Source organism: Acidisoma sp. (genome assembly GCF_965199065.1).
Lineage (GTDB): Bacteria > Pseudomonadota > Alphaproteobacteria > Acetobacterales > Acetobacteraceae > Acidisoma.
The window spans coordinates 1585704-1633075 of sequence record NZ_CBDAQN010000001.1; the positions used below are offsets into that span (position 1 = coordinate 1585704).

Below are 47372 nucleotides of genomic sequence, written 5' to 3' on the forward strand. Positions count from 1 at the left end.
ATGCTGAAGCCCGCCAAGCCGGAGAGGCCGCCCGCGAGGCAGGCCGTGGTCAGCGTGATGCGGGCGACCGGGATGCCGAGGGCGCGGGACGCGGTGCGGTTCTCGGCGACCGCCTGGGAAAGCAGCCCGAAGCGGCTGTAGCGGCAGAGCCACCAGCAGAACACCGTGGCGGCAATGGCCACGAAGACGCCGTAGTGCAGATGCCAGCCGCCGAAGGTCGGCAGTTGCTCATAGGCGGGAAAGGTCGGCGAGACCGGAAACTGGTCCGCCGGGTTGCGCCAGCGACCGTAAAGCAGGTCCTGGGCAAAGAGGTAGCCGACGTAGTTCAGCAGCAGCGTCGTGATGACCTCGTCGGCGCGCAGCCTGATCTTGGCGACCGCCGCGATGCCGCACCAGAGGGCGCCACCGAGGGCGGCGGCCACGATCATCAGCGGCATGCGCAGGAACCAGGGGCCGATGTGGTAGAAGCTGACCGCCGTCGCGCCGATCGCGCCCATCCAGAGCTGGCCCTCGACGCCGATGTTCCAGAAGCGGATGCGCAGGCAGAGCGCCACCGAGAGCGAGACGAGCACGAGCGAGATAGCCCGCGTCAGCGTCTGGTCGAGGCCCGCACTGTTGCCGAAGACGTAGAGGATGAACTGGTTGGCGAGGTCGCCCGCCGGCACGCCGAAGGCGATCAGGAAGATGGCGCAACAGAGCAGCCCGAAGGCGATGCCGCCGATGAGCGTCGCCGCCCTCAGCCAGCGCGGAACCGCCAGACGAGGCGAAAGAACCAGGCGATAGGGCAGCACGGCCACTCAGACACCTTCCAGGATGAGCCGGCCAAGCTCGGCGCGGTCGGTATGCTCGATCGGCTTGGCCGCCGACAAGCGACCATGGGAGAGAACGGCGACGCGGCTGGAGAGCGCCAGCACCTCGTCGAGATCCTCGCTGATCATGAGCACGCCGACGCCGCGCGCCGCCGCCGCGAGCAGCCGGTTTTGCACCGCCGCTGCCGCCCGCACGTCGAGCCCGCGGGCGGGCGAGTGAACTACGAGGACCGAGAACTCGCCCTCGAACTCCCGCGCCAGGATGAGCTTCTGCGCGTTGCCGCCCGAGAGCAGCCGCGCCTGGGTATCCGCCACGCCGCCGGCGATCTCGTAATCCATGATCGAGCGCGTGGCGCGCCCGCGCATCCAGGCCCGCGTGACCCAGTAGCGCTTCTCGGGATGAGTGCCGGAGAGCGCGGGCACCGCGAGGTTCTCGGCGAGGGTAAGGCTGCCGAACAGCCCGAGATGAAACCGGTCGGCGGGCACGAAGCGCAGCCCCGCTTCCCGCCTCGCCGCCGGCAGCGGCGAAGCCGGCGTTCCGTGCAGGAGGATCTCGCCGTGGGTCGGCGCACGCAGGCCGATGATCGTCTCCAGCAGTTCGGACTGCCCGTTGCCGCCGAGCCCGGCGATGCCGAGGATTTCTCCAGCATGCAGCCCAAGGCTGATTTCGCGCAGCGGCACGTCATGCTCGGCGCCGGCGGTGGAGAGGTTGCGAAGTTCGAGCGCGATCGTGGCGGAGACCGAGGCCGCGCCGCGCCGGACCACGTCGGTTTCGCCGCCCACCATGGCGCGCGCCAGTTCCGCCGAGGTCAGCCCGCGGGCGGGCTCGCCGGCAATCACCGTGCGGCCGGCGCGCATGACGGTGACGCGGTCGGCGGTGGCGCTCACATCGCGCAGCTTGTGGGTGATGAGGATGACCGCCCGTCCGTCATCGGCGAGGCGCCGGGCGAGTTGCAGCATGGCGGCGGCTTCGCTCTCGGCGAGGACGGCAGTCGGCTCGTCCATGATCAGGATGCGGGCGCCGCCCAGCATCACCTTGAGGATCTCGACCTTCTGCTGTTCCGAGACCGAAAGCTGATCGACACGGGCATCGGGGCTGATGACGAAGCCGAGATCCTTCGCCATCCGGTCGGTGGCCACCAATGCGGCGTCGCGCGTGCGCCACCCGGCCCGCTTGCCGCAGGCCAGCCGCAGGTTTTCGAGCACGGTCAGCGGCCCCACCAGCTTGAAGTGCTGGTGGATCATGCCGATACCGGCGGCGGAAGCGGCACGCGGCTCGGTGAAGGCAGCCGGCTGGCCCTCCACCTCCACCACGCCGCTATCCGCTCCATAAAAACCGGCGAGGATGTTCATCAGGCTCGACTTGCCGGCGCCGTTCTCGCCGAGCAGCGCATGGACCTCGCCCCAGACCACCGAGAGGTCCGCGCCGTCGAGCGCCACACGCTCACCGAAGGCCTTGCGCACGCCGACCATCCGGACTGCGACGGACTTCGCAGGGTGAGCCTGATCGACCGGGCGGACGGCGGCGCTGACGCTCATCGGCGTGGGTTACTTCAGCGAGCCCTGAACCCCGGAGACGAGGTAGTTCATGCCCCAGAGGGCGCCGACCGACATGGCCTGTCCGGCGGGCACCTTGATCGAACCGTCCTGCGCCTTGATCGGCCCCTCGAAGGGGTCGAACTTGCCGGCGGTCATCTCGGCCTTGAGGCTGTCGATCTTCGCCTGCGCCTCAGGAGAGACGTGGTTGACCGGCATCGTCAACTCCACCATGCCCTCCTTGAAGCCATAGAGGCTGTCGCCGGCGCTGGTCCAGGTTCCCGCCTTGAGCGCGTTGATCATCGGCACCAGCATCTTGTCCCAGTAGAAGACGACCGATGTCAGGATGCCCTTCGGCGCATCGGCCGACATGTCGTTCTGATACCCAATCGAGTATTTTCCTGCCTTCTCGGCCTGCACGATGGCGGCCGGGCTGTCCATGTCGGTCGCGATGACGTCGGCGCCCTGCTCGATCATGGCGTTGGAGAGCTGGCCTTCCTTTACGGGATCGTCCCAGGAGTTGACGAAGGCGACCTTGGCGACGGTGCCGGGGTTCGCTGCCTCGGCGCCCAGCTCGTAGGCGTTGATGTCCCACACGACGGAAGGGATCGGGAAGCCCTCGATCATGCCGATCGTCTTGCTTTTGGTGACGGAGCCAGCGGCGTAGCCGGCCAGATACCAGCCCTGGAAGGTCTTCGGGTATGGGCTCTCGAGGTTCGGGCCCATGGTCACGCCGCCCATGTTGACGAAGGCGACGTGCGGATGGCTTTTCGCCTCTGCCGCGAAGGCGTCACCGTAACCGTAAGTGCCGCCGATGATGACGTTGTAGCCACGGTTGAGGAACAATTCGATGGTCTGCTCGACCTTCTCGGTCTGCTCGGGGATGTTCTCGACGTAGGGGATGTGCTCGTGGAAGGTCTTCTGCATGATGATGCGGGCGCGGTTCTGTGCTCCGGTCCAGCCGCCGTCGCTGATGGCGCCGAGGTAGATGAAGGCAATCTTCGGCGGCCCGTCGAGCTTGACCTGCGCCTCCGCCTGCGAGGCGAGACCGAGGCAGCCGAACAGGCCGAAGACGGAGGCGAGCATGGACAGGCGTTTCACAGCAAAGCTCCTCAAGGTGTTGGTAGTGTATCGGCTTCCTGCCGGTAGGCGTAGGTCGCGTCGAATCGGCTTTGGACATAGTCCCCGGCGAGCACAGGCGGATATTTCGCCGGGCGATCAGAGCTCACGCAACTCGGGAGCGCCGTGATCAGCGTGTCGTGGTTCGAGCCGAGGAAGAAGGGGATGGAGTAGCGCGCACGGCCGGAGGTGTTGACCGCCCGATGCAGCGTCGAGGCAAAGAAATCGTTCGTCCAGCGCGCCATCTGGTCGCCGATGTTGATGACGAAGGTGCCACGGATCGGGGGAGCGTCGATCCAGTCGCCGCGCTGGTTGCGGACCTGCAAGGCGGGCACGGTTTCCTGCGCTAGGATCGTGAAGCACTCATAGTCGGAATGGGCGCCGATGCCGATCTGCTGCGGATCGATGACACCGCTCTGGCTCGGATAGGCGACGATCCGCATGACCGCCGTCGGGCGGTCAGCGAAGGGCACGAAGTAGTCCTCGGGAAGAGCAAGGGCGAGCGCAAAGGCCGAGAACAGCCGTCGTCCAAGGTCGTGCATCGCACGGTAGTAGTTTTCGATCGTGTTCCGGAAGCCGGGCAGGATGGCCTCGTCCAGCCACTGGTTGGCGCCATAGTAGCGAGCGACCTGCTCGCGGTCGGGCTCCGTCTCGGGCAACTCATGCGCGATGTCGAAGGCCTCGTGGAGGTCGCCCTTGCCGGTGGGGTCCGTATTCTCCTCGAGCAGCGGGGTGTAGCCGCTGTTGTTGAGGGAATGGCGGACGTGGATCGCCATCTTGTCGGCGGCGCCCAGGCCGAAAAAGCGGGGGCACTCGGCGAAGGTGGCGTCGATGAGGTCCTGCGCGATGCCGTGGTTCCGGATGTAGAAAAAGCCGATTTCAGTGCAAGCGAAGCGGAGCTCCGCCGCCAGTGCGCGTTTCGCGGCCTGATCCATCCCCAGCATTGGCGCGAAGTCGATGATGGGGATTTCGGCAAATGCCACGGCTTGTTTCCTGTTGCTCGGGCGTTAGGCCTGCCGAACAAAGCAAAGCCCGTGCCACTAGCGCGAGCGCACCAGGCGTCCGGCAACCCACACGCGCGCAATGTCCCCTCGTCCGGCTCCCATGACGATCCGTTGCAGGATGGTGTCGCCATTCTCGTCCGGGCCAAAGGCGACGTTGCCGTCCGGCAGGCCGGATTGCAGCAGGATCGTGTCGAAGGCGTAGCCGGGCCGAAACAGGCCGACGGGCAGATCGAGCGCCTCGCCACCCCCCGCTGTTGCCAGCCGGAAAGCAGTGCGGAAATCGATCCGGGAGTTAGGGACGCCGCGCCGCTCGGGCGGAAGCGTCGGGTCTGTGCCGCGTTCGAGTAGCCGAGAACTCGCCACCGCCTGCCGCGCTGCCTCGAACAGCGAGGCACTCGCACCACCGGCGATGTCGGTGCCGAGCCCGATATGCAGCCCCTCGGCGAGCATGGCGCGCAAGGGGAAGACGGCTCCGGCGAAATAAACGTTCGACAGAGGACAGTGCGCCACCGCCGCGCCCCGCGCCCGGATGCGCGCCACATCCTCAGGTTCGATGAAGTTGCCGTGGGCGAGCACGCTGCGACGCCCAAGCAGACCGGCCCGGTCCAAGGCCTCGGCATCGGTGCAGCCGCAGCGGGCCCTCACATGCTCATGCTCCCAGTCGCTCTCGGAGCAATGGGTCTGCACATGAGCGCCGGTCTCGTGGGCAAGGAGGCCGAAGCCTTCGAGCAGCGCATCCGTGCATGCCGGCACGAAGCGAGGCGTTATCACCGGGCGCACAAGCCCGTTCTCATTCCCCGGCATCGTGCGGATGAAGTCGATCAGCGCGCGGGTATCGGCGATCGCGCTCTCGGCCGATGCGTCGCGATAGTAGTCGGGGCACTGCTCGGGATGGTCCATGCCGACGCGCCCGACGAGACCGCGCTGCCCGCGCGCCAGGCAAATCTCGGCCAGCCGCTGCGTTGCCGGCAGATGGATGGTCGCAAAGTAGAGCGCTGTCGTCGTGCCGTGGGCCAGAAGCGTCTCGACCAGCCGAGTGTAGACGCTCTCGGCAAAAGCCACATCCTCGTAGCGGCTCTCAAGCGGGAACGTGTGGGCCTGAAGCCACTCCTCCAGCGGAAGATCGAGCGCTGTGCCAAGTTGGGGGAACTGCGGGGCATGGACGTGCAGATCGACGAGGCCCGGGAGCAGCACCTGATCGGCAGCGAGCGTGATGAGGTGTCCGGAGTCGCTAAAACCCCTCAGCTTCGCATCATTTTCCAGGACATAAGGCTCGACGCTGATAATGGTGCCGGCGGCATCGACGGTGATCAGCGCTCGCGGCAGCACGTCGACCGCATCAGGCGCATGGATGGCGCGGCCCCAGATCGCCCAAGGTTCCGCCATCTGCATCGTTCTCCCACCGCCAGGAGAGACGATGGCGGACACCCGGCCAGCGGCGCAAGACCACCGGCCGGGGAAGCGTTCTTACGGCAGCGGGTTGCCGCCGGTCACGCCATAGATCTCGCCGGTGATGAAGCTCGAATCATCAGACGCGAGCAGAACATAGACCGGAGCGGTCTCGACCGGTTGGCCGGGACGCCCCAACGGCAACTGCGAGCCGAAGTTCGGGATTTTCTCCTGCGGCTGCCCGCCGCTCGGCTGGAGCGGGGTCCAGAACGGACCCGGCGCGACCGCGTTCACCCGGATGCCCTTTTCGGCCACCTGCTTCGCCAGCGCCTTCGTGAAAGCGACGATCGCGGCCTTCGTCGGCGCGTAATCGAGCAACGTCGGCGACGGCTGATAGGCCTGGATCGAACTCGTGTTGATGATGGTCGAGCCCGGCGGCAGCAACGGCACGGCGGCCTTGCACAGCCAGAACATGCTGTAGACGTTGGTCTTGAAGGTCTCGTCGAACTGCGCGGTCGTCAAATCCTCGATGCTTTCACAGGCCTGCTGATGGCCCGCAACCAGCGCGAGGATATCTAGCCCGCCCAGCGCCTTATGCGCTTCCTGCACCAGCCTCGTGCAGGCGCTTTCCTCGGTCAGGCTGCCCGGCATGGCGATGGCCCGCTGCCCGGCTTTTTCGATGAGATCGACCACCTCGCGCGCATCCGCCTCTTCCTCAGGCAGATAACTCAGCACCACATCGGCGCCCTCACGGGCGTAGGCGATCGCGACGGCACGGCCGATGCCCGAATCTGCGCCGGTGATAAGCGCCTTCCGGCCTTCCAGCCGGCGCGACCCACGGTAGCTCTTTTCACCGTGGTCGGGCTTCGGCGACATCTCGCGTGCGAGGCCCGGGACCGGCTGGGGCTGCTCGCCGAATGGCGGCTGAGGATATTTCGTGCGTGGATCCTGCATGGGGATCGCTCCTTCATTATGAGCCCCACAGCTACGCAGTCCACAGAGGCACTCAACCGCAGCAGGATTGAACTCATCGTGTGGCGGCAGAGCACGCGGTCATGCAGGCGTCTTGACGGTCTCCAAAGTGCCGGGCGAAAGATTAGTGGAGATTTCGGCGAGCCGATGCGCCGCCGTGACGATACGTTCCAGCGACTGCACCCGCTCGGCGACGGTCACCTCCTCAAGAAGCGCATGGAATTCACGTTCCAGTGCCGGCACGACATGCGCGCGGCCGAGCGACACATCCACCAGCCAATCCGGAAACCCCTTCGTGATGTCCAGTTGGTTGCCGAAAAAGAACAATAGCGAACCGTCCTCGGCATGCACCGGCGAGATGAAGAGAAGGTTCCAGAACTCCGAGCCATCACGGCGATAGTTCACGATCCACTCGATGCAGCCCTGCCCGGCGTCCAGGCAGGCGCGGATGCGACGCGGCGAAGCCGGGTCCGTCTTCGGACCTTGCAGAAACCGGCAGTTCTGCCCGGTGATGTCGAGAGGATCGTAGCCGGTGAGGTCGGCGAAGGCCTGGTTCACCACGATCATCGGGCAGTCCGCCTGATGCGGATCCGACAGTACCATGGGAGCCGTGCTGTTCAGCATCGCGGTCGTCAGCGCCTCGCGGATGGCGGTCGGGTCCATCGCCATGATCTTCAGCCGCCGGCCAGCTTCATCGCGGTGCCGTTGAACGCCGCCGCCGGCGGCGGCTTCCCGGAATCCGGATTCCACATGCCAGCCTTCTTGAGCGCGGCCTCGACCTCGGGCGGCATGTAGCTGGAGCTGTGCTTGGCGAGAACCTCGGAGGCGGCAAACTCGCCGTCGGCGGTCATCGAGCCCATCGCGACCACGCCCTGCCCCTCCCGGAACAGATCGGGCAGTACGCCAACGTATTCCGCCGGGACGATGTGGCCATGGCCGTCGGTTACGCCGAAGCGGGCGCCGGGCTGGCCGTCGACGCTCGTGTAGCGAAGCGAGCCTTCCGCCACCATGCCGCCGAGGCGGAAGACCTGACCGGGCTGCGGATGCTGGCTGAGCACGGCACCGGGCAACATGAAGAAGACGATGTTGCTGGAGAACGCCGTGAGGGTGAGCGCGGTCGCGCTGCCGAACCCGAACAGGCAAGCGGCGACGACCCAAAGCCGGCGATGCTTTGCCCGCATCATCATGGCGTGCGGCCCCGGCGGCGCGGGCTTTCCGCTTCGAGTGCCGCGAGCCGCCGCCTCGCCTGTCCATGGCGGAACCAGGCGTTCACGGAAAGCGCCAGTGCCGCGACGATTGCGACCCCGTAGGAGCCCGCGATGAACGGAAGGTTGGTCATGCGTTCACTCCATCGGCGCGCTGCACGCGGGCCATGAGCAGAGACCCGATGCGCCGCTCCATCACGGCCGCCCGCAGCCGCGCGAGCACCAGGGCCGCGAAAAGAAGGGTAAAACCGAGTGCACAGACCAGCAAAGGGTCCAGCATGGACGCCGGCATGGTGGTCTGGCTGAAGATATGGATCGTGTCCGGCTGGTGCAGCGTGTTCCACCAGTCGACGCTGAACTTGATGATGGGGAGGTTCACCGCCCCAACCAGCGCCAGGATGGCGGCGGCGCGAAAACCGCGCTCCTGATTGTCGAAAGCCCGGATGAGCGCGATCTGGCCGAGGTAGAGGAAAAACAGCACGAGCACCGAGGTGAGCCGCGCGTCCCAAACCCACCAGGCGCCCCACATGGGCTTGCCCCAGAGGCTGCCGGTGATGAGGCAGACGGCGGTGAATACAGCACCCACAGGCCCGATCTCCATGGCCGCGAGATCGGCCAGGGGATGCCGCCACACGATGGACAGCAAGCCGCAGATCGCGAGCGCGCCGTAGCCCATCGAAGCGAGCCAGGCCGCGGGCACATGGACGTACATGATCCGCACAGCGTCGCCCTGCTGCCAATCGGCCGGAGAAAAGAACATTCCCCAAACCAGCCCCGCAACCGTCACGATGCCGGCACTCGCCACCAGCCAAGGGAGGATGCGGCCAGACAGCCGCAGGAACTGCCCCGGGTTGGCGAAGCGATGAAGACTGCGGCTAGGCTTCGGCCGCGCGGTCGACAGCGCTGGGTTCAGAGCTTCCATTGACCCGATCCAGTTCGTTGAGGCGGGCGAACAACTCGACCACCCAGCCAATCCTATCATCCACCTGCTGCCAGGGCGCGACCGCACGCGGCGAAGACGGCCCCGGCCAGACGGCTCCGACCAGGAAGTCACTCGCGGCGGCAGGCGGCAGCAACACGCCCTCTCTACCGAAGAAACAGCCCGAAAGCAGCGTCAACTTGCGGCTCAGCGGCACGACGGCCCGTGTTGAGACCGAATCGTGCCCTGCCTGCGCCACCGCTTCGCCGATGCCGTCATAGAGCAGGCGCGCCGCCCGGATGGCGGGCCGGCAGCGGGCGGGCAGCCGGGCAATGCCAGGTTCCGCCCGTGCGTAGAGACGCGCGGCCTCCGCCAGCAGCCGGGCCACGATCCGGCCAAGTCCCGGCGTGAAGCGTGGCTCGGCAAGCCAAGCCTCGGGGTCGATGCCCTCCGCCCGCAGCCAGGAGAGCGGCAGGTAGAGGCGGCCGGCACGTGCGTCCTCCCCCACGTCGCGGGCGATGTTGGTCAGCTGCATCGCGCAGCCGAGGTCGCAGGCGGAGGAAAGCATGGCGGGATCACGCGTGCCCATCAGCAGCGCCATCATCACGCCGACGGTGCCGGCAACCCGCATCGCATAACCGATGAGAGACGGCAGATCGTCGTAGCGCCGCGCCTCGACATCCCAGGCGAAGCCCTCGAGCAGCGCTTCCGGCAGGGCGCGCGGCAGGGCGAAATCCGCCACGACGGCGGCGAAGGCCCGGTCCACAGCGTCTCCTGTGGTGCCGGCATAAATCGCGTCGAGCCGCGCCCTCAGCGCCGCGAGCGCTTCGGCCTGATCGTCGCTGAGATCGATGGCGTCGTCGGCCGCGCGGCAGAAGGCGTAAAGCGCGGTCGCCGGCGCGCGCACCCGGGCCGGCAGGAACAACGAAGCCATCGCGAAGGAGCGCGAGCCGGTCTGCAACGTCGCCGCGCAGGCGCTGAGATCTGCGGCTGCGATCATGCGAACCACCGGGCGCGGAGATCGGTGAGATGCGCCACCAACGCCCCCGCGAGGCAGAGGCCGACCCAGGCATCCCCCGCGCCCGACATCCCGCAGCGCAGGGCCGCGAGCAGGAAGGCACCCGCGGCGAGGTTGGCGAGCAGGGCCGAGGGCGCGATGCCGCGTCCGGTCGCCCAGCGCAGCAGCAGCAGACCGACAGCCTCGGCCAGCACGAGGATCAGGATCAGGTCGATGACGCGGCCGTTCATGAAGAGGGCCGTCATGCGCAGTCCGCCAGCGTCATCGGCTGCCCCCGCTCGGGTTGATCCATGATGGCCGCCTCCTCGATCAGCCGGGCGACCAGTCCCGGCTCCTCCTCATGGGCAAGATGGCCGAGGCCGGGCAGAAGCACCACCCGTCCGTCCGGCAACCGGGCCGCCACCCGCGTCGCATCCTCGGGCGGCACCATGCCGTCCTTGTCGCCGACGATCAGCGTCACGGGCGCATCGAGGCGCGTGAGGTCGAGGTCGTCGAGGTTCCACCGCGCCATCATCCGCAAGGCGCCACCGACATGGCCGGGGCGGCCCATCAGCCGGGCATAGAACTTCCGGCCGTCGGCATCGATGCGCGAGCCGGTTGCGGCCAGCAGCCTGTCGACCGTCTTCTCCTGCCGAGCCTGCAGCGCGAATATCCACGCGGTCGCGGGGCTGTTCGACAGGAGACGGGCCATGACGGAATAGAGCGCACCCTGATGCTGCGGCATCGGCGAAAGGGCGCCGTTGAGGCTGACCAGCGGCACCGGCGCGATGAGGTGGAGCAGCATCAGCCGCGCCGCGACAGCCGCCCCGGCGGAATGACCGACGACCATGGCCGGCTGCACGCCCAGAACCTTGAGCATGGCCGCGACGGACCGCGCCATGCCATCTGAGGTCATCAGCGTCGGTGCCGGATGGCCGGTGAAGCCATGGCCGGGCAGATCAGGCGCGACCACAGTGAAGCGCTCGGCGAGGATCGGGGCGAGGTCTCGCCAGGAATGGGTCGAGGCGCCCATGCCGTGTAGCAGCAGGATGACCGGACGACGCGCGGCGAGCCCCGGCCCCATGACCTGCACATGCCAGCGCAAGCCACCGGCGAGCACGAAGCGGCTGGCGCTCCGGTTCGGCCAGTCTCGCCCGTCCCGCCCCCAGTCCGGTGCGCCGATCATGCGGCGGCCCTCACGGCACGGCTGACCGCCGCCGCATCCGCCCGCGGTAAAACGAGACACCGCGCGCCCATGGCCGCCGCGATGCGCGCCGCCTCCGGCTGCGGCCGCGGCGAAATGTCGATCACCAACGCGGGCAGCCCGGACGCCCGGAGATGGCGCGCGACCCGCTCGGCATCGGCCATGGCACGGCTGCGATCCATCACCCCATCCAGCGCCACGTTGGCGCGCCCATCCGTCAGCATCACCAGCTTCGGCGTTTCGCCCTGGCGCCGCAAGGTTTCGGCAAGGGCACGCGCCGCCTCCATGCCGGCGGCGAGCGGCGTGCCGCCACCGCCAGGCAACGCGCCCAGGCAACGACGCGCCCGCGCAAGCGCTCCCGTCGGCGGCAGCAGCAGCTCCGCCCCGGTCCCTCGGAAGGCAAACAGTGCCACCTGATCGCGCCGGAGATAGCATTCCGCGAGCATCAGCTCGACCGCACCCTTTGCCTCCGCCAGCCGGTTGAGCGCAGCAGAACCGGAGGCGTCCACGACAAAAACGGTTGTGGCGCGCGGCGCGGACTTATAGCGACGCACATGGAGGTCGCCGGCACGGAAAGCGATACGGCCGCCGGCGCCGTTCCGGCGAAGCCGCTGCCATGGCGCGGCGGCACGCAGCGTCTCCACCACATCCAGGCGCAGGCCATTGTTCGGGCGACCCGGTCGCGAGGCAATCGGCCGGCCACGCCGCGTGCCGCTCGGCTTGGCGGTAACGCGGCCAGCCTGACGGCCGCCGTGACGATCCGCCGGGCCGCCGGCGGCAAGCTGGGCGAGAAGATCGGGCGGCAAAGAGGCCACCGCCGCCTGCAGAACCGCCTCAGCCAGCGCCTCCGCCATGGCCAGTTCTTCCGCGGACGGCGCCTCGGCCTCCTCGTTCGCGGCCTCACCCTTGTCCAAGTCCGGCGCCGCGTCCTCGGGCTCAGGCGCCCCCGGCTCCCCGGCGCTTTGCGGCACGCGGGTCGCACGATGGGCGAGCACGAGTTGAGCCGCGAGTGTGGCGTCAGCCTCCGTCATCGCATGCCGCCCGTCCAAGGCCGCCGCAGCGCGCGCGACGCGCAGCGCCAGCCACTCGGCCCGGGCCGAACCGATGCCCAGAGCCTCAGCGGTGGCGCAAAGCGCCTCCACCACAGCCGCATCGGCCGTGACGGGACCGTGATGCGCCGTCGCCTCTTCAGACACGGCCATCGTTTCGGACAAGCGCACGCCATCAAGCTCGATGCGGAAAGCGAGCCGGTCAGCCAACCCAAGCGGCAGGCTCTCCTCGGTCCCCTCATCGAGCAGAACCAGCCCGACACGCGCCGGATGGCGGATCGTGAAACCGTCGCGCTCGGCCGCCACCTCGCCGAGATCGAGCATGGCGGCAAGCCGCGCCGCCGTGGCGCCGGAAAGCCGCTCCGCCGAACCGATGACGACGATCCCGCCATCCGCCTCGGCAAGCAACCCGCGTGCGATGGCCGCCTGGCCGCTGGCGAGGGTCACGCCGAGATCAAGGCCGCCGAGCAGCCGGTCATCCGCAATGGTCGCCGGACAGCGGCTCCAAGGCGCCTCGACCGGCATCATCGCCCGCAGCATCCCGAGGAAACGGTCCCGCACAGGGCCGGCCGCGGCCTTCACCTGGATGCCGGTGCCGAAGGGGTCGTGGGCGAAGAGCCGCGCCACGACAGTCGCGACCGTCCAGGCGGAGGCAGCGGTCGAGCTATCGCTCATGCGGCGCCAAACAGATCAGCGAGGGCGCGCTCGACCCTGGGGCCGGCGCCAGCCTCGTCCAGCGGATTGCGGCGCAGCCGGTGCCGCAGCGCGGGCAGCGCAACCCGCCGCAGGTGCCCCGCCGCGATCGTCTCGTCGCCATCCAAGGCCGCAAGCGCACGGGCGGCTCGTAGCAGGGTCAGTTCGCCGCGCAGCCCATCGGTGCCAAGCGCGATGCAGAGCCGGGCCGCCAACTCCAGCACCACGTCCGGCGTCGCCATGCTGCCGAGGCGCACGCGGGCCGCGAGGATGCGGCTGCCAAGCTCGCGCTCGGCCTCGGCCCATTGGTCGAGGAACGCGCTGGAATCGGTGTCGAAGGCATCGCGCCGCCGCAGAACCTCGACGCGCTCGGCGACGGTGCCGGGTGTCGATACCTCCACGGCCAGTCCGAAGCGGTCGAGCAGTTGCGGGCGGAGATCGCCCTCCTCCGGGTTGCCGCTGCCGACCAGCACGAAGCGTGCTGGATGACGAACGCTGAGCCCCTCGCGCTCGACCACATTCTCGCCCGACGCCGCCACGTCCAGCAGAAGGTCGACGAGATGGTCTTCGAGCAGATTGACCTCGTCGATGTAGAGGAACCCGCGATGGGCGCGGGCGAGCAGCCCGGGCTGGAACTGCTTCACGCCATCGACCAGGGCACGTTCGAGATCGAGGGCGCCGACGAGCCGGTCCTCGGTCGTGCCGAGTGGAAGGTCGACCGTCGGCACGGGTGCGAGACGCTCGCGGCGCCCCTGTGGGGCCGCTTCCGCGCAGGATGGGCAGGCGCCGATGTCGGCGGCCGGATCGCAGTGATACGGGCAGTCCGCCACCACCCGCATCGCCGGCAGCAGCCCGGCGAGCGCCCGCACGGCCGTGGACTTGCCGGTGCCGCGGTCGCCCATCACCAGCACGCCGCCGATGCCGGGATCGACCGCTGCCAGCAGCAGGCAGAGCTTCATCTCCGCCTGGCCGACGATGGCGCTGAACGGGTAGACGCGCCGGCCCCGAGGCGCGGACGCCTCGACACGCGTGTCAGCCGCGGCGAGCACCTCGCTCATGCGGCCCGGCGCAGCTGGAAGGCCGACCAGACCTGGCCGAGCGAGTCCGCGAGATGCGCGATATCCGCGTCGGTATGCAGCGGCGACGGCGTGATACGGAGGCGCTCGGTGCCTTTCGGGACAGTCGGGTAGTTGATCGGCTGCACGTAGATGCCGAACTCATCGAGCAGCATGTCCGTCATCGCGCGACATTTGACCGGGTCGCCGACGATGACCGGCACGATATGGCTTGGGTTCGCGTAGTGCGGCACGCCCTCGGCATCGAGCGCCGAGCGAACGCGCGCCACGCGGTCTGCATGGCGGGCGCGGAGGTCGTCCCGATCCGCGAGTTCGTTGATCGCGGCGAGTGCCCCCGCCGCCACCAGAGGCGGCAAGGCGGTGGTGAAAATGAATCCCGAGGCGAAGGAGCGGACGAAGTCGCACACCGCCGCCGAGCCCGCGATGTAGCCGCCGATGACACCGAAGCCTTTGGCGAGCGTCCCCTCGATGATCGTGAGCCGGTGCGCCTGCCCGTCCCGCGCCGCGATGCCCGCGCCGCGCGGACCATACATGCCGACGGCATGAACCTCGTCGAGATAGGTCATCGCGCCATGGCGCTCGGCGGCATCGCAGATCGCGGCGATGGGCGAGATGTCGCCGTCCATCGAATAGACGGATTCGAAGACGACGAGCTTCGGCGTTTCGCGTGGCAACTCCGCCATCCGGCGCTCGAGATCCGCGGCGTCGTTATGGGCGAAGATCTCGCAGCGCGCGCGGCTGTGGCGAATGCCCTCGATCATCGAGGCGTGGTTGGAGGCGTCGGAGAAGACGACGCAACCGGGGATATGCGAAGCGAGCGTGCTGAGGCTCGCCCAGTTGGACATGTAGCCCGAGTTGAAGAGGAGTGCGGACTCCTTGCCGTGCAGCCCGGCGAGCGCACGTTCCAGCGCCACATGGGCGGTGCCGGTGCCGGAGATGTTGCGCGTGCCGCCGGCGCCCGCACCGTTCTGGTCGAGCGCCGCATGCATCGCGGCGATGACCTGCGAACTCTGCCCCATGCCGAGATAGTCGTTGGAGCACCAGACGGTGACCTCATGCCCGCCTGCAAGCGAAACATGCGGGAACTTCCCGGGCGTCCGTTCCAGCTCCGCGAAGCGGCGATAGTTGCCGTGACGCTTCAGCCCGTCGATCCGCTGCTGGAAGAACTCCTGGTAATCCATCGCCTCGTCTCCCCTTCTGGGATGTTGTTCAGGCAACCGCGGGAAGCGGCACGGTCAGGTCGTCCATGGTGCTGCGCGCACCGAAACTGTCGGCAAGAAGGCTTTCCTTCAGGTGCCGCCCGATCGCGATGACGCGCGGGGTCTCCTCGCCCTTGGGTGCGAAGGCCGCGATCGAGGGCCGCCCTCCGGCTATGTCGAAGCGGACCCAGCCATCCCCCATGCGGGCGATACCCTTGAGCCGCTCGAGATCCCCGGCCGCACCATCGGCGAGCCGATCGAGGAGCATGAGCAGAGACTCCGGCTCGACGGGCGCCTGGATCAGCCCGCTCCACGAGTCGAAATTCAGCGCGTCCCCATGGGCATGGTCATGGTCGTGATGGTGGTGTTCGTGATCGTCATGATGGTCGTGATGCGCGTGGTGCTCATGCTCATGATGCTCGTGGGCGTGCGTCGTGTGGTCCTCACGCGCGGCCGTAAGCGCCAGCGGCAGGATCGGTCCTGCAGCCGCAATGCCGAAACTCGCCCGCATGATCGGCGCGGTCGGGTTGAGGCTGCGCAGCGTCGTTTCCACCATCATCAGTTCCGCAGGTCCGACGAGATCCACCTTGTTGAGCACCAGCATCGAGGAGAGCCGCGCCTGCGCGTCCAGCTGCGCCGGCAGGCGGCCATAATCGCGCAGGAACGCGCCGCCATCTATGACGGTGGTCACAGACAGGCTCCGCACCAGCGGACCGAGATCGGGCGCGCGCATCACGCCGAGCAGCGAGGCGAGATCGGCGACGCCACTGGGCTCGATCAGCACACGCTCGGGCGCCCACTGAGCGACCACCGTCTTCAGCTGGGCTGCGAGATCCTTGCGGAGCGAGCAGCAGATGCAGCCATTCGGTAATTCGACCACATCGGCCCCGCGCTCCCGCAGAAGCGAGCCGTCAACACCGACGCTGGCGAAATCGTTGACCAGGACGACGGTGCGGGGGCCGGCCGTTTGAAGGCGGGCGCGCATGAAGGTGGTCTTGCCGGCGCCAAGGAAGCCCGAAACCACCTCGGCATCGAAGGGCTTCGCAGCCTTGCGGGATTTGAGGCTCCAACCCCAGAGGGCGGCGGCCGGCAGCGGCAGCATGAGCAGCCAATGCTCGACGATGGCGAGGCCCATCAGCATGGCCAGGAAGCAGAAGCCCGCGGCATCGAAGCGGCTGCCATGGGCTTGGACCGCCGCCTGCACCAGCTTTACCAGGATCACCGTCGAGATGGTGATGGAGAGCGGGAACAGCAGGTTCATCGGCTTCTTGGTCAGGAAGGACTTCAGGAACTGCAGATGCTCCGGCAGGAACTCCTCGTTGAGGTTCCGCACGCCGAGGAAGACGTTAAGCTTGGCGCTTTGATGCATCCACCACAGGACCATGAAGGTCCACATGCCGATCTGGTTCTTCGACCCCCAGGTGATGGCGACGATGACGATGCCCATGGCGATGATCGCCAGCTCATGCCAGAGGCTGGTCTGGATGGCGTGGCCGAAATGCTTCCAGCCGCTGCATCCCTCCGGGCAGGGCTGCTTACGCGTGCCGGTGACGTAGCCCATGTAGAAGCTGATTTCCTGCCAGCCCCAGGCGAGCAGTCCGCAGGTGAAGGCGCAATAGGCGCCCACGATGCTCGCGTCATTCCGGCTCGCATAGACGCCCCAGAGCGAGAACACCATCAGGAGGGTCGCGCCGAGGATGCTCCATTTGAAAGTCTTCCCCGGCAGACCGTCGAGATACATGATCACGCCGGTGCTGAACCACCAGATGAACAGCGCGTAGAGAGCCGGAAGCGCGTACAGGACCATGTCGTCTATCCTACCAAGGACCGCTTACCAGGCCGGGGCCATACGAACGTCGGCCGGCATCGCATTCTGCTTCGTCGGCAGCAGGAAAAGCCGCACGAACGTCGCCGCCACCTGCGCCAGCAGCGCGAGACGCCGCGCGCGGCCGAACAGGAAACCCTGACGCTTCGCCGCCTGCATTTTGAGGCCGAGAATACGCAAGCGCTCCAACCCGCGGCGGAAGCGCGGATCGTCGATATCGAGCTCCACCGGGAACACCTGGCGGGCAATGTCCTGCGTGATGCGGAACACCGTGTAATCGTATTCGGTCGGGTTCAGGCCGAGCGCCTTGTGGAAGACGGGCCGAGCATGATCCCGCACATACATCGTGGCAAACACGGCAAGCAGGAAAAACCTGATCCAAAGCTTGTTGACACCCTGGGTCAGCTTCGGATCGGCACGCATCAGCAGAGCGAATGCCTCGCCATGGCGGAACTCGTCGCCGCACCAGTTCTCGAACCACTGGAAGATGGGATGGATCCGGTGCTCGGAGTGCCGCTCCAGCTGGCGGTAGATCGTGATGTAGCGGGCGTAGCCGATCTTCTCGGAGAGGTATGTCGCGTAGAAGATGAACTTCGGCTTGAAGTAATGATATTTCTTCGTGCGCGTCAGGAAGCTGAGATCGACGCCGACGCCGAAATCCTTGAGGCTATCGTTGATGAAACCCGCGTGCCGCGCCTCGTCGCGCGCCATGACGCTGAAGAGCTCCTTCACGTCCGGATTGGTGATCCGCTTCTTGATCTCGGCATAGAGCACGCAGCCTGAAAACTCCGCCGTCACCGAACTCACCAGGAAATCGAGAAACTCGCGGCGGAGTTCCGGCTCCATGGTGGTGATGTCGCCATCGAAGCGATGGTCGCGGATGAAGTGGTTGCGGTTGGGGTCGCTTCTCATCTCGGCGATCAACCCGTCCCATTCGCGACGGACGAGATCGACGTTCAGCTTGTCCATGTAGTCGAAATCAGTGGTGTAGAAGCGCGGGCTCAGGACCGTGTTCTCAACGGCGGACTTCGTCGTCTCGTTCAGACGAGCGGCCCGTTGTTCAAGCGTCGTGCTCATTGTGCGCCCTCCGCGTCGAAGCCGACTTCGTACAGATCGGTCAGCGAGAAAATCTCGGTAGCCCGCGTCCAGGCGCGCCGCAGCGGCCCCGCGCGCCGCACCGTGATGCGGCATTCGCGAACGAGCTGCTCGTTGAAACCGATGCCGCTTGGCGCATCATGCAGCAGAACCTCGTCCCCGGGCTGGATCTCGATATCCAGCGGAACGGAATAGGCGTGGAAGCTGTAGGGCGTCTGCTCGAGGTCGAGCAGGCAACGCGCTTCGACGGTCTTCATCGCGATGCCTCCCTAGCCGCTACATGCTGAGCCGGGTGCGGCAGCAACCTGGCGAAAGCCGCCTCGTTGGCCGAGCCGAAAGCTTCAAGGTCGATCATGGTGTCGGTCGGCGGATCGGAGAGGATCAGCCGGCCATCTCCGGTCGCGGTCAATGTGAGGGGCGTCTCCTGGCTCATGTGCGCCTTCTCCCGGCGAAGCGCGATACTGTGCAGCACCCCGCGCATGAAGCCATCACCATTCGTCTGCAGCACGTCGAGCGTGGCTCCCGTGCGCGCGTCCCGCATCGCGATCACGCCGTCGCCCTTCTGATCGATCCGGAAGGACCGCACCGAGATCGTGGCGCCGGTCGGCAAGGGCTTGCCCGGCAGCATGATTATGCCTCCAGCCACCAAGACCATGGCGGCGGCGATCACCGGCGGCCAGGCGATGCGGCGATGCCCCGGCGAACCTGCCGGCGCGGTGAAGGACCTGCTCCACGGCAGCTTGTAGTACGGAACCGACGGTCGGTCCTGATGCGATGTGGCGCTCATGACCATCAATCTCCGGTCATCGCGACGGACGCGGGAATGCGACCGCCCAGGGCCTCGGCGCTTTCGGCGGCCGGTGCCGTGTCAAAGGCCGCCACCGTCTGCCCGGCGCTCGCCGCCAGGGCGCGGGCCAGGATCTGCGCCACGCGCGCGGCATCTGGCACGGAGCGCAACATCGGCTGCACGCGCCGGGTGCGCCACGGCCGCGCATGCGGCCAGAGGGTGATGTAGCCAACGCGCGTCGCACCGGCGAGGAGCAGCGGAATGTCGCCGCTGCCGTCCCGGAAGAGCCGCAGATCGGCGTTCTCGACCATGGTGAAGGGCAGGTTCAGGCTCATGCTGATGGCCACGCCCACGCGCAGCACGATCCGCTTCTCGGTGATCGTATAGACGGTCGTCTTGGCGACGAAATAGGCGAAGGTGGAGAGAAGCGCGATCGCAACCGAGCCCAGGAAGAGCAGGGCGAAGAGCGACCACCACATCTGCTGGGTCTGCACCATCATCGAACGCACCAGGCAGATCGCGGCGAGGATGCCGAAGTAGATCGTCAGCTTGCGCACATGAAGCACGCGGAAGGCGACGTTCTTCCAGGATGGCGCACCCTGCCAGAGCAAGGTCTCGCCCTTCGGCAGGGGAGCTGGCAGCCCGTGCGGAACCCGGCCGAGGCTGCTGGTGTTGCCGGCCCGGATGACGCGGAGGGGCGCGCTCATAGCATCGGCCTCGAACGCTCGTAGGTCGCGAGCAGCTGACCGCCGCCGAAGTAGCCGACGAGCTTGTCTTCCTCGAAGCGCGTGACGCATTCGTCGCTGCGCGTCCTCGGCACATCCGCGAACTGGTGGGCCAGGATGGATGTCACGGAGACCTCCCTCATCTGCTTGCGGAAACGAACGAAGCTGTGCGGGACGAGGACGCGCTGTCCCTCGAAGCCCGGCAGGGTCAGGGCGACCTCGAGGTAGCGGACAGCCTCCTCGATCTCGTCCAGCCAGATGTCCGAGATGATGCCGGGGCTGAGCCGGTCGGCGGCCACGACCCGCCAGCCGCGCGGATCGGGCGAGGCCGGATGAAGATAGTACTGGATGCCGTCACGCAGCGGCACGATCTTGTATTTGCCGTCGATGGTGAGATCGGGCTCGTCGAGCCGATGCGCGTATGCGGCCGGCCCGAGGCCATCGACCAGCGGATTGCCTGTGGGCTCCAACGGCGAACCGGGGAACAGCCCGGCCGAACGCGCCCCGACCGGGATTGTCGGCGTCTCCGGACGCGGCGCGTAGGAGACGCCGCCATGATACAGCCGAAACATCTTCGGCGTGGGAACGTCGGGGATGCCTTCCGCGACCGCGATGTCGGTCTGACCGAGCAACTCGGATACGAGTGGATAGCCCTCGCGCTTATCTTCACGCCGCAGGTAGAGGATGAGGCCCGCGAAGAACGCCCAGAAGGCGTAAAGCGTGATTTGGGCCGCGTCGATGTAGTGCCCGAGACCGCCGGTCATGCGAGGTGCTCCTTCCTTGAAGGATGTTCAAAATCTGTAGTGGACGCCGATGGATAAGAGAAGCGTACGAGCGGCCCGAGAACGATGAGAGTGGCGAAGAGGAGAACCATCTCCAGACCGTAGACGGCTTCGTAGCCGGTTGCGGAGTCAAGCACGGACGCACCGAGCGCGCCGCTGAGAGCCAGATGCGCGACCGTATCGTGTAGCAGACCGCCGGCCGCGATGGCGGCACCGGCGGCGAAGGCCTGCACCGCACCCCAGGAGCCGAGCTTGAGACCGACACGGACTTTGCCGGACGCGTCGACCGCGCTCGACAGCGTGCCGACGAGGAACAACGCCGCCCCGCCACCGATCAGTGTCGTGCCCACCGCGAAGAGCCAAGGAGCATGCATGGGAGCGGCGAAGATGACGAAGCTGAAAGCGAACAGGCCAACGAGCACGCCCATCGCCGCAACGCGGTGTTGATCGGTCCGGCGGTGCAGGAGCCAGCCCCCGCCCGCAAAGCCACAGAGGCCGCCAACCGCGAGCAAGGCGGTCAGCGCGGTCGTCGCCGCCACGGGCAGGCCGAGCACCTGGCCGCCATAGGGCTCGAGCAACACGTCCTGCAGGCTGAAGGCGATGGTGCCGAAGGCAACCGCGAGCAGTCGGCGCCGCGCCTGCGGCTCGCCCATGAGTTCGGCCATGGACGAGCGGAACGAGCCCGCAGTCTCCGCCACGCCCGACAGGACCCGGCGCGGCTCCTGCTTCCAGAGCGCGGCGCAGTTCAGGACCATCGTCATCAGGGCGGCGCCCTGGATCACCTGGATGAGCTTCTCGACCGTGAAGTGCGAGAGAAGAACTCCGAAAAGCACCGCGCTGATGAGCACACCGACCAGCAGCATGGCGCAGAGCACCGCGACCACCTGCGGCCGGGACCGCTCGGGCGCGATGTCGGTGGCGAGAGCGAGGCCCACCGTCTGCGTCGTATGCAGCCCAGCGCCTGTCAGGAGGAACGCGACCGACACCGCGAAGGAACCGACCCAGGGCGCGCAATGCCCGCCGCCGGCGCCTGAGAGCACCAGCAGGGCGAAGGGCATCATCGCCAGCCCGCCGAACTGCAGCATGGTGCCGAACCAGAGATAGGGCGTCCGCCGCCAGCCGAGCAGCGAACGGTGATTGTCCGAGCGGAAGCCGATCAGGGCGCGCGCCGGGGCGAAGACCAGCGGCAGCGCCACCATGATCGCCACCAGCCGGGCAGAGACGCCGAGCTCCACGATCATCACACGATTGAGCGTGCCGACAACAAGCGCGATGGCCATGCCGACGGAGACCTGAAACAGCGCCAGCCGCAGCAGGCGCTTCAGCGGCAGTTCCTCCGACACCACATCGGCGATCGGCAGCCAGCCAAGCCCGAGCTTGTTCCAGAAGCGGAACGCGCGGGAGCCCGCAGTGTCGTGCGATGTGGCGCTCACCGCCGCACCATTTCGAGCGCCTGGGACTTGTAGAACCCGCTCTGGATCCGCTGTGTCCGCAGACGCATCCAGCCAGAGCTACCAAGCGCGGCCTCAAGCCGGCGGCTCAGCACCCCCTCACCCACCGGCTCGATGGCGGGCGCGCGGTCGCCGCGCGGAAACAGGCGGCCCATGGCATGCATGACCGAGAGCGCCGGAGTGCGAGGCGCGAAAGTGACGACCATGCTGGTCGAGGTGCGGGCGGCGAGCGCCGAGATTGCCTCCACCATCTCCCGCGCCGGGTAATGGATCAGCGAGTCCATGGCGACGACGTGGTCGAAGCGGCCGAAGGTCGGGTCGAGCATGTCGCCGGGAATGAAGGAAACGCGATGAGCGAGCTCCGCCGGAATGCGGGTCCGCGCGAGGTCGAGCAGGGTGCCGGCGAGGTCGACCGCGACCACCTCCGCACCGCGCCGGGCGGCTTCCACCGCCACCGCTCCGGTGCCGCAACCGGCATCGAGCAGGCGGCAGCCAGTGAGGTCCTGCGGCAACCAGCCCAGGAGGGTCGCGCGCATCTCGTCGCGGCCGGCGCGGACCGTCGCGCGGATGCGGCTGACCGGCGCGTCGGAGGTGAGGCGCGCCCAGGCCTGCGCCGCCGTGCGGTCGAAGTAGGTTTCCAGTTCGCCGCGGCGGCGCTCGTAGGTGGTGGTGGCCATCACTCGAACCCAAGCAGATCGAAGATGTCGCGATCGCGCAGCGGCTTGGCGTCCTGATTAGGGGCGCCTGCCCAGAGGCTCGCGGCGAGGCGCGTGTATTCGGCCTGCACGGCGAGAACCTCGGGCGTCTCCTCCATCTCGAAGAGCGTCGCCTTCTTGAGGCGGCTGCGACGGATGGCGTCGAGATCGGGGAAATGTGCGAGCGTCGTGAGGCCAGCGGCGGCGTTGTACTTGTCGACCTGATCGGTGCCCGCGCTGCGGTTGACGATCACGCCGCCGAGCCGCACGTCGTAGTTGCGCGCCTTGGCCGCGATCGCCGCGACGATGCGGTTCATCGCGAAGATGCTGTCGAAATCATTGGCGGCGACGATAAGCGCCTGATCGGCATGCTGCAGCGGGGCCGCGAAACCGCCGCAGACCACATCGCCCAGCACGTCGAAGATGACGACATCGGTATCCTCGAGGAGGTGATGGTCGCGCAACAGCTTCACCGTCTGCCCGACCACGTAGCCGCCGCAGCCGGTGCCAGCCGGCGGGCCACCCGCCTCGACGCACATGACGCCGCCGGTGCCCTGGACGAGAAAATCTTCGGGCCGCAGTTCCTCGGGGTGGAAGTCGACACCTTCCAGCACATCGATCACCGTCGGGATCAACCGCTTGGTCAGCGTGAATGTGCTGTCGTGCTTGGGGTCGCAACCGATCTGCAGAACCCGGTGCCCGAGCCGCGCGAAGGCCAGAGACAGATTGGACGAGGTCGTGCTCTTGCCGATGCCGCCCTTGCCGTAGACGGCGAAGACCTTGGCCGCGCCGGTCTTGCGCGGCGCGTCCATGCGGACCTGCACGCTGCCTTCGCCGTCCTCCACGCAGGAGGTGGAGCAGCCGGCCGCCTTGCGGAGAAGGTCGGGCTTGGTGACGATCGTCATGCGGCTACTCCCACGGACATGCCTTCGAGCCGGTCCTCGATAGCCTCGCCCGCCTGGCGGAGCTTTTCGAGGATCGACGGATCAGGGTTCCAGTATTTGCGATCGTTCGCCTCGAGCAGGCGATTGGCGATCCGGGCTGAGGCGACCGGGTTGAGCGCGCAGAGCCGCTCGCGCATGCCGGGCTCGAGAACGAAGGTTTCACTGAGCTTTTCGTAGACCCAGGGCGCCACCTGTCCGGTCGTCGCCGACCAGCCGAGCGTGTTCGTCACCTGCGCCTCGATCTGGCGGACGCCCTCGTAGCCATGAGAGAGCAGCGCCTCGTACCATTTCGGGTTGAGCGCCCGCGTGCGGGTCTCGAGCGAGACCTGCTCCGACAGGCTGCGAACCAACCCGTCGCCGCGCGTCTGGTCGCCGATATAGACGGAAGCCGCCTTGCCGCCACGCTCCCGCCGAACCGCGCGGGCGATCCCGCCCAGCGTGTCGAAGTAGGTGTCGACGGTGGTGACGCCGAGCTCGACCGATTCGAGGTTCTGATAGGCGACATCGACGCCTTTGAGGACATGCGCGAGCACCCGGTCCTGCCGCTCGGCGCGGCCGGCCATCCCGTAGGCAAAGCCCTTGCGGCGGACGAAGGCCTCGGCGAGTTCGTCCTCGTCGTTCCAGGCGCCGCTGTCGATCAGCTGGTTGACGTTGGACCCGTAGGCGTCCTCGGCATTGCCGAAGACCCGCAGCGCCGCCGTCTCCAGATCGCCGCCGTGCTCGGCCATAAAGGCGAGCGCGTGGGCACGGATATGGTTGAGCTCCACCGGCTCATCGGCGCTCGCGGCGAGCAGCGCGGCCTCGGCCAGCAGCTTGACCTGCAGGGGCAGAAGATCACGGAAGATCCCGGAGAGCGTCAGCACGACATCGACGCGGGGGCGGCCAAGCCGCTCCAGCGGAACGAGCTGCGCGCCGGTCAGGCGGCCGTAGCTGTCGTGCCGGGGTTCGGCGCCGAACAGCCAGAGCGCCTGGGCGATCGGGCCGCCCTCGGTCTTCAGGTTGTCGGTGCCCCAAAGCACCATCGCCACCGTCTCGGGCAGCCCATTGCCGTCCGCCGCATGGCGGGCGAGCAGCCGGTCAGCCTGCCGGGCGCCATCCTGCACGGCGGCGGCGCTCGGAATGCGGAAGGGGTCGAGCCCATGCAGGTTACGGCCCGTCGGCAGCACCTCCGGCGTGCGGAGCAGGTCGCCGCCGGGCGCCGGACGGATATAGCCGCCGTCGAGGGCGTGCAGGATCGCGGTGAGTTCGGTGTCCTGCGAAAGGGCGAGGTCCATCGCGTTCCGCAGCGCGAGATCGGTAATACCAGCGGACTCGATGATGTCGGCCCGAGCCTCGGCGGAAGGCGCCCGGCCCACGACATGCAGGCCGTGCGGGATGAGGGTCAGTTCCAGCTCCAACAGCGCGGTGCGGAGCTGCGCGATGGCGGCTACGGCATCGGTCCAGGCGGGCTCGGCCGGCGCGAGATCGACCAGATAGGCCTGCGCCTGGATGAGCTGTTCGAGGTCCCAGCGCTGCGTCGGGTCGACATCGGGCTCCAGCCCACGCCAGCGGTCGATCGAGGTCTTGAGGTCGAGCAGGCCACGGTAGAGGCCGGCCTTGCCGACGGGCGGCGTCAGGTAGCTGATGAGCGCGGCACCGGCGCGGCGCTTGGCGAGCGCACCCTCGGACGGATTGTTGCAGGCATAGAGGTAGAAGTTCGGCAGGTTGCCGATCAACCGGTCGGGCCAGCAGGCCTCGGAAAGACCGGCGTGCTTGCCGGGCATGAATTCCAGGGCGCCGTGAGTGCCGAAGTGGAGCACCGCGTGGGCCGCGAAATCCTCGCGCAGCCAGCGGTAGAAGGCCGAGAAGGCGTGGGTGGGCGCGAAGCCATGCTCGAAGAGCAGGCGCATCGGGTCGCCCTCATAGCCGAAGGCGGGCTGGATGCCGACGAAGACGTTGCCGAAACGCTCGCCCAGCACCTGGATGCTGCTGCCGTCGCTGTTCTGGCGGCCGGGAGCCGGACCCCAGGTCTTCTCGATCTCCGCGAGCCAAGTCTCGCGCCGCACATGGTCGGCAGCCGGAATTCGCACGGCGACGTTGGCATCGGTGCCGAAGCGGGCCGCGTTGCCCTTGAGGATGCGGTCACGCAGCGCGTCGACCGTTGCCGGCACCTCGACCTGATAACCGCCGTCGGCCAGCGCCTGCAGCGTGTTGTGCAGAGACTCGAAGACCGAGAGATACGCAGCGGTGCCGGTGCTGCCGGCATTGGGCGGGAAGTTGAACAGCACAACCGCGACGCGGCGCTCGGCCCGCTCGGACCGGCGCAGGCTCACCAGCCGGGCGACACGGCCAGCGAGCATCCCTGCCCGCTCCTCATGCACGACCATCAGCCGGCGATGGCTGTCGCCGGAGGAGGACCGGCCGCCGAAGGTCATCGGCCAGATGCCGCCATCGAGCTCCGGGATCGCCACCATCATGGCGGCCTCGACCGGCATTAGCCCGCGCGCATCCGTCTGCCATTGCTCCAGCGTCTGGAACTCGACCGGATGGGCGGTGATGTAGGGCACGTCGAAGCGCGCCAGGATCTCGTCGGCTGACTTCGCATCGTTGTAGGCTGGGCCACCGACGAGCGAGAAACCCGTGAGCGAGACGATGGCGTCGACGATGGAGACGCCGTTCGCCATGAAATACTGCTCCATGGCCGGGCGGCCATCGAGGCCGGCGGCGAAGGCCGGGATGACGCGCAGGCCCTGGGCCTCCAGCGCCGTGATGACACCGGCATAATGAGCGGCATTTCCTGCGAGCACGTAGGAGCGCAGCAGCAGAACGCCTACGGTGCCGCGAAGGCCGCCCCGACGTGGCAGCTTCGAAAGGTCGGTGGTCACGCCACCCTCGACGGCGGGATGATAAAGCCCGACATCCGGATACTGCACCGGCGCGGCGGCGCGGACAGTGCCGGCGATGGTTTGGCGGGCGCCAGTGGCGTAACGGTCCACCAGCAACCGCACCATGTTGACGAGGTTGGTCTCGGAACCGCCGAGCCAATACTGCATCGCGAGGAAATAGATGCGCGCGTCCTGCGCCGTGCCCGGAATGAACTTCAGCAGCGTCGGCAGGCGGCGCAGCATCTTCATCTGTGCTTGACCGCTGGCGGGCCGGCCCTCCTTCGAGCTGCCGCGCAGGCGCTTCAGCAGAGCGAGGCCGCCACCGGCTTTGGCATCCATGGTGAACTTGCCGAGCCGCGTGAGGCGCACCACCTCGCCCGCCGACATCACGCCGAGCATCGCGTCGCAATGATCGCGCCGCGCCTTCAGCGCCGGCAACACCGCGCGGATGTGGTCCTCGAGGAACAGCATCGCGGCAACGACGATGTCGCCCCGCTCGATGTCGGCAAGGCACGCGTCGAGCAGCGCCGGGTCCTGGCCCCACTCGTCGGCCGTATGAACACGCAACTCAAGGCCGGGGATGTCGCGCCGCAGGATCTCTTCCGCCGCCTCCGCCGCATGGGCGAGGTAGCTGTCCATCGTCACGATGACGATGCGGAAAGGCGTGGAGTCAGCGCGCATAATGCGCCCTCGCATCGTAGAGTGTCTGGAGAGAGATGCTGGCCACGCCGCGTTCGCGGGCGAAGACTTCGGTGTTGCGGCGAGCCTTGCCGCGAACGAAGATCGGGATCTTCTTGAGGGCCTGATCGGCCTCGGGAAGCCATGTTGTCGCGTCAAGAACGGCCACCTCGGCGACCGCTTCCCCCGCCGGGACGGACGTGACGCCGAGATGAGAGGGCGCCGCGCCCTCGCCAAATTCGCTGTCCTCGCGGAACATCGCCAGCAGATGTTCCTCCAGCCCCATCATGAGCGGATGGACCCAGGTGTCGAAGAGCACGTTGGCGCCCTCGAACCCCATCTGCGGCGAGTAGCGCGCCGGGAAGTCCTGCACATGCACCGGCGATGAGATGACAGCGCAAGGAATGCCGAGCCGCTTGCAGATGTGCCGCTCCATCTGCGTGCCGAGCACCAGCTCCGGCTCGGTCGCCGCGATCTGCGCCTCGACATCGAGATAGTCGTCGCTGATGAGCGCCTCGACACCGTAGGACGCTGCGGCCTGACGCACGTCCCGCGCATATTCGCGGGAATACGTGCCGAGGCCGACGAGTGCAAAACCAAGTTCATCGACCGCCACGCGGGCGGCGGCAATGGCGTGGGTCGCGTCGCCGAAGATGAAGACCTTCTTGCCCGTGAGGTAGTTGGCGTCCACCGAACGCGAGTACCAGGGCAAATTGCTGTTGCGCTCGCAATCGGCGGCGGAAAGGCCCGCAAGTGCGGCGACCTCGGCGACGAAATCGCGCGTGGCGCCGACGCCGATCGGCACCGTCTTCACCCGCTTCTGTCCGAACTGCCGCTCCAGCCAGCCCGCCGCCGTGTCCGCGATCTCGGGATAGAGCACGACGTTGAAATCCGCCTCGCCGAGCCGGGCGAGATCGGCGGGGCTGGCGCTCAACGGTGCCACCACATTGACGGCAACGCCCAGGCGTCCGAGCAGCGACTCGATTTCGCGCACGTCGTCGCGGTGGCGGAAGCCGAGCGCGGTCGGTCCGAGCAGGTTGCAGCAGGGCTGGCGGCCCTCGCGGGGCAACGGCTGGCCCGCCGCGAAGCGCCGGACGAGCTGGTAGAACGTCTCGGAGGCGCCCCAGTTCTCCTTGCGCTGATACGAGGGCAAGTCGAGCGCGATCACCGGCACGTCCAGCCCGCGCGTGAGGCCCTCGGGATTGTCCTGGATCAACTCGCCGGTGCAGGAGGCGCCGACCAGCAGCACCTCAGGGCGGAACCGCTCGACGGCCTCGCGCGCGGCGGTCTTGAAGAGTTCCGCCGTGTCGCCGCCGAGGTCGCGGGCCTGGAAGGTCGTGTAGGTCACGGGCGGACGACGATCCCGCCGCTCGATCATCGTGAAGAGCAGGTCCGCATAGGTGTCGCCCTGTGGGGCGTGCAGCACGTAGTGCACACCGGTCATCGCGGAGGCGATACGCATCGCGCCCACATGCGGCGGTCCCTCATAGGTCCAGAGGGTGAGCTTCATTGCCCTATACCGCCAAAGCCGCGCGGCGGCGGAGCGGACGGGTGAACAACCCCGCCAGATCGCCGGCCTGCTCGAAGCCATGGATCGGGCTGAACAGCAGCTCGATCGACCATTTGGTGGGCGTGCCCTCGGCCTCCAGCGGATTGGCGAGGCCCAGCCCGCAGACCACGAGATCGGGCGAGGCGGCGCGGCAGCGGTCCAGTTGCCGGTCCACGTCCTGGCCCTCGCTGAGCTGCGTCGTCTCCGGCAGCAGAGCGAGTTCGCCGGCGAGGTGCTGGCGGTTGAGGTAGGGCGTGCCGACCTCGACCAGCTCCATGCCGAGTTCCCGCGAGAGGAACCGGGCCAGCGGCACTTCGAGCTGCGAATCGGGGAAGAAGAAAATGCGGCGGCCTTCGAGCATGGCACGATGACGGCCAATGCCGATGGCGGCCCGCTTGATGCCCGGAGCCATGGCCGCGGCAAGCCGGTCAGCGTCGCCGCCCATCGCCTGAGCCGCCGCCTGCAGCCAGAGCCTCGTTCCCTCGGCACCGATCGGGAAAGGCGCCACCACGAGGCGCGCACCGCGTGCCTCCAGCAGGCGGGCGGTCTCAGTGAGGAACGGCTGCGCCAGCATCAGCACGGTGCCGGGCCCGACGGAGGGGAGCGCGGTCGCGCGGCGCGGCGGCAGAAACTGCACCGGCCCGATACCCGCCTGGGCGAAGATGCCGGCGAACTCGGCTTCCACGGCATCCGGCAGCGCGCCCGCCACCATCAGCTGCGTGGAGTCGCTCGCCGGCAGTTCGGGCACGAGTGCGGCGAGGCAGGCATCCTCGCCCTGGGTGAAGGTCGTCTCGATGCCGCTGCCGGAATAGCTCAGCACCCGGGTCTGCGGCAGGAACTGGCGTGTCAGCCGCGCGGCGGCACGCGACAGGTCGAGCTTGATGACCTCGGAGGGGCAAGATCCGACCAAGAACAGCATGCGGATGTCGGGCCGGCGCTCCAGCAGGCGGGCCACCACGCGGTCCAGCTCGTCATCCATATCGGCGCGGCCGGCGAGGTCGCGCTCCTCGATGATGGCGGTGGCGAAACGGGGCTCGGCGAAGATCATGACGCCCGCCGCCGATTGCAGCAGGTGGGCGCAGGTGCGGGAGCCGACAACAAGGAAGAAGGCGTCCTGGATGCGGCGGTGCAGCCAGACGATGCCGGTGAGGCCGCAGAAGACCTCGCGCTGGCCACGCTCCCGGATGACCGGCGGCGCGGCGCAGCCGGCAGCGGTCACAGGATGCGCGGCGGCGCTCACTTCGCGACCGCCATGCCGCCGGTCGGCGCTTCCCGGCGGACCGCGCGCAGCTTGAGCACGAACTGGGCGGCGTTGACGACGTAGGCGGCGAAGGCAGTCAGCGCCAGCAGCATCATCTGCTGCGAGGTGAGCGCCCCGGTTGCCAGCGCCAGCAGGTAGGCGGTGTGCAGCGCGATCACCAGGAAGCTGAACATATCCTCCCAGAAGAAGGCCGGAGCGAGCAGGTAGCGGCCGAACACCGCCTTCTCCCACATCGAACCGGTAATCATGATGGCGTAGAGAAAGCCGGTCTTGACCACGACGGAGATGGTTGCCGCCTCGTAGCCATGCCCGGTCGCCAGATAGTGGAGAACGAACCCGATGCTGACGATGAAGGCGAGAAACTGGAGCGGTGCGAGAAGCCCCTGCACCATGGTCCAGGGGCTGCTGTCACGGCGGCGGCGCTGATCCGGCGTGTAAACCAGGCTTGTCACCCGGGGCATGACGGTGCCAGAGCACCGCCCCGTGGTCGCAGGCCAAGGAGAATTGTCGAAAGTGTTGATGAGATCGCTGAAACTTGTGATCATAGCTACTCCCGACTTCTTCCCGCGCTTCGCGTGGGCTCGGAACACTCGGCATCCAGGAGGGGTTCATGCGTCTCAGACCCAAGCCTGCCGCGTCGTCTTCGGGGTGAACGCTATGACTCCGGCGCACCGACTGTCAAGCATTCTAGACGTAAATTCCGATTGACAGTGGGAGTGCCCATCGGCACTGATAATAACGTCTAGAGGGGGCTAGGGATGTCCGGTCTGAGTCATCAGGAAGCATCGAGCTCGACCATGAACGAGCAGTCGAGCTACCCGTTGAGCGAGGCGCCTGTGTGCCGGACCGTCGTCAGCATTCTGCATGACGAACGGTCTCCGCAGCGGCGACAGGCGGCGATCGAACGTGTGGTCGAGGCTGATATCATTCCGCGGCTGCTTGCCGCCTACAACGCTCGCGCCGCCGCCGCCGGAAAGGCGTCCGCAAAGCGGCTCGCAGCCGCCCCGCTCGTCCGTCAGGGACATGGCGAGGCCGACGCCGTCGCACTGGCCCTAGGCGTAATCGGCGCGAAACCCGAGGAGGCCGTGGCAGCTGTCATCAAGCGGCTCATCGCCGGGGGCGAGGCTCCCGAGGCAAGATGCCTGGAACTCGTCGCCGACGCCGCGCGCCATCTCGGTGTCCTATGGGTCGAGGACCGTGCCGGTTTTGAGGAAGTCACCATCGGCATGTTCCATTTGCAGCGGATGGCGCACGAGATCGCGCCGATGACCCGGCGCGTCACGTTGCCACCCGGCGCATCCCGGAAGACCCTGCTCTTGTTGACACTGGAAGGTGAACAACATAATCTCGCCAAGACGTTACTTGCCAATTGTTTTGATAGCGCAGGGTGGCAGGTATCTACCGTCCAGGTCTCCAGAACAGACGATGTCGCCGATTTGGTGGCGACCGTCGATTACGATGTCGTCGGGTTCTCGATGGCGACGGACGTGCAGGTCAGCCGGGCCGACCACTGCATCAAGGCAGTGCGTCGAGCCTCCCACAACAAAAACGTCATCATAATGGTCGGCGGGGCGATGATCCTGGCGACCCCTTCGCTCGTCGAGACCCTGGGGGCGGACGGCACGGCCGCGAGCGCCGCCGAGGCGACCGTGCGTGCAGAGGAGCTGCTGAACCAGCTCCAGCGGCCAACGGCGTCTCAGTCCAGTGCCATACGATAACCATCCTGATCAAACCGCGCCCGGACCGGGCCAACGCAAGAATGCCGCGATGAGGGCTAGCAAGTGGTTTTCCCGCGATAACGGCTCCATCGGCCCGCTCACTGCCGAGGACGCCTCGCGCGTCGTCGCCGCCGCGGCGGACGTGGCCCTGCTCGTCAGCTCCGACGGCATCGTCCAGGACTGCGCCTTCCGAACGCCCGAGCTGGAAAATGCAGTCGGGGATGCCGGTTCCTGGGCAGGACGGCTCTGGGCCGATACCGTCACCGTCGAAAGCCGGCACAAGGCAGAAGCTCTTCTGGACGGCGCTCTGAAGGACGCTGAACCCCATCTGCGCCACCTCAACCACCCGGCGGCGCTCGACGGGCCGGATGTCGCGATCGAGTACTCCGCGGTCAGAGCCAACAGCGATGGCTCGGTCATCGCCTTTGGGCGTGACCTGCGCCGCCTTGCCACTCTGCAGCAGCGCCTCGTCGACGCGCAGCAGGCGTTGGAACGCGACTACACGAGCCTGCGGCAGGCTCAGGCCCGCTATCGGGGCCTGTTCCAGACCGCGCCCGAACCGCTCATGGTTGCGGACGCGCAGACCCTCCGCGTCACCGAGGCCAATCCAGCCGCGCTCAAGCTGATCGAGCAGGGGCGCCGCACGCTGGGCACGCCGGTCGTCGACCTTCTGCACGCCGACGATCGTGCCGGCGCCCAGCGCCTGCTGGCGGGCATGCGTCAGGCCGGCAGCCCGCAGTCTATGAGGGTGCGCCTCAACCCGGACTCGACGGGCGACAAGGCAGCCGGCGCCAAGTTCGGCCCTGACGTGAGCGTGACGCTCGGCGCTACCGTGCTCATGGAGGAGAAGTCGGCGGTGCTGGTGCTCCGCTTCTCCACCGTGGCGCCAGAAACGACGGCGAAGAGCGCCTCGGACGTGAACCAACGGCTGCTGACGGCGCTGGACCAGGCGACGGACGGCTTCGTCCTCACCAGTCAGGATGGCGAGGTCATGAACGCCAATGCAGCGTTCATCTCCATGGCGCAGCTCGGGTCGCCGGCCCGGGCGGAGGGGCGCTCGATTGAAAACTGGATCGGCCAGTCGGGCGTCGATACCGAAGTGCTGCTGGCCAATCTCAAGCAGCGCGGCGTCGTCCGGCTCTTCGCCACCAGCATCCGCGGCGAGATGGGCGGCACGAACGATGTCGAAATCTCGGCCAACGCCGTCATGCTGGACGGGCAGCAGTGCTTCGGCTTCGTCATCCGCGATATCGGACGCCGCCTGACGACGGCGCGAGCCCAGCCCCCGCGGGCGATGCCGCGCTCGATCGAACAGCTGACGGAACTCATCGGCCGCGTTTCCATGAAAGAACTGGTGCGGGACGCGATCGACGTGATCGAGCGTCTGTGCATCGAGTCGGCGCTGGAACTCACCAGCAACAACCGGGCCTCCGCCGCCGAGATGCTCGGCCTCAGCCGGCAGAGCCTCTACGTGAAGCTGCGACGCTACGGCTTGAGCGATCCCGGCGATGCTGAGCCTGACGGAGAGCCCGGATCGTGAGCGACCGCATCGTGGGAGAGGGTGGCGGCACGGTCGGGCTGGTGCCCAAGGCCGGCGTCCGCACCTGGCCCAGCCCGCGAGCGCTGCTGGAGTTGTTGAAGCCGATCACCTGGTTCGCGCCAATCTGGGCTTTCGGCTGCGGCGTCGCCTGCGCCGGCGGCCCCGGCGCGCGCGGCTGGGGCGTCGTCGCCATTGGCCTCGTCCTGTCCGGGCCGCTCGCCTGCGGCACCAGCCAGGCCGTGAATGACTGGTACGACCGTCATGTCGACGCCATCAACGAGCCGAACCGCCCCATTCCCTCCGGGCGCGTGCCGGGCCAGTGGGGCTTCGGGATCGCCGTCGGCTGGACGATCCTGACTGCGGCGGTAGCGTTTCTCCTTGGCGCGCCCGTCGTCCTCGCGACCGCGACCGGCCTTATCCTCGCGTGGATCTACAGCGCCCCGCCGATCCGTCTCAAGCGCAACGGATGGTGGAGTAACCTCGCCGTCGGCATCTCCTATGAGGGGCTGCCGTGGTTCGCGGGCGCTGCGGTGTGCCTGCGGGCGATGCCGTCGGCGTCCGTCATCGTGGTGGCGCTGATCTACAGCCTCGGCGCCCACGGCATCATGACGCTCAATGACTTCAAGTCGATCGAGGGCGACCGGCAGATGGGGCTCGGCTCCCTGCCCGCGAGGCTCGGCCCGGACCGCGCCTGCCGCCTCGCCTGCATCACCATGGGCGGGGCCCAGGCCGCCATCGTGGTGCTGCTCCTGGTCTGGCGGATGCCCATCCATGCCTGCATCGTGGTGGCTCTGCTGGCAGCGCAGCTCGCCCTCATGGTCCGGCTGCTGGAAGACCCTCGCGGCCGCGCCCCCTGGTACAATGCGACCGGCACCACGCTCTATGTGCTCGGCATGCTCGTAACCGCCTTCGCCTTGGCGCCGTGATGACCACGGCCCTCACCCTCTCCGGAGCAGTGTCATGAACGGCGAAACGATCTACGACACGGTTGTCGTCGGCGGAGGCCCGGCCGGGGCTACCGCCGCATCGAGCCTCGCCAAAAGCGGACGCTCCGTGCTGCTGCTCGACCGCGGGGGCCGCGTCAAACCCTGCGGCGGGGCCATCCCGCCCCGCCTCATCCAGGACTTCGCGATCCCCGACGAGTTGCTGGCGGCGCGCGTGACCTCGGCCCGGATGTTCGCCCCCTCCGACCGAATTGCCGACATGCCGATCGAGAACGGGTTCGTCGGCATGGTCGACCGGCAGGAGTTCGACGACTGGTTGCGCCGCCGCGCCGGCGCCGATGGCGCCGTGCTGCGCACCGGCCTGTTCGAGGGACTGAGCCGCGATGCCGATGGCATTGTCACCCTCGAGTGCCGGGAGAAGGGCAGCGACGGCGCCCCGTTCACGCTCCGCGCCCGCTCGGTGATCGGCGCCGACGGCGCGCGCTCGGGCGTCGCCCGCGCCGCCGGCGTGAAGGGCGCCGACCGCATGCGCTACGTCTTCGCCTACCACGAGATCGTCCGCTCGCCCACGCACGGATCATTCGATCCCGCGCGCTGCGAGGTGCATTACAAAGCCAAGGTATCGCCGGACTTCTACGGCTGGGTGTTCCCGCATGGCCCGACAACGAGCGTCGGCCTCGGCAGTGCCAACAAAGGCTTCGCGCTCCGTCGTGCGACGACCGAGCTGCGCGAGGCGACCGGGCTTGCCGGTGCCGAAACAATCCGCCGCGAAGGCGCGCCGATCCCGCTCAAGCCACTGCGGCGCTGGGATGACGGGGAGAGCGTGCTGCTCGCCGGAGACGCGGCGGGGGTCGTGGCCCCGGCCTCGGGCGAGGGCATCTATTACGCTATGCTCGGCGGGCAGCTCGCCGGCGAGGCCGTGGAGCGCTTTCTCGCCACCGGTCAAACGAGCGCGCTTCGCGATGCGCGACGCCGGTTCATGAAAAGCCACGGGCAGGTGTTTGCCGTGCTCGGCATCATGCAGCGCTACTGGTACATCAGCGACGGGCGGCGTGAGCGGTTCGTCACCATCTGCCGCGACCAGGATGTGCAGCGGCTGACCTGGGCCGCCTACATGACCAAGGAGCTGGTGCGAGCCAAGCCGCTCGTCCACCTGCGGATCTTCTGCAAGAGCATGGGCCATCTGACCGGGATCCTGTCCGCGTGATCGTCACGATCATCATTGCGGCGGTGGCGACCATCTGCGTGCTCGGCGCCGGTGGCGCTCTGACCGAAATCGGCCCCTGGTATCACAGCCTGCGCAGCCCGCCGTGGCGGCCGCCGAACTGGGCGTTCGGTCCGGTCTGGAGCACCATCGGAGTTCTGACCTGCATTGCCGCCGTACTCATCTGGCGAGCCTCTCCAACACCTTGGGACAAAACCGTCACGCTCGGGCTCTTTGCCATCAATGCCGTTTTCAACATTCTCTGGAGCCTCTTTTTCTTCAAGCTGAAGCGCCCGGACTGGGCACTGATCGAGGTCGTGTTCCTCTGGCTCTCGGTCCTGGCGCTGATCCTGGACTTCTATCCGCGCTCGCCGTTGGCGGCCGCACTTCTCGTGCCTTACCTCATCTGGGTTAGCATTGCCTCCGTTCTGAACCGCGCCATGGTCCGCCTCAATGGGCCGTTCATGGGACGAGCGGATCGCGGGCTCGTCAAAGGACAAAGCTGATGGACGCCGCGGCGCTGCAGACGGACCTCCTTGCCGCATCGACGTGGACGCGCACGGCGCCCGCTGTAGCACCGGCGTCAGTTCCCCGGCACCATCCGCAGCTGCCGCTGCGGGTCGGTACCCGTGCATCTCCGCTCGCCCTGCAGCAGACTCGCAGCTTCCTGACGCTCCTCGCCCGCGTCTGCCCGGTGCTGCACCAGATGGACGTGTTCCAGGAGCACATCATCCGCACCACGGGCGATGCCGTGCAGGATCGGCGCCTCGCCGAGATCGGTGGAAAGGGCCTCTTTGCCAAGGAGATCCACGAGGCGCTGATGGATGGACGTATCGATCTGGCGGTCCACAGCCTCAAGGATCTGGAAACGACGCTGCCGCCCGGCATCGTGCTCGCCTGCACCCTGCCGCGCGAGGATGTGCGGGACGCGCTCATCCTCAGCGACAGCTGCGATGCCCTGGATGACGACGATCCTTACGCCTGCCTGCCGCAGGGCGCTGTCATCGGCACCTGCTCCGTCCGTCGCCAGGCGCAGCTGCTGCATGCGCGGCCCGACCTCAGGATCACCATGATGCGCGGCAACGTGCATTCGCGCCTCGACAAGATCCGTCACGGCGATTGCGCCGCAAGCCTGCTGGCCATGGCCGGCCTGCGGCGGCTCGGCCTGGAAGCGGAAGCCTCGGTCGCACTTGCGCCCACGACCATGCTGCCCGCCGCCTGTCAGGGCATCGTCGGCATCACCGCGCGGGAGGACGCAACCGAACTGCGCGAACTGCTCAAGATCGTCGAGGACCGCGCAGCGCGCGTGGCGGCGACGGCGGAACGCTCGTTGCTCGGCACCCTGGACGGCTCCTGCTCCACGCCGATCGGCGCTTTTGGGCAGCTTCTGACCGGCAATCGCCTGCGGCTGAGCGGGTTGCTCGCCTCCGTGGATGGCACCTTCCTGCGCCGGGCCGAGATCGAGGGCAGTGCCGTCGATGCAGCCCGCATGGGCGCGGAGCTGGGTTCCCGCCTGAAGGCAGAAGCACCCGCATCGGTCTTTGCGTGATGGCTCGTTCAGGGCCGCCGGAAACTCAGTCGAGATCGTGGCGGAGATCACTCAGAACCGCGCTGAGACGCGCAACGAGTGAGGCACGTTGCGTTGCATCCGTCTCCGCCCCGTCACGAGGTTTCTGCAGGGCGAAGACGAGGTTGAGAACCTCTCCAGTAGCAGGAAGCGCGTCTTTCCGGTCACCTGTCGCCATGACGAAGAGCAGCAGCAACGCCGTGACGGTCGTGCTCTCCAAGGCATGCGTTCGCTTCAGATTTTTGCCAAGCAAAGGCCACCATCGATCGTTGTCGTGATCATGCGGTGACGTCTCAAACAGATCGCCGTATGGACCATTCGTCATCCTACCGCCCGCCGTGTTCGCTATCCCGCGTCCCGTTCCAGACTACTGGAGATGGGGGACCTGCAGGACGTACGCCATCAGGTCTTGTGGTATTTTAATCATCTTTCGAGCCCGTGACACGAATGTCAAATAACTAATGGCCGCGCCTCGAGCGAATTTGGCGGCCGGGCGGAAGGTGATCGTCATTGGCGGCGGCTTTGGCGGTATCGCTGCCGGGTTGCGCGCCCGCGCCCTCGGCTATGAGGTCACGCTCCTGGACCGTCTCGATCAGCTGGGCGGTCGCGGACGTGTTGTGCGGCACGACGGCTTTCACTTCGATGCAGGACCGACGGTGATCACCGCGCCGTTCCTCCTGGACGAACTTTTCGCGCTTTTCGGCGAGGACAGGCGCGACCATGTGCCTCTGCTGCCCGTGACCCCCTTCTACCGCGTCCGGTTTGTCGACGGGCGGCACTTCGACCTGACCGGCGACGCCGACGCCATGCGCGGCGAGGTCGTCCGGTTCTGCCAGCAGGATCTTCCCGGCTACGAAAAAATGCAGCGGCATTCGGCGGAATTATACCGTATTGGCTATGAACGCTACAGCGCTCAGCCGTTCCACAAGCTCGCAACGATGATGACGGCGTTTCCGGAGATCGTGAGGCTTTCGGGCCACCGGAGCGTCTACAGCATCGTGCGGCGCTATCTTCGAGACGACAGCCTGCGGCGCGTCTTTTCGCTGCAACCGCTTCTCGTCGGCGGGCATCCCTTTCATACCAGTGGGCTCTACGCTCTCATCCAGCACCTGGAGCGAACGCACGGCGTCTGGTTTCCCAAAGGCGGAACAGGCGCCCTGGTGGCGGGGCTCGGCGCGCTCATGCGGCGCCAGGGCATCGCCGTCCGCCTGCAAGCCGATGTCGCCCGCCTTCTGCACGAAAACGGCCGGATCACAGGCGTGGCGCTTGCAACCGGGGAGACGCTACCCGCGGACGCCGTCATCGCCAACGCCGACGCGCCTGCAATCTACGCCGATCTTCTTCCAAGCCTGAAACGACGGCGCTGGACCGACCGGAAGCTCGACCGGCTGGACTACTCCATGGGTCTCTTTGTCTTCTATTTCGGGACCAATCGCCGCTACGAGACGACCGCGCACCACACCATCCTGCTTGGTCAGCGCTACCGGGAACTGCTCGACGAGATCTTCGGCCGTGGCGTCGAGGTGCCGGACGATCTGAGCCTCTATCTCCATCGTCCCACGGCGACCGACCCCGACATGGCGCCGCCCGGCTGCGACGCCTTCTACGTGCTCGCTCCAGTGCCTAATCTTCGTTCCGAGATCGACTGGGCAGTCGCGGCCCCTCGCCTGCGAGACCGGCTTGTCGCGATGATGGAAGCGCGCGAACTGCCAGAGCTTTCCGCCGCGATCGTGACCGAGAGCTGGATGACGCCGCAAACCTTCAGCGAGGAATACCGGAGCCGGCATGGGGCTGGATTCTCTGTCTCGCCACGTCTGATGCAGTCCGCGTGGTTCCGGTTCCATAACAAGTCGGAGGAGGTTCGCGGCCTCTATCTCGTCGGCGCGGGCACCCATCCAGGGGCCGGACTGCCGGGCGTGTTGACCTCGGCCAAGGTGGTGGAGACACTGCTCAAGGAAGACGCCCGGTAGGCAAGAAGCAAGCGGTTCTTTTTCTAAAAAAGAACCAAAAAATTTTGCTCAGCCCGGTTGCAGCAGCACCAGGTAAACGACCTTCCAGTACGGCAGCGCGAAAAGGACGAACAAGCCGGCGATGCCTGTCCAGACAACGACCGATCCGGCAGTCAGCCACGCGCCGATTTTATGCTCCCGCCACCCATAGATCGATCCGCCGGTCAGCCAGGCCCAGATCACAAAGATGAGGATGAACCACCCGATGTACATTTTCAGTCACTCCCGTTATTAGAGAGCTGCGTGAAGAGGCGGTCGGCAAAGTGGGTCAGCTGCCAGGCCCGCTGGTCGGGAGGAATGGTGTCATCGCCATTTACAATCGGGCAGTAGGCAATGGTGAGGCCATTGACCGCGTCCGATCTCGAGACCGTGGGCGCCACGCTATGCAGCTTCTGCACGATCGCGTTCACGTTGTTAAGCATGTTCGGCATGGTGGTGGACTTCAGCAGATCCTCAAGCCCGTTTGAGTTGTCCGCAAGCGCCGTTTTCAGCTGGTCCTGCTCGAGCGTCGGGCAGCCGTCGGGCCGTTGACCGTTGGTGAAAGTGTGAGTGTCCTTGCGGATGATGTTGACGAGCAAGGGCGTCGCACTCATCGGAGCCACATTGCTCCAAGCCTGGCGGACGTAATTGGCAACCTCGGCAACCTGTTCATCGGTCATCGTGGCTCCGACACCGGGCATCAACGCGTAGCTTCCACGCGCCTCAAGCCCTCCGAGGATGACGCGGATGACGCTCTGCGGGCCGGTTGCCGTTACCATCCCGTTGCCGTCGAGCGCCGGGATGTTGCCCTTGATCCCCTGGCCGTCCGGCTGATGGCACGCTGCGCAGTGGCTGAGATAGACCTGCTGACCAGCGAGCACCGTTGCGTTGTTCGGCCCACGCTTCCACTCGTAGTAGGCGGGCGTCGTCGGCAGGGTGTGGAGATAGGCGACGATCGCCGCGCGGTCAGCGTCGGTCAGATACTTGGTGCTGTAGTCGATCACCTCCGACATGGGTCCGGCGACGGTGCCCATGGAGGGCGAATCGCCGTCCTTGAGGAACTCCTCGATGTCGGCGTCACTGAAGCGCCCGATGCCGGTCGTGGGATCGAAACGCAGACTGGGCGCGTACCACTGCGTGATCGGCCCGCCGAGAACGTTCAGTGCTACCGCGGTGTTGCCGAGGAAGTTCCGGTGGTTGTGGCACTCGCCGCAATGCTCGAGTCCGTTGACGATATAGGCGCCACGATTTTGCTGCGCCGTCAGGTGAGGATCGGGGTGATAGCGGCTACCGAGGAAAAAGAGATTGTAGCCAGCAACAGCAGGTCGCAGGTTGAACGGAAACCAGATGTAGTTCTTCAAGCGCGGCGCGTGGATTGGTTGCAGCGAGAAGAGATAGGCCTTGATCGCCAGGATGTCGTCGTCCGGCAAGGTCGTATACCAAGGATAGGGCATCGCCGGGTAAATGTACTGCCCCTTCGGCGTGATGCCCCCGCGCATCAGGCGGATGAAGCCGGCATCCGTATAGTAGCCGATCCCGGTATTCACGTCGGGCGTAATGTTCGGCGTCGAGATCTTGCCGAAGGGCATGGCCATGTATTGGCCGCCGGCAAACTCTTTCCCGCCGTTCGCACTATGACAGCCGACGCAGTCGCCCATGGTCGTCAGGTATTTGCCCTTGGCGATGAGCGCGGCATCGGTGGACGGGGCCTGGGACGGACCCTGCCCCGCTGTCTGCAAGGGCACCTGCGTCGCGCCCCAGCCGTGAGCCGCGAGTACACCGGCCGACAGCACGATGCCAAGCGCCCCGCCGAGTAGTTTCTTGTTCATGGTGTCGCACCTCCCGACTGAGCGACGGTACCAGACAACACTGGTGCAGACAAACTTGCCTCCTTAGGGCCGGTCGCAGGCTGAAGCGATGAAGACCTCATCACAGGCGGAAGGGCGAAGGGAGGCCGCACGATTGTTTGCGCCGTCGTACCGCTTCCGTTCGTGGGGTGCGTAAGCGCCGGGTAAGTGTCCACGACATGCGCACCATAGTAGGGGGCATACGCGCCTTGGTGGCAAGTCTGGCAGTTGATTTTCGGAACATCGCCCATCGGGCCACGGCGGCCGGCGGGGAAGATATTCGTGATCGGAACCATGAAGTTGTTGTTAAGGTCGCGCACCATCTGGATACCATACCAGGCGGTCAGGCGGTTCGGTGTACCCTGGTCCCAAATCGAGAAGGCCCGGCTGTTATGGCAGTAGTTGCACCCGACGCCCAGCGAATGTGCAAAATGCATCATCAGGGCATAGGTCCAGTTGGTTTGCTCGATCGAGGTGCGGTTGCCCGCCGGCAAAGCGGTCGACCCCTGAACGTCGATCGGATCGGCGTTCAAAAGGAAGGGCGTGTAAGGATCGGAAGGCAGCGCCGACATATCTGCGGCGGGCGACGGGTAATTCTCGCCGGTCGTCGTCGCGGCAACGCCGTGCAGGCCGCCCGGCGGCAGCTGGAAGGTCCACGTATATTGCGGTGCGCCGGCGCCGCGGTGGCAAGTGCCGCAGTTGACGCCTGCAGCGCCGACGTGGCTCCGCCAGTTCTCATTGATATACTGCGTCATCAGCAGCATGTGGCGCGCTATTTCCTTCGTGTAGATCACGTCGGACGCCATGTTCGCGACCGAGTGGCAGTAGGCGCAGCCGACCTGCGGCGCGACCCACTGCGCCATCGACGCCATCACCCGCAGGAAGTCGTTGGCATCGACCGTCTTCAGCACCTGGATGTTCTTATAGACAGCGGCAGCCGGCTTGCCTGCGGGAGTGACCGCAGGATACTCGCCGGTCGGCGAATTCAGCGGCATGTTCACCTTGCTCGCCGCCAGGTTATATTGCTCGATCATTCCCGTGCCGCGTGGCCCTAGCTGGATACTTGCCATCGGCAGGGTCTGCAGCGTGCTCGCCAGGCCCCAGACGACAAGGGCCACGATAATGCCGGCGGCCCACCCGGCAGCCTTGTATGGATGGTAGCGGGCGCCGTTGAACAATCCTGAAATGAGCCATCCCGTGAGGCGGAACGGGGCCAGGAAGGGGTTCATTTCAGGACCCCCGTAAGATCGCTCGGCGGGGTGGGGATGTACGGATAGACCGCGGGATAAACCGGCGCGATGCCGTGCTTCACGCCCCAGAGATACCAATTATCGACGACGGTGCCGGTGAGCAGAATGCCGATGCCGCCGGTGAGCGGGCAGAGCACAGCGAACCACCACGCCCAACGGTGGATAGACTCGAAGGTCGCGTTGAAGCCCATTGTCCAGCGCCAGAAGATCGCGCCGCGCTCCGCGGCCGTGCCGCGATCCGTCACTAGCTCGAGCTCACGCTCGCCCCAATAGCGGCTGGTGGCCAGGATGGTGCCGCCATGCATCGCGAAGAGCAGCGTCGACCCATAGAGGAAGACGATCGAGAGCATGTGGAACGGGTTGTAATAGAGGTTGCCGGAGCGGATGGAGATCGACGCGGTCCAATCCAGATGAGGGAAGATGCCGAAGGGCACGCCCTCGCCCCACGACCCCATGAGCAGCGGCCGCAGAAAGCCGCAGACAAGATAGAGCCAGATGGCGGCGGCGAAGGCCCAGGCGACATGAGTTCCCAAACCGAGCGCGCGGGCACGACGATAGACCCGGAACCACCACAGGATGATCGAGGCGGTGAGGAAGAACCCAGCCATGAGCCACCAGCCGCCTTGATTCAAGGGCGGAATGCGCAGACCCCAGGACGGCGCCGGCGGCTCCAGCCCGAGCCAGGGCAGCAGCCGGATGAATTGCACCGGGTCCCAGTTGACCGAGGCCAGCATGTTGAGGCCGATGATCTCGAAGGCGATGAAGCCGCAAACGATGGACATGAGGCCGCAAGTGCCGAGGTAGAACGGCCCGACCTGGGCCGCCCCGATCAACCCCATCAGGTAGGAGTGGAACGGCTTAACGATCCGGTTCTCCTCGCCCCATTTAAGGGGCGCGCCCTCGTCCACCGGGCCGCGTATCTGAACGCGGTTGAAGATGTTCTGGTACTGTAAGCCGAATGCAGTGCGGTAATCGAACATCGCGCTCTATCCCCAAATCGGGAGGTTAAGCCACCAGTTCCACCACTGCGGCCAGCCATGCGTCCACAACGGGCCGCTGATGACGATGCAGACGGCGCTCCACAAGCCGGCGTTCATGGCGCAGAACCAGCCTAGCCGATGAATGCCGAGCGGGCCGATCGAATAGACAATCAGATCGCGGAAGAAACTGTCTTCATAGCCGGACGGTTTGACCGGCTCGTCGCCGCCCGGATTGAGCGCGGAGAGGATCACGCCGCCATGCATCGAGAGGATGAGGGTGGTGGTGAAGAAGAACGTCACGGCGATCATGTGCGCCGGATTGTAGTGGAACTCGAGATGCTGGTAGCCGACGTTGCTGACCCAATCCAGATGGGCCATGATCCCGTACGGGAAGCCGTTGCCCCAGGCGCCGAGCATCACGGGACGGATGACCTCCAGTGTGATGTAGGCGACGATGGCACAGGCAAAGGCGATTGGCGTGTGCAGCCCCATGCCGAGCTTGCGCGCTATCTCGATCATGCGCAGGTCCCAGGACACGAAAGCACCGATGGCGCAGAAGGTGATCCATTGCCACAATCCGCCGCTCGCAAGCGGCGCGAAGCCCAGCCCGTATTTTAGATCCGGTGGCGGAATGTTGATCTGCCAGACATTCCAGGTGGGTCCGATCGCGGCGCCATAGACGATCAAGGCGGTGCCGATCACCGTGAAGAAGATCGTGGTGACGCCAAAAAAGCCGACGTAGAACGGTCCGACCCAGAAGTCGAACAGGTCCCCGCCTATCAGCGTACCGCCACGTATGCGGTACTTGTATTCGAAATTCATCATGGCCATTGAGGCGTCTCCCCGCTCCGTTGAAGACCGGCTCTCACCGGCCCCCAACAGAACCCATGTTCAGGGTGTTTTCGTACTTGGCATAGGCGTCATCTGCTGCACCTGGGACGGGCCGCCGTAGCGATCCGCGTTCGGGCCATCCAGCCAGTTGAAGCGGCTGGTGCTCAGCAGGATGAAGTGAATGACCAGAGCGAGGATCAGCAGGAACACGAACAGCGTCGTCAGCGTCCGCCGCGGGTCGAAGAGAATCCAGACGCGATACATGGCGCCCTCCCCTCAGGTCAGCAGGACAGAAGCGGCATGGGTGCCCAGGGCCGCCAGGCCATGCAGTGCCGGATGATCCAGCAACATGCCGGTCTGATAGCCATGCACGCTGGGCAGCCAAGGCCGCCAGGCCCATGCCAGGATATGGGCAACGATCGCGATGCCCACGAAGATGAGGAAGCTGATGATGAAGATTCGGTTGAACTCCTTCGCCTCCCCCTCTGTCAGACCCGAGAGGGTCGACCGCCTTTCAAGATCGCTCGCCATGGATTTGTCTCCTCATGAAGTCGGTTAAGTCGCTGGTCACGACATGGCCATCGCAGCCAGCGAGGCAGAAACGCGGGCAGCGGTGACGCACGGCTCCGCCTCACGCCGCGCATCTTTCTCGATCCGTTCGCGCAATTGCTTGGCGGCGGAAATGCGGATGAGGAACGGCTCGGTCTCAACATGATCGTCGAACAAGGCGCGCGCCTCCGGTTCCCAGACCGGAGGGGCGTCCTCGCCACGTGCCAGCGTCGGCTCAACCTGATCGAGGTCGCGACCGAGCGGCAGCATGTTGAACAGCATGTCGAACAGGGCGTTGCAGAACTCCTGAACGAGGTAAGTGGCTCCGGCGTAGCCCATGAAGGGCGTGCCCGTGGCGCGACGGATGATCGCACCCGGAAACGAGGCCGGAATGTAGATCGAGCGCAGGCCGAGTTCGGCCGCGTAGATGCGCTCGTTGTTGGAGCCGAACAGCACCACCGGCGGGCTCTTTTTCAGAGCCTCGCGCACGCCCTGGTTGTCCGGCTTAACGCCCGGACGGCGAGCATGCGCGAAGGTGCAGGGAATACCGAGCTCCTCGGTCAGGAACTGGCGGAGACCGTGCTCGTAGGTGGCGGTCGCAACGACGGCGAAACTGGCAGTCGCGAAGAAGTCCTGCGTCACGCTGCGCCACAGGTCCCAGACCGGCTTGATCGTCGCCTGCTTCTCGCGCTCGATGAAGGGCTCGGGATCGACGCCAACGATCTGCCCTAGCGCGCGGAGAAAATTCGTCGTCGCAAAAAGACCGATGGGCGCCTGCAGATAGGGCTTCCCCAGCTCCTCGCAAAGGAGGCGGCCGAACTCGCGGTAGAGGCAGACATTGGCGACGGCGTCCGCGAGCTTTGGCGTGTCATCGAGATGCGCGCCCATCGGATAGACGAGGTTGACCTCGCAGCCGATGCCCTCGACAAGACGACGGATCTCGGCGAGGTCCGACGGCATGTTGAAGGTGCCGTGGATGGCGCCGATTATGTTGACGAGCGGCTTCTTCGGGGCGCCGGACGCGACCGCGTTCGGATCCTTGGAGTTCTTGGTGACGCGGACGCCCTTGGCCGCCTTCTTGCCGCCGAACTGGTTATAGAGCCAGAACAACGCACGGTCGGCGCACTGCCACTGGTCCTCGTCGATCGTGCGCGGGATGAAGCGGAGCAGCCCGGACCCTTCCGGCGTGACGCCGCCGCCGATCATCTCGGCGATGCTGCCGGTGACGACGACGCCCGGCATACGCCGGTCGCCGACGCTGTTCGCCTGTTTCATCGACTCTTCGGTGCCGTCGCGTGACAGCTGGTCCTCGGAAAGGCCCGTCACCGAGATTGGCAACTCATGCGGCGGAAGCGCGTCCGTGTAATGCAGCACGGCGGTGACGGGCAGGTTCTCGCAGCCGACCGGACCGTCGATGATGACGCGCAGGCCACGGAGGGCTGAGAATACGTAGACCGCGCCCCAATAGCCGCCGGCGCGATCATGATCGATGACCAACATGCTCAGGTCCCCATCGAAGCGGCGAGGCTGTTGATCTTGACCGGCTCAGCCGGTGCCGCGACCGGTGCTGCCTCGGGCGCGGTGCCGAAGAAGCTCACCATGCGAGCGAAGCGGTCCCGACCGCGGGTCTGCGCGGCAATCGAGCTTGCGAGCGCGGCGGCGCCAGGAATGCCGAACAACGGCCTAGAGGACATGATGTTTGTGAAGTACACAGCGGGGATGCCGTTCTCCTTGGCCTTCTGCACAACGGGCGTCGTGCCGATGGCGAGGTCGGGCTTGACCTCCTTCATCGCCGCGAGGTCCTGCTCCAGCGAGGCGCGGAACTGCACGTGGGCTCCGTGCGCGATCAACCAGGCACGGTCGTCCTCGTTCCAGGCTGTGCGCGGACAGGCTGTGCCGACATAAGGCACCTCGGCCCCGGCCTCGATCAGCAGACGAGCCACCAGAAGTTCGGAGCCCTCGTAGCCGGAGACGTTGATGCGCGCATCGATCCGGTTCGCCGCGAGCACGCCGCGCAACGCCGGCAAAGATGCTTGATGCGCCGCCTCGATGCGGCTGCCAGGCAAACCCGCCGCACGGCCAACGGCCGTCAGCCAGGCATCCGTGCCCTCGACACCGACGGGCCCGGAACCGACGACCGGGCGACCTGCCGCCTCGAACTCGCGGATGGAAGCCGTGTAGAAGGGATGCACCGCCGCCGCCACGTCGCAGTCGAGCGCGCCGTAGAGGTCCCGCCATTCGCGCGCCGGGATGCTCGGCGCAACGCCGAGACCCATCGGGGCGAGCAGGCCGCCGATGCTCATCGGGTCGGCGGGGAACAACTCGCCGATGAGGGCGACGGTGGGCAGCGCGCTTGCCGGACCACGGGGCCGTGCCACGGGACCGGCCTCGATCTCGGAACGCGCGGCGCGCAGCATCGCCCCCGCCAGCACGTCCTTAGCCTCGGCATGGGTCGGCACGCCGAAGCCCGGCACATCGATGCCGATGATGCGCACGCCGTCGATCTGTTTCGGCAACAGGTCGAGCGGCACACCAGAAGCGGTGGGGACGCAGAGGTTGATGATGACGACAGCGTCGTAATCCGCCGGCTTGGCAGTCTCGAATACGGCCTCGCGGATGTCCTCGTAGAGTTGACCGCGCACGAGCGTCTCGGAGTTGAACGGCACATAGCCGACGCTGCGACGCGCACCGTAGAAGCGCGAGGTGAAGGTCAGGCCATAGACGCAGCAGGCGGAGCCGCAGAGGATCGTCGCCACCCGGCGCATCCGCAGGCCGACGCGCAAGCTGCCGAAGGCCGGGCACATCGATTGCGGCTGGTCATGCGGCCCGCGCGGATAATCCGCGATCAAGCGCTCCAGCACTTCACCTTTGCCGGCGGCGGTGGCGGCGGCGAGCATCGTCTCCCGCCCGCCATGGCAGCCGCTCCCGGTGTCGGGCGGAATTGTCGGCGTTTGCATGCCGTCCATGATCAGACGCCCTCGTAGACAACTTCGAGCGACGGACGGGCGGCGGCCGCCGCGAGCCCGCCCATATCCTCCATCGTCGCCGGAAGGAGCGTCACGCCGCGGCCGACCGCCTCGCCTTTGAACAGCGCGAGCAGCCCATCCTGCGTCAGCGGGTTCGGCCG

46 protein-coding genes (1 of these 46 only partly in view) are annotated in these 47372 nt (G+C 66.7%); 7 read left to right on the plus strand and 39 right to left on the minus strand.

Features of this window, described 5'->3' with window-relative positions:
• The 29 genes from ACOEQ1_RS07445 to bchF all read right to left on the minus strand — a co-directional run.
• On the minus strand, nucleotides 1-791 hold the 5' portion of the coding sequence (locus ACOEQ1_RS07445) for an ABC transporter permease (protein ID WP_419758553.1). The gene continues 331 nt to the left of window position 1, outside the view; the window shows 791 of its 1122 coding nt (coding positions 1-791); its start codon is at nucleotides 789-791; the stop codon falls past the left edge of the window.
• Between the two features lie 6 nt (nucleotides 792-797).
• Nucleotides 798-2348 (minus strand): ABC transporter ATP-binding protein, encoded by a 1551-nt coding sequence (locus ACOEQ1_RS07450; RefSeq protein ID WP_419758554.1) that lies wholly within the window; start codon nucleotides 2346-2348, stop codon nucleotides 798-800.
• A 9-nt stretch (nucleotides 2349-2357) separates the two neighbouring features.
• Nucleotides 2358-3446 (minus strand): BMP family ABC transporter substrate-binding protein, encoded by a 1089-nt coding sequence (locus ACOEQ1_RS07455; RefSeq protein ID WP_419758555.1) that lies wholly within the window; start codon nucleotides 3444-3446, stop codon nucleotides 2358-2360.
• 11 nt (nucleotides 3447-3457) lie between these two features.
• Nucleotides 3458-4447 (minus strand): isopenicillin N synthase family dioxygenase, encoded by a 990-nt coding sequence (locus ACOEQ1_RS07460; RefSeq protein WP_419758556.1) that lies wholly within the window; start codon nucleotides 4445-4447, stop codon nucleotides 3458-3460.
• Between the two features lie 57 nt (nucleotides 4448-4504).
• Nucleotides 4505-5854 (minus strand): amidohydrolase family protein, encoded by a 1350-nt coding sequence (locus ACOEQ1_RS07465; protein ID WP_419758557.1) that lies wholly within the window; start codon nucleotides 5852-5854, stop codon nucleotides 4505-4507.
• A gap of 81 nt (nucleotides 5855-5935) precedes the next feature.
• Nucleotides 5936-6811, minus strand: a complete 876-nt coding sequence (locus tag ACOEQ1_RS07470; protein WP_419758558.1) for an SDR family oxidoreductase — start codon at nucleotides 6809-6811, stop codon at nucleotides 5936-5938.
• Between the two features lie 99 nt (nucleotides 6812-6910).
• Nucleotides 6911-7492 carry a PAS domain-containing protein gene (locus ACOEQ1_RS07475; protein ID WP_419758559.1) on the minus strand — a complete coding sequence of 194 codons (582 nt, stop codon included), beginning with the start codon at nucleotides 7490-7492 and terminating at the stop codon, nucleotides 6911-6913.
• Between the two features lie 11 nt (nucleotides 7493-7503).
• On the minus strand, nucleotides 7504-8010 hold the full coding sequence (gene ccmE, locus ACOEQ1_RS07480; protein WP_419758673.1) for a cytochrome c maturation protein CcmE: 507 nt from the start codon (nucleotides 8008-8010) through the stop codon (nucleotides 7504-7506).
• 2 nt (nucleotides 8011-8012) lie between these two features.
• Nucleotides 8013-8168: a hypothetical protein gene (locus ACOEQ1_RS07485; protein ID WP_419758560.1), complete on the minus strand. Its 156-nt coding sequence runs from the start codon at nucleotides 8166-8168 to the stop codon at nucleotides 8013-8015.
• Nucleotides 8165-8956: a heme ABC transporter permease gene (locus ACOEQ1_RS07490; protein ID WP_419758561.1), complete on the minus strand. Its 792-nt coding sequence runs from the start codon at nucleotides 8954-8956 to the stop codon at nucleotides 8165-8167. The genes ACOEQ1_RS07485 and ACOEQ1_RS07490 overlap by 4 nt, the downstream gene beginning before the upstream one ends.
• Entirely contained in the window at nucleotides 8910-9953 is a 1044-nt protein-coding gene (locus tag ACOEQ1_RS07495; protein ID WP_419758562.1) for a phytoene/squalene synthase family protein, read from the minus strand. Before ACOEQ1_RS07495 ends, ACOEQ1_RS07490 begins: the two co-directional genes overlap by 47 nt.
• Complete coding sequence (locus ACOEQ1_RS07500; RefSeq protein ID WP_419758563.1) at nucleotides 9950-10216, minus strand: hypothetical protein; 267 nt, start codon at nucleotides 10214-10216, stop codon at nucleotides 9950-9952. Before ACOEQ1_RS07500 ends, ACOEQ1_RS07495 begins: the two co-directional genes overlap by 4 nt.
• Nucleotides 10213-11136 (minus strand): alpha/beta fold hydrolase BchO, encoded by a 924-nt coding sequence (bchO, locus tag ACOEQ1_RS07505; RefSeq protein ID WP_419758564.1) that lies wholly within the window; start codon nucleotides 11134-11136, stop codon nucleotides 10213-10215. Before bchO ends, ACOEQ1_RS07500 begins: the two co-directional genes overlap by 4 nt.
• A complete protein-coding gene (locus tag ACOEQ1_RS07510) occupies nucleotides 11133-12878 on the minus strand; it encodes a magnesium chelatase subunit D (protein WP_419758565.1) in 1746 nt (581 codons plus the stop codon). Before ACOEQ1_RS07510 ends, bchO begins: the two co-directional genes overlap by 4 nt.
• Entirely contained in the window at nucleotides 12875-13954 is a 1080-nt protein-coding gene (gene bchI, locus ACOEQ1_RS07515) for a magnesium chelatase ATPase subunit I (protein WP_419758566.1), read from the minus strand. Before bchI ends, ACOEQ1_RS07510 begins: the two co-directional genes overlap by 4 nt.
• Entirely contained in the window at nucleotides 13951-15153 is a 1203-nt protein-coding gene (gene hemA / locus ACOEQ1_RS07520; RefSeq protein ID WP_419758567.1) for a 5-aminolevulinate synthase, read from the minus strand. Before hemA ends, bchI begins: the two co-directional genes overlap by 4 nt.
• Before the next feature lie 28 nt (nucleotides 15154-15181).
• Nucleotides 15182-16978 carry a putative photosynthetic complex assembly protein PuhE gene (gene puhE, locus ACOEQ1_RS07525; protein WP_419758568.1) on the minus strand — a complete coding sequence of 599 codons (1797 nt, stop codon included), beginning with the start codon at nucleotides 16976-16978 and terminating at the stop codon, nucleotides 15182-15184.
• 24 nt (nucleotides 16979-17002) lie between these two features.
• Nucleotides 17003-18073 (minus strand): magnesium-protoporphyrin IX monomethyl ester (oxidative) cyclase, encoded by a 1071-nt coding sequence (gene acsF, locus ACOEQ1_RS07530; protein ID WP_419758569.1) that lies wholly within the window; start codon nucleotides 18071-18073, stop codon nucleotides 17003-17005.
• The gene (locus ACOEQ1_RS07535; RefSeq protein ID WP_419758570.1) at nucleotides 18070-18348 is read right to left on the minus strand and encodes a hypothetical protein; all 279 of its coding nucleotides are present in this window, start codon (nucleotides 18346-18348) and stop codon (nucleotides 18070-18072) included. Before ACOEQ1_RS07535 ends, acsF begins: the two co-directional genes overlap by 4 nt.
• Nucleotides 18345-18878, minus strand: a complete 534-nt coding sequence (puhC, locus tag ACOEQ1_RS07540) for a photosynthetic complex assembly protein PuhC (RefSeq protein WP_419758571.1) — start codon at nucleotides 18876-18878, stop codon at nucleotides 18345-18347. The genes ACOEQ1_RS07535 and puhC overlap by 4 nt, the downstream gene beginning before the upstream one ends.
• A 5-nt stretch (nucleotides 18879-18883) precedes the next feature.
• Complete coding sequence (gene puhB / locus ACOEQ1_RS07545; RefSeq protein WP_419758572.1) at nucleotides 18884-19585, minus strand: photosynthetic complex putative assembly protein PuhB; 702 nt, start codon at nucleotides 19583-19585, stop codon at nucleotides 18884-18886.
• Nucleotides 19582-20367 (minus strand): photosynthetic reaction center subunit H, encoded by a 786-nt coding sequence (puhA, locus tag ACOEQ1_RS07550; protein ID WP_419758573.1) that lies wholly within the window; start codon nucleotides 20365-20367, stop codon nucleotides 19582-19584. The genes puhB and puhA overlap by 4 nt, the downstream gene beginning before the upstream one ends.
• Nucleotides 20364-21818 carry a BCD family MFS transporter gene (locus ACOEQ1_RS07555; protein ID WP_419758574.1) on the minus strand — a complete coding sequence of 485 codons (1455 nt, stop codon included), beginning with the start codon at nucleotides 21816-21818 and terminating at the stop codon, nucleotides 20364-20366. Before ACOEQ1_RS07555 ends, puhA begins: the two co-directional genes overlap by 4 nt.
• The gene (gene bchM, locus ACOEQ1_RS07560) at nucleotides 21815-22513 is read right to left on the minus strand and encodes a magnesium protoporphyrin IX methyltransferase (protein WP_419758575.1); all 699 of its coding nucleotides are present in this window, start codon (nucleotides 22511-22513) and stop codon (nucleotides 21815-21817) included. Before bchM ends, ACOEQ1_RS07555 begins: the two co-directional genes overlap by 4 nt.
• Nucleotides 22513-23436, minus strand: a complete 924-nt coding sequence (gene bchL / locus ACOEQ1_RS07565; RefSeq protein ID WP_419758576.1) for a ferredoxin:protochlorophyllide reductase (ATP-dependent) iron-sulfur ATP-binding protein — start codon at nucleotides 23434-23436, stop codon at nucleotides 22513-22515. The genes bchM and bchL overlap by 1 nt, the downstream gene beginning before the upstream one ends.
• Nucleotides 23433-27020: a magnesium chelatase subunit H gene (locus tag ACOEQ1_RS07570; protein WP_419758577.1), complete on the minus strand. Its 3588-nt coding sequence runs from the start codon at nucleotides 27018-27020 to the stop codon at nucleotides 23433-23435. Before ACOEQ1_RS07570 ends, bchL begins: the two co-directional genes overlap by 4 nt.
• On the minus strand, nucleotides 27010-28527 hold the full coding sequence (gene bchB / locus ACOEQ1_RS07575; protein WP_419758578.1) for a ferredoxin:protochlorophyllide reductase (ATP-dependent) subunit B: 1518 nt from the start codon (nucleotides 28525-28527) through the stop codon (nucleotides 27010-27012). Before bchB ends, ACOEQ1_RS07570 begins: the two co-directional genes overlap by 11 nt.
• A gap of 4 nt (nucleotides 28528-28531) precedes the next feature.
• Entirely contained in the window at nucleotides 28532-29806 is a 1275-nt protein-coding gene (locus ACOEQ1_RS07580) for a ferredoxin:protochlorophyllide reductase (ATP-dependent) subunit N (protein ID WP_419758579.1), read from the minus strand.
• Nucleotides 29803-30288 carry a 2-vinyl bacteriochlorophyllide hydratase gene (gene bchF, locus ACOEQ1_RS07585; RefSeq protein ID WP_419758580.1) on the minus strand — a complete coding sequence of 162 codons (486 nt, stop codon included), beginning with the start codon at nucleotides 30286-30288 and terminating at the stop codon, nucleotides 29803-29805. The genes ACOEQ1_RS07580 and bchF overlap by 4 nt, the downstream gene beginning before the upstream one ends.
• Before the next feature lie 297 nt (nucleotides 30289-30585).
• Here bchF and ACOEQ1_RS07590 point away from each other — a divergent pair, with 297 nt between their 5' ends.
• From ACOEQ1_RS07590 to hemC, 6 genes are read left to right on the plus strand one after another with little or no spacing between them, the layout of a single operon-like run.
• Entirely contained in the window at nucleotides 30586-31545 is a 960-nt protein-coding gene (locus ACOEQ1_RS07590) for a cobalamin B12-binding domain-containing protein (RefSeq protein WP_419758581.1), read from the plus strand.
• A gap of 49 nt (nucleotides 31546-31594) precedes the next feature.
• On the plus strand, nucleotides 31595-33085 hold the full coding sequence (gene ppsR / locus ACOEQ1_RS07595) for a transcriptional regulator PpsR (RefSeq protein ID WP_419758582.1): 1491 nt from the start codon (nucleotides 31595-31597) through the stop codon (nucleotides 33083-33085).
• Entirely contained in the window at nucleotides 33082-34011 is a 930-nt protein-coding gene (gene chlG, locus ACOEQ1_RS07600) for a chlorophyll synthase ChlG (protein ID WP_419758583.1), read from the plus strand. Before ppsR ends, chlG begins: the two co-directional genes overlap by 4 nt.
• Before the next feature lie 34 nt (nucleotides 34012-34045).
• The gene (locus tag ACOEQ1_RS07605; RefSeq protein ID WP_419758584.1) at nucleotides 34046-35236 is read left to right on the plus strand and encodes a geranylgeranyl diphosphate reductase; all 1191 of its coding nucleotides are present in this window, start codon (nucleotides 34046-34048) and stop codon (nucleotides 35234-35236) included.
• Nucleotides 35233-35739, plus strand: a complete 507-nt coding sequence (locus tag ACOEQ1_RS07610; protein ID WP_419758585.1) for a TspO/MBR family protein — start codon at nucleotides 35233-35235, stop codon at nucleotides 35737-35739. The genes ACOEQ1_RS07605 and ACOEQ1_RS07610 overlap by 4 nt, the downstream gene beginning before the upstream one ends.
• A complete protein-coding gene (gene hemC / locus ACOEQ1_RS07615) occupies nucleotides 35739-36782 on the plus strand; it encodes a hydroxymethylbilane synthase (protein WP_419758586.1) in 1044 nt (347 codons plus the stop codon). The genes ACOEQ1_RS07610 and hemC overlap by 1 nt, the downstream gene beginning before the upstream one ends.
• A gap of 25 nt (nucleotides 36783-36807) precedes the next feature.
• On the opposite strand, the gene ACOEQ1_RS07620 is transcribed toward hemC, so the two are convergent.
• Nucleotides 36808-37020: a hypothetical protein gene (locus ACOEQ1_RS07620; protein ID WP_419758587.1), complete on the minus strand. Its 213-nt coding sequence runs from the start codon at nucleotides 37018-37020 to the stop codon at nucleotides 36808-36810.
• A 241-nt stretch (nucleotides 37021-37261) separates the two neighbouring features.
• Here ACOEQ1_RS07620 and crtI point away from each other — a divergent pair, with 241 nt between their 5' ends.
• Nucleotides 37262-38770, plus strand: a complete 1509-nt coding sequence (gene crtI / locus ACOEQ1_RS07625; RefSeq protein WP_419758588.1) for a phytoene desaturase family protein — start codon at nucleotides 37262-37264, stop codon at nucleotides 38768-38770.
• A 48-nt stretch (nucleotides 38771-38818) separates the two neighbouring features.
• Here the strand turns inward: crtI and ACOEQ1_RS07630 are convergent, their stop codons facing one another.
• The 9 genes from ACOEQ1_RS07630 to bchY are packed head-to-tail and all read right to left on the minus strand — an operon-like array spanning nucleotide 38819 to nucleotide 47211.
• A complete protein-coding gene (locus ACOEQ1_RS07630; RefSeq protein WP_419758589.1) occupies nucleotides 38819-39022 on the minus strand; it encodes a hypothetical protein in 204 nt (67 codons plus the stop codon).
• Nucleotides 39023-39024: 2 nt separating this feature from the next.
• Nucleotides 39025-40617, minus strand: a complete 1593-nt coding sequence (locus ACOEQ1_RS07635; protein ID WP_419758590.1) for a c-type cytochrome — start codon at nucleotides 40615-40617, stop codon at nucleotides 39025-39027.
• Complete coding sequence (gene pufC, locus ACOEQ1_RS07640; protein ID WP_419758591.1) at nucleotides 40614-41864, minus strand: photosynthetic reaction center cytochrome PufC; 1251 nt, start codon at nucleotides 41862-41864, stop codon at nucleotides 40614-40616. The genes ACOEQ1_RS07635 and pufC overlap by 4 nt, the downstream gene beginning before the upstream one ends.
• The gene (pufM, locus tag ACOEQ1_RS07645; RefSeq protein WP_419758592.1) at nucleotides 41861-42865 is read right to left on the minus strand and encodes a photosynthetic reaction center subunit M; all 1005 of its coding nucleotides are present in this window, start codon (nucleotides 42863-42865) and stop codon (nucleotides 41861-41863) included. Before pufM ends, pufC begins: the two co-directional genes overlap by 4 nt.
• Nucleotides 42866-42871: 6 nt before the next feature.
• Nucleotides 42872-43696 (minus strand): photosynthetic reaction center subunit L, encoded by an 825-nt coding sequence (gene pufL, locus ACOEQ1_RS07650; RefSeq protein ID WP_419758593.1) that lies wholly within the window; start codon nucleotides 43694-43696, stop codon nucleotides 42872-42874.
• Between the two features lie 60 nt (nucleotides 43697-43756).
• Nucleotides 43757-43960: a light-harvesting antenna LH1, alpha subunit gene (pufA, locus tag ACOEQ1_RS07655; protein WP_419758594.1), complete on the minus strand. Its 204-nt coding sequence runs from the start codon at nucleotides 43958-43960 to the stop codon at nucleotides 43757-43759.
• A gap of 12 nt (nucleotides 43961-43972) precedes the next feature.
• Entirely contained in the window at nucleotides 43973-44227 is a 255-nt protein-coding gene (pufB, locus tag ACOEQ1_RS07660) for a light-harvesting antenna LH1, beta subunit (RefSeq protein ID WP_419758595.1), read from the minus strand.
• Between the two features lie 36 nt (nucleotides 44228-44263).
• Entirely contained in the window at nucleotides 44264-45745 is a 1482-nt protein-coding gene (bchZ, locus tag ACOEQ1_RS07665) for a chlorophyllide a reductase subunit Z (protein ID WP_419758596.1), read from the minus strand.
• A gap of 2 nt (nucleotides 45746-45747) precedes the next feature.
• Entirely contained in the window at nucleotides 45748-47211 is a 1464-nt protein-coding gene (gene bchY, locus ACOEQ1_RS07670) for a chlorophyllide a reductase subunit Y (protein ID WP_419758597.1), read from the minus strand.
• Nucleotides 47212-47372: the final 161 nt, after the last annotated feature.

Coding starts and splice junctions, on each gene's coding strand:
- hemC (WP_419758586.1), top strand. CDS start 35,739: ATGGACGCCGCGGCGCTGCAGACGGACCTCCTTGCCGCATCGACGTGG.
- bchZ (WP_419758596.1), bottom strand. CDS start 45,745: ATGTTGGTCATCGATCATGATCGCGCCGGCGGCTATTGGGGCGCGGTC.
- bchY (WP_419758597.1), bottom strand. CDS start 47,211: ATGGACGGCATGCAAACGCCGACAATTCCGCCCGACACCGGGAGCGGC.
- ACOEQ1_RS07630 (WP_419758589.1), bottom strand. CDS start 39,022: ATGTACATCGGGTGGTTCATCCTCATCTTTGTGATCTGGGCCTGGCTG.
- ACOEQ1_RS07635 (WP_419758590.1), bottom strand. CDS start 40,617: ATGAACAAGAAACTACTCGGCGGGGCGCTTGGCATCGTGCTGTCGGCC.
- ACOEQ1_RS07590 (WP_419758581.1), top strand. CDS start 30,586: ATGTCCGGTCTGAGTCATCAGGAAGCATCGAGCTCGACCATGAACGAG.
- pufA (WP_419758594.1), bottom strand. CDS start 43,960: ATGTATCGCGTCTGGATTCTCTTCGACCCGCGGCGGACGCTGACGACG.
- ACOEQ1_RS07570 (WP_419758577.1), bottom strand. CDS start 27,020: ATGCGCGCTGACTCCACGCCTTTCCGCATCGTCATCGTGACGATGGAC.
- ACOEQ1_RS07450 (WP_419758554.1), bottom strand. CDS start 2,348: ATGAGCGTCAGCGCCGCCGTCCGCCCGGTCGATCAGGCTCACCCTGCG.
- puhE (WP_419758568.1), bottom strand. CDS start 16,978: ATGGTCCTGTACGCGCTTCCGGCTCTCTACGCGCTGTTCATCTGGTGG.
- bchM (WP_419758575.1), bottom strand. CDS start 22,513: ATGGCCACCACCACCTACGAGCGCCGCCGCGGCGAACTGGAAACCTAC.
- ACOEQ1_RS07490 (WP_419758561.1), bottom strand. CDS start 8,956: ATGGAAGCTCTGAACCCAGCGCTGTCGACCGCGCGGCCGAAGCCTAGC.
- ppsR (WP_419758582.1), top strand. CDS start 31,595: ATGAGGGCTAGCAAGTGGTTTTCCCGCGATAACGGCTCCATCGGCCCG.
- ACOEQ1_RS07465 (WP_419758557.1), bottom strand. CDS start 5,854: ATGGCGGAACCTTGGGCGATCTGGGGCCGCGCCATCCATGCGCCTGAT.
- puhC (WP_419758571.1), bottom strand. CDS start 18,878: ATGAGCGCCACATCGCATCAGGACCGACCGTCGGTTCCGTACTACAAG.
- bchB (WP_419758578.1), bottom strand. CDS start 28,527: ATGAAGCTCACCCTCTGGACCTATGAGGGACCGCCGCATGTGGGCGCG.
- bchI (WP_419758566.1), bottom strand. CDS start 13,954: ATGAGCGAGGTGCTCGCCGCGGCTGACACGCGTGTCGAGGCGTCCGCG.
- puhA (WP_419758573.1), bottom strand. CDS start 20,367: ATGACCGGCGGTCTCGGGCACTACATCGACGCGGCCCAAATCACGCTT.
- ACOEQ1_RS07535 (WP_419758570.1), bottom strand. CDS start 18,348: ATGAAGACCGTCGAAGCGCGTTGCCTGCTCGACCTCGAGCAGACGCCC.
- bchO (WP_419758564.1), bottom strand. CDS start 11,136: ATGATCGGCGCACCGGACTGGGGGCGGGACGGGCGAGACTGGCCGAAC.
- ccmE (WP_419758673.1), bottom strand. CDS start 8,010: ATGCGGGCAAAGCATCGCCGGCTTTGGGTCGTCGCCGCTTGCCTGTTC.
- puhB (WP_419758572.1), bottom strand. CDS start 19,585: ATGAGCGCGCCCCTCCGCGTCATCCGGGCCGGCAACACCAGCAGCCTC.
- ACOEQ1_RS07495 (WP_419758562.1), bottom strand. CDS start 9,953: ATGATCGCAGCCGCAGATCTCAGCGCCTGCGCGGCGACGTTGCAGACC.
- pufB (WP_419758595.1), bottom strand. CDS start 44,227: ATGGCGAGCGATCTTGAAAGGCGGTCGACCCTCTCGGGTCTGACAGAG.
- ACOEQ1_RS07500 (WP_419758563.1), bottom strand. CDS start 10,216: ATGACGGCCCTCTTCATGAACGGCCGCGTCATCGACCTGATCCTGATC.
- pufL (WP_419758593.1), bottom strand. CDS start 43,696: ATGGCCATGATGAATTTCGAATACAAGTACCGCATACGTGGCGGTACG.
- ACOEQ1_RS07605 (WP_419758584.1), top strand. CDS start 34,046: ATGAACGGCGAAACGATCTACGACACGGTTGTCGTCGGCGGAGGCCCG.
- hemA (WP_419758567.1), bottom strand. CDS start 15,153: ATGGATTACCAGGAGTTCTTCCAGCAGCGGATCGACGGGCTGAAGCGT.
- ACOEQ1_RS07475 (WP_419758559.1), bottom strand. CDS start 7,492: ATGGACCCGACCGCCATCCGCGAGGCGCTGACGACCGCGATGCTGAAC.
- pufM (WP_419758592.1), bottom strand. CDS start 42,865: ATGTTCGATTACCGCACTGCATTCGGCTTACAGTACCAGAACATCTTC.
- bchF (WP_419758580.1), bottom strand. CDS start 30,288: ATGCCCCGGGTGACAAGCCTGGTTTACACGCCGGATCAGCGCCGCCGC.
- bchL (WP_419758576.1), bottom strand. CDS start 23,436: ATGACGATCGTCACCAAGCCCGACCTTCTCCGCAAGGCGGCCGGCTGC.
- ACOEQ1_RS07485 (WP_419758560.1), bottom strand. CDS start 8,168: ATGACCAACCTTCCGTTCATCGCGGGCTCCTACGGGGTCGCAATCGTC.
- pufC (WP_419758591.1), bottom strand. CDS start 41,864: ATGAACCCCTTCCTGGCCCCGTTCCGCCTCACGGGATGGCTCATTTCA.
- ACOEQ1_RS07510 (WP_419758565.1), bottom strand. CDS start 12,878: ATGAGCGATAGCTCGACCGCTGCCTCCGCCTGGACGGTCGCGACTGTC.
- ACOEQ1_RS07470 (WP_419758558.1), bottom strand. CDS start 6,811: ATGCAGGATCCACGCACGAAATATCCTCAGCCGCCATTCGGCGAGCAG.
- acsF (WP_419758569.1), bottom strand. CDS start 18,073: ATGAGCACGACGCTTGAACAACGGGCCGCTCGTCTGAACGAGACGACG.
- crtI (WP_419758588.1), top strand. CDS start 37,262: ATGGCCGCGCCTCGAGCGAATTTGGCGGCCGGGCGGAAGGTGATCGTC.